A 57,671-nucleotide genomic window follows, 5' to 3' on the forward strand; every position below is an offset into this window, starting at 1 on the left:
TAGTTATGTACGGGCTGATTACCGTGATTCACTAAGCAACGAATCGCACTTCCCTGAACTTTGAACTTTCTGCGGCAAGCGGAGGCAGTGCTCGGCTAGAGTTCCCCGACTTGTAAACGCCGGAGGGCGGTTCGGGGGTCGCAGTCTTGGCGGTGAGCCTCGATTGCGAACCCCCGAACCCGGAGGGCTTCCCGCTTTCTTAGCACCTGCCTTTGATACGCTACTTCGGAATTAGCCTGTCTGGGCGTCACAATCAGGTGGGTCATCAACCAATATAAGTCTACAACGTTGACTAGTTTTATTCCGGAGAGATTGACAACTCCGCGCTAACGCGCCGCTCCGCTAACATGCATCTTTTCTCTGTCTTTCCTACAAAAAGAATTTTTCAAAGATGCAATCGTCGCCGTCCGCCGCCTCTCCCCGCGCTAAACGGAGTATCGCTATAGCGGGGGACTTACGGCGACAAGTTAAAAGAGAATTTTACGAGGAAACATTAGTCACTCGAAACAATTATCCTCAGTCTTCACTCACGCCCGTTGAGATTACGCCAAAGGTTAAGAAGTTGCAACAAAACTTTACTAAATTTAACTGACAAATCAGATAGAGCAATCTGCTACGTTGAGGAAAACAGTTTTTTCTAAGCTTTCAATAAAGATTCTGCTCCATCAATCCAAACTTCGGTACCAGTGATATGACTCGAAGCGTCTGAGGCTAAAAACAGAACCAGTTGTGCCACCTGCTGTGACGTTCCTGGTTTACCATCAGTTAAGGGAATTTTTCCTTCAGGAAATTCAACAGGTTCTCGAAGGCCTTCTAAATCTCGTTTTTTAGTGTTATCGTCAACACTTGTATCAATAGCACCAGGACAAATAACATTAACACGAATACGGTTTTGAGCTAGCTCCAAAGCTAGCATTTTTGTCAAGGCTACTTGTGCTGCTTTTGTACAACAATAAGCAGTAGCGCCACTATTGCTAAACATACGCGTACCGTTCACAGATGAGGTAACAATCACAGAGCCGCCCTGCTTTTTCAAGTAAGGCACTGCGTATTTTATTGTGAGAAATGTTCCTGTTAAATTAACATTGATTGTTTTATCCCACTCTTCGGGTGCCAGTTCGTCAATAGGTGCCCATACACCATTAATACCAGCGTTAGCAAAGACGATATCCAAGCGTCCCCACTTATCTACAACTTGTTGGGTGGCTTGTTGCATTTCTTGTGGATCAGAAACATCAGCAACTAGCGCTATTGCTTCACCATTAGACTGGCGAATTTCAGCGACGGTTTTTTCTAGTTCGTCCTTTGTATGACCTAGAGCAGCAACTTTTGCACCTTCTTGAGCAAATAACTTTGCTGTTGCTTTAGCCATACCTGAACCTGCTCCAGTGATCAGTGCTACTTTGTTAGCTAGTTGCATAAACAGAATTTTTATTTTTTAACTAATAGCTGTTTTACAAAAATTTACATTTTAATTCATACCGCTAGTGGCATAAAAGTTTTATCTGTCTAATTGGATAAATAATCAGTCATAGAAAATCAGCTAAGGAGGAACCACAAAAATAAAATACCAGCCGTCAGACAAGTGATTTCTCGACATCAACGCCTTACCATTAAACACGGCTGGTATTTTATTTCCACGTAAAAGCTTAAGTAGATGTTGGTTGACTACCAAAAAAAGTAGTTTCCACCACCTTGAAAACGCTAGTCTCAATGTCAAGGAAGGTCAAGTGCAAGTACCAAAACACCAGATTTACTCACAGCCGAAGAACCACGATTATAGTTAACAGTTCCTGGAATGACTAGGACGATATCACCTTGACCTGCCCCAGAAGCAGTGGTTGTAGCTGTAGGATTGTTTCCAGTTCCTACTGCTTGAGCATAACCCAAACCAAGTGCGTAACTGCCACCCCAAGGCAGGGGGTTGGCGGTCGTGTAACCAATACTTTTGGTGGAGGTTGTGGTACCAGTCGCTACTGCCGTAGTACCCACTGCGGCTCCAGCACCTCCTCCTAGAATGTCAGTAAATTCAGAAATCGGTTCCAAATGGCTTAAATCAGAAATAATCATACTAGAAACTACCTGGGTTGATTTATGTTTCTGCTCAAAATGTATCTCTTTTTACGTCAAGTTAATAACTTAGTTAATATTTTTTTATGTTGAAAACCTTAAAGATTCGGTGAAATATTAAATGATTAGGACTTACGCACTGTACAAAAAGGGCATCATGTGTGTAGTATAATTTGCTCATTCCAGACTTTTGACAATTACCGCCAGATGGTTGGCGAACGCGCTTAAGATCATCGAAAAATCAGGTTTGAATGCCCCAAAGCCATACCCTTATATTTGGTATTTTCTGTCAATCTGTAAGTCCTAGTTATGCTGACTAATTTCTGCGATCAAATATAAAAATCGACACCACTGATCCGGTGTTAGGACAAAAGTAGATGTGTTACAAGACAAGAGACTGTATCGCTTAACCGCAGCGTGAGTAACCAAACTCCATGTCGGGTGCGATTCCCGACAGTTACATCAACCAATTAATGAGGCATAATTATGCTGAGAAGGGATGAAATAGCAGAGATATCATCAGTAGTCTTAGGTGTGTTCGGTTCAATTTCAATTGCCGTCGGGGTTGCCACTAGCGCAGCTGGAATAGTAGGTATTGCTGCAAACAGAGTAGCCAAACTTTGGGAAGATCAGCAACCAGTGTTACAAAACATTTTATTCGCTGGCACAGGTGCAATTGGGGGCGGAATGATGATGGTGGGGACATCAATGGCGATCGCTGATAATTTCCGATCAAGAACTCAGCAACAGCTCATTACCTTCAGCGATGTTCCTCCAGCAAAATTAACGGTTCCGATTGGGTGCACTGGTTGCAAGTATTTCAGTGGCGAGAAACTATTGCCGTGCGCGGTGCATCCTGAGTTGAAAGAGAATTGCACAGATCATGAACCTGTTACGAATTCGCATAAATAGAGAAAAGCGGCTCGCTGCTGGAAATATTTTCAACAGCGAGGTGCCAATGCCCACCAAAGCAGAAAACTGCTGTCATGAAGAGTTATCGCCCCACGCTCTACCGTACTCCGCTCAGTGGCTGGAGGATGTCAATTATCCAGATTTTTTTATGAGGTAGGGAACAGGCAACAGGCAACAGGCAACAGGCAACAGGCAACAGGCAACACAAAGTTTACCTAGCTTAGCAAAAATCAAATATGAGTCCTATATGTAGAAAAGGAATAGGATTACTCCTCATCGTCATATTTTTCTAAAGAAGTCATAGCCGTACCTAGGGAATGATGATTTTTTTGATTTTTTGCATAGGAAACAGCTTGTTCTAACTGCTTGCTACCTAACGACAAGACACCATATCCTCGTTGCCAGCTAAAGGAAATAGAATTTATAGAGTTTTCGGACAGCCGATAATTTTTATTTAATAAATGGGCGCTACTACCTTTAATATTTTTGACAAATTCAGCGATGGATAAACTAGGAGGGATTGAAGCAATTAAATGAATATGGTCTTCGATGCCGCCGATAGCGTGAATGATACAATTAAGATTATCTGATTTGTGAATAATGTAATTATAAAGTTCCGTTTCTCTATCAGGTGTAATTAAAGGCTGGCGTTCTTTCGTTGCCCAAACGAGATGATAATAAATGCGCCAAAAAGCCATAAAATGATTTGGAAATTGATGGTTTCAGAGATATTTTTTCGATTTTACTCGCTGGTTAGGGAATTGTCGCTGTGATACCGGCATTGAGCAATCATTTTATTCCACGTCCGTCGGTGAATTAATTCCAGGGCTGTATAGTATAATCACGCGTCCGCCTGGGATTCAAATCCCAGGCTCATAAGCAAAGTCCGTTAAAACTGATATCCTGCACCATTCTCAATAATCGGGAGGCTGAGCCTCCCAACCCTCGTTCCCAGGCTGAGCCTGGGAACGAGATATCGAGGCTCTGCCTCGTTGTTGATACTGGTGCAAGATCTGAGCGCCTATGAGCCTGCGAATTAATTCGCAGGCGGACGTGGAATAAAATCTTACAATCTCCCCTCACACTCGCTGACGAGTCTTTGACACTCAAAGCATGAGTCTTTAACACTCAAAGCACGAGTCCTTAACACTCGCCCACGAGTCTTTACCTCTGCGGAGGACAAAATCGCTGCACTTTCAGAGGAAGTCGCTGACATGTCTGTTGAAATGTTCGCGGATTGAGTCGCCACCAAGCAAATAATCCTAAACTTGTACCACCCACAAGCAAAACCAATAATCCCGCAAGCAACAACCACCACTTTTTCTTCTTTTGATGTTTCCCAGGAGTTTGGGTTTCGTCTGTTAGCGGTGGTTGTGAAACAAGCAACTCCAGAAGCGCTTGAGAACTTGGTGTCAACTCAGATTGTTGTTCTTGTTCTTGTTGTTCTGGTACTATAACTTCTACAGGTCGCAGGCCGCTAAGCAATGAAGCTATAGGATCTGGGGAAACACGACAATGGGTCAGAACCACTGAGATATTATCCTGAGCATTTTTCTCATTTGCCAATGAAATCCATTGACGGACAGCATCTTCCAAGGAAAGTTCACCTTGCAGAACAGGTACAGCGTAGTTCCGCCAAGAATTTTCTACCAAGTCATTGTCGCTCAAACCATCAGAACACAACAGTAATATACCGTCTTCTTCTAAAACAAATTGCTGAATCACAGGACGCAGAAATTCACCATCTTTTGTGCCTAATCCTTGACTCAAGGAAGTTGCCTCGGGGCGTTGCAGTGCTTTTCGATACAGGGTACGAGCAGAACGGACTTCCCGCCCTGCGACATCATCATCTACTGTTAAAAGCTGACAGTAGTCGCGTGTTATCCAGTAAGCACGGCTATCACCCACATGAGTTAAATAAAGTTCATGTGTATTTTGTGACTCATTACCAGAGAGACTTTTGATAATTTGCGGTAATTGCACTGCCATCACAAGGGTTGTACCCATGCGTTCGGTGCCTTCGCGTTTTTGCTGATTATTGCAGTTGCAAATCACATTATTGACAATTCGCAAACTTGCCTCTATTTGTTTTTGAATTAAGTCCGGCGGTAAGATGTCTGCTTGTTCTTTCATCTCTGTGAGTAAGGCGCGAAGTTGCAATTTTAGAGATTGCACTGCTAGCAGACTTGCAACCTCGCCGCCTTGATGTCCACCAATACCATCACAAACAATAGACACTTGTGGTAATAATAAATCATCTGGATCAGCAGCGTCACTAGGGTAGCAAGCGTCTTCATTTTGCGTTTGTTGTGAACCTGAATCTGTTGATCCTGCCACCTTTAGGGTTAATGGCAAATCTGCTGCACATGATAGGAGTAAAATATTGAGTTGAGTAGCAATAGAGTCTAAATTTGCTTCTTCACTACGCATCTGCTGGACTATGTTGTTCAACTCTTGTGCTACTGGTGTTTTTGCAGCAGCGATCCAAGGTTGCCAACATTTTCCCAACTGCTGTAAAGACACGTCATCAGGCGTTTCTACAAGTTCCAACAGTCGCACGCACCAACCTTGCACGCGCAAATTATCTGGAATCAGCAAACTGCCAGCGACTCCCAACTCTGATAGTGGTCTCCACAGTTGGAGAATTTGGAAAAGCCAGTAAACTTGTCGTACTGCTTTTGCTTGCTCCCATGCGTCTGTTATTGCTGGGTAGAGATTTCCGGTTTCATCTATTGGCACATTTTCCAACAGGAGAATATTATCATAAGCCAACCCATATACCTGAGGAATATGTAATCTGTGTTGATATAATCGCAGATAAGACACAATTTCTTTGGAAAATTCTTCAGGGATGTCTGGCAATAGTTCTGGTTGAGTATCTAGCCAAATGTTCGAGCTAGTGACGTCATAGCGATGTCCAACTTTCCCTCCAGGTTGGATTTTGGCGGCTAATGAACCAGTTGCCCAAAGGTAACGGTGGACTAGGGGAGTTTGAGAACTTGTAGAAACACTATCTTCTATAGAATTCATGGCTTAAGTACAGCTTTGATTTATGCAATAAATTATCCGCTTTCGTTGAAATCATGCAAGTCGGAATTTTTCGAGAAATCGATGAGTTAATTTGGGAACATCCCAAATGTGTAAGTTATATAGGAATCCGGTTTAACTTGGTGAGACCAGTGCTACAGGAGGGTTTCCCTCCGTAGGCATCTGGCGAACCCGAAGGGTGAATTACTCGTAGAGAGAGGGAACAGGGAACAGGGAACAGGAAACTGTACCTAGCTTCGTCAAAAATCAAATCGGAATCCTATATCAAACTTCTATTAACCCAAGTTGCTAGTTATCAAAAAACGCCTGATTTTAAGTACAAGATCTCAATTAATAGTATTTTGCAATACTTCAAAAGGGAGTTTTCGTATGACTTATATACCGTTTCTAGGGACTAACTAGCAACTTACGTTATTATTCCTTGTCTACAGTCACGGTAACAAAGTGAAGCGCACCCTACTTTGAACATAACGCTTGCACTCCGTATACTTACTACACGGTTTAGTTAATTAAGTAAATTATGAGAAAAATTTTTGCTTTGCTTTGTTTTAGTCTAGGAATTGCTCTGGTTAACCTTACCTGTTCAGTTGCTCAAGCTCCTAACTTACCATCTGTACCTGTTCCAAACAACCCCAAGCAACTACCACCACAACAGCCACCATCTGTTGAGGAATTGCCAATACCACTGAAAGTTACAGACAGAAAAACGTGTCAAGTGACATACCAATGCTTGGGTTGGGATGAACAAATTTGGGGTGGCAAGGGTAAAAAAGGCGATAAACAAGCGCTATTAACATCAATTGATAACAGCTTACGTTATTTGCAAACCAACAAAGCAAATACAGTGTATCAAAATTACCCCATTACAGAAATTACGCTTGATCGCGTATTTCGTAGCTTAATACGTTTTCGTCAACTGGTTGTTGACTCCAAGTCTCCTGCACAATTGCAAGCAGCTGTCAATCGGGAATTTGTCTTTTACAAGTCGGTCGGTAATGACGGTAAGGGAACTGTTAAATTTACTGCTTACTACGAGCCGCTTTATACTGCCAGTCGCACGCCGACAGCAGTTTATAAATATCCCCTTTATGGACGCCCACTGGATTTCGATGGGTGGGCTAAACCGCACCCCAAACGGATTGATTTGGAAGGACAAGATGGCTTGCTAAAAGATCGAAGCCCGTTGCACGGTTTGGAGTTATTTTGGTTTCGCGATCGCTTTGAGGCGTATATGATACATATTCAGGGGTCTGCCCAACTCAAGCTTACCGATGGTACAAAAACCTCTGTTGGTTTTGCAGGTGGAACAGATTATCCTTGGACTAGTATCGGGCGGGCACTCATTAAAGATGGCAAACTGTCCCAAGAAAAAGTAACAATGCCAGCTATAGTTAAGTATTTCCACGAAAATCCTCAGGATTTAAATCAATACCTGCCACGCTGGGAACGCTTTATCTTTTTTAAGGAAACCAACGGTATGCTTCCTACTGGAAGTATAGATGTGCCAGTCACCGCAGAGAGGTCTATTGCTACAGATAAGTCTGTTATGCCTCCAGGGGCGGTAGCGCTGATTTACTCTTCATTTCCTTATCCCAAAAGAGGAGGAGGGTTGGAGTATCGTAAGGTAAGCCGTTTTGTACTTGATCAAGATACAGGAAGCGCCATCAAAGGTCCAGGACGGGTTGATTATTTTATGGGGACTGGCAACTTAGCGGGCGATCGTGCTGGTGTAACAGGTGGTAATGGAGAACTTTACTACTTACTACTCAAACAATGAAGGTGGGACTGTCAAACACTGGAAGGCTACGATAGACTGGAATTATGTTCTTTTGATTAAACATTTTTGTTGCTAATAGTCATCAAAATTTACTGTCAAAAATGAATTTTTGCTTTCTGGAAAGAGTCAATGCGTGAGTGTATCTAATCAAAAAAATGCATTGATGGTGTGAATCTATTGTCTAGGATGGCACTATGCCAAGTACTACTTTAATTTGGCTTTTGGCAGGGTCAGCTCTATGTTTGATGGAACTGTTTACGCCAACAGCTTTTGTTGCCTTGTTGATGGGAATTAGCGCCCTGGTTGTGGCGTTTCTGTCTCAAGCGATTTTGGGCAAGTTATGGCTACAAATTGTGGTTTGGCTGTTCCTTTCCACAATCCTAGTCGTACTTTCCCGTCGATATTTGACTTTACCACAACGCAGATCGAAAATTCAGCATGCAATTATAGCCGAAACTTTAACTGAGATTCCAGCCGGAAAACCAGGACGAGTGCTATACGAGGGAAATTCTTGGCGGGCACGTTGTGACGATGAAAAACTCAGTATCTCACCCAATCAAAGAGTTTACGTCACAGGACGCGAAGGGACGACTTTGATTGTAATGCCAGAAAATCTGTTGGACTCGTAATTCTCTGTGTTAAATCAGGGAACAGGGAACAGTGAACAGGGAACAGGGAATAGTGAAGGAGTCAGGAGTCAGGAGTCAGGAGTCAGGAGTCAGAAGTTGGAATTCTTTATTTTTTCCTTCTGAATACTGAATTCAGAATTGCTGAATTCTTCTTCAAACTGATAACTGATAACTGGTAACTGATAACTGATAACTGTTAAAAATTTGGAAAATTCATTATGGAACAGTTTTTTTTACTTGTTTTTCTCGCTCTAGGTGGTTCTGCCTTAGCTGGTTCTGCCAAAGTTGTGAATCAGGGAAATGAAGCCTTGGTGGAACGCTTAGGAAGCTATAACAAAAAGTTAGAACCAGGACTTAGTTTTCTCGTTCCCTTTTTTGATCGGGTTGTCTTCCGCGAAACTATCCGAGAAAAAGTTTTAGATATCCCGCCTCAACAATGCATCACCCGTGATAACGTGTCAATTACCGCTGATGCAGTGGTTTACTGGCGCATTATGGATATGGAGAAAGCCTACTACAAAGTGGAAAATCTCCAGGCGGCGATGGTTAATTTGGTGCTGACTCAAATTCGTGCCGAAATGGGCAAATTGGAATTGGATGAAACTTTTACCGCCCGTTCTCAAATTAATGAAATGTTATTGCATGACTTAGATATTGCAACTGATCCTTGGGGCGTGAAAGTGACGCGGGTGGAACTGCGCGATATTATCCCGTCACAAGCTGTTACGGAGTCGATGGAATTGCAAATGTCGGCGGAACGTCGTAAACGAGCAGCAATTTTAACTTCCGAAGGCGATCGCGAATCAGCCGTCAATAGCGCCAGAGGTAAAGCTGACGCCCAAGTTCTGGACGCAGAAGCCCGTCAAAAAGCGGTCATTTTGCAAGCAGAAGCAGAACAAAAAGCAATCATTCTCAAAGCACAAGCCGAACGCCAGCAGCAAGTTCTGAAGGCGCAGGCGATCGCCGAATCTGCAGATATCATTGCCCAAAAAATGAAAAATGATCCTGTTGCTTACCAAGCTTTAGAAGTTCTGCTTGCCTTGGGTTACATGGATATGGGCGCGACAATTGGCAAAAGCGATAGTAGCAAGGTTATGTTTATGGATCCGCGCACCATACCCGCTACCTTGGAAGGTATACGCTCGATTGTCTCAGAAGGTCAAACAACTGACTCAAATATTCCGTATACAGGGGAAGTGTCTCCAGGAAATAATAATAATCATCGCTCTAGCTAGAATGAGGCGAGTGGAGAGCAAGGGAGCAAGGGAGCAGGGGAGCAGGGAGAGAACTCTGAACCCTTGACTCTTGACTAATGACTAATGACTAATGACTAATCACCAGTTTGAGCTAATTGGCATTGAGTACACAAACCGAAAAATTCTAGAGTGTGGTAAAAAATCTTAAACTTGTGTGTAGACTGTAATTGACCCTCTAGGTCATGGACGGGACATTGATTAATCGGGATGGAAGCACCGCACTGTAGACAAGTCAGGTGGTGCTTGTCTTGCTGGGCTAAGTTGTAGAGGGCTTCACCGTTAGCCAATGTCCGCACTTGCACCAGACCTTCAAGTTTTAAGGATTCTAATGAGCGGTAAACTGTTGCCAGACCCATGCTTTGGTTACGGTTACGTAACTCGACATAAATATCTTGGGCGGAAATGCCTTGTTTAATGGTTTTAAGCAAGTTTAGAATACGCTCTTGACTGCGGGTGCGTACGGCTCTCATAGACAATTAGTATAGTAATAAAACGCCAATTCTATTTGAAAAAGTTTATTTGAAGGTATTCTCCTGCTTAACTTTTAGCTTAACTCTCATAACTTGTCCTCCTATTGTCGCCCAATTGGGACAGAAAGATATAGTATGAGCTTAGCAGTATTCAGCGAAAGCCAGTGCAAAGGAAGTATCTAGCCAAAATTTTTGTCACTCTGCGTCCTTCAGTTCTAGATCCAGCTGGAGTCGCAGTACAATCTGGGCTGAAGCAAATGGGATACGATGATGTTGAGCAGGTGCGGATTGGCAAGTACATTGAAGTCACTCTCATCTCAACCGATGAAGATACAGCCCGTCAGAACTTAGATCGGATGTGTGATCAAATGCTTGCAAATCCAGTCATAGAAAATTATCGCTTTGATTTAATAGAGGTTGAGTCACAGACGGGAGTGTATTAATCTGTTTTTTCAGAGTCACTAGTCCTTTGTCCTTCGTCCTTGGTTTTATAAGCTTCGAGGAATGACACATGTCTACTGGCTAATGACTTATGAACGCCAGATACCTCTGTCGGGAAACCCTCATCAAGTACTGGCTCCTAATAACTAATGACTAGTGACTAATAACATGAAATTTGGGGTTGTTGTTTTTCCGGGTTCTAATTGCGATCGCGACGTTGCTTATGTAACAAAAGACTTGCTGCAGCAACCAACTCGCATGATTTGGCATCAAGAAACTGATATTTCTGATGTGGATATCATGATTATACCAGGTGGGTTTAGCTACGGGGATTATTTACGCTGTGGTGCGATCGCCCGCTTTTCACCTGTTATGCAGCAAGTCGTTGAACACGCTCAAAAGGGCAAACTTGTTCTCGGTATTTGCAACGGTTTTCAAGTATTAACTGAGGCAGGGTTGTTACCAGGAGCGTTGGTGAAGAATCGGGATTTGCATTTTATATGCGATCGCGTTCCTGTGAAAGTCGAGCGCACAGACCTTCAGTGGACGCAAGGTTATCAAAAAGGTGAAATTATTACTTTGCCCATTGCTCACGGGGAAGGGCAATATTACGCAGATGAATCTACATTATCAGAGATTGAAAATAACGCTCAAGTCCTGTTTCGCTACGAGGGAGATAATCCCAACGGCTCAGTGAACAACATAGCCGGGATTTGCAACCGTCAAGGAAACGTGTTGGGAATGATGCCGCACCCAGAAAGAGCGTCTGACTCGATGCTGGGCGGTAGCGATGGGTTGAAGTTGTTCCAGGGGTTGTTGGAGAAAGTGGCGGCGTTGGTGTAGAAAGAGTGGGGACACAGAGTTGCTGTGTTCTTGTTTAGTCCATTAAAATGGACTTCGCCTATAAGCGGCGGGACTTATAGTCCTAGGCGGACGATAACGGAGTGAAAAAAAATGATTCTTTAAAATCTTTTACTGATTGTTGAATATTCTCTAATTCTTTTGAGAGCCTCTCAATTTCCTTTTGAGAATTTTGATAAGCTTCTCGCCATTCTGATGCCATTGCTTTGTATTTTTCCAATTCCGCTTCTGTTACAACATTTTGAGCAGATTTTTCTGCATCCTTTTTTTATTCTTGATTTTCTTTCTTTAACCCTTGCGCTACTTCTTGCCAAACTTCTGCTATAGCCTTGTACTTAGCTACTTCTTCTGGTGTTGTAGCGGTGTTGGCTTTTTTTCTCGTCAACGCTGGCTAGTTTTATTCGATGATGCCTTATCTCTACCAAATTCCCGCTCTTCAAATTTACGCCGAAAATTGGTAACTTCAAGTGCTGTTCACAGCGTTCATGCCCACTCACAGCCATAATTAAACTAGGAAGTAATTTAAGTATTATTTATGGAAGCTCATAGCGTGGGAAATAATAACAATGAAATACCACCATTACTCCCAGAGGCTGATAGAGAAGAGTTAGAAGGTGTTGTACAGGTGTTAGCCAACGTAACTAAGCTCCCTGTTGAAGTGGTTAAGCCACATTTTGATGCGTTGCTTTCGCAGTTGATGAAATCAAAACAGGAGCAACCATTTTACAAAACTGTAACGGCTGATGAGTGGATAACAGCTTTTCGGGAATGGGCACAGAGCCATAGGCGAGATACGCCCTTGCTATCAGAGTATGCTTTAAGTCGGGCAGGAATATACGATGATGACGAGGACGAAAATATTTAGGTGACTTATCTTGTAGATACAAACTTATTGCTACTAAGTGTGCAGCCACACCACCCAATGTATGCAGATACACTGAACGCAATCTCAACTTTACGAGCAGCAGGTGAAGACCTTTTTATTACCTCGCAAAATCTTATAGAGTTTTGGCGGAGTGCAACACGCCCTGCGCAAAGAAATGGCTTGGGCTTAACCACAGCCGAAGCCAGAACGGAACTGGAACGTTTAGAAGGATTGTTCTTGGTACTGCCAGATGTACCTGAGATTTATTTAGAGTGGAAGCGATTAATTTTACAGTATGGGGTAGTGGGGGTAAATGTCCATGATGCTAGGCTTGTAGCCTCAATGTTAGTCCATAGCCTAACCCACATCTTAACTTTCAACGTTAGAGACTTTAACCGCTACGCTTCTGAGATCACGGCTATGAACCCAAATGGTTGGCACGCGAGCTGGTTTACCCAATAGTCGGTTACTCTGGGGTTCAGAACGAGCAGAACGGTTAGCTGCACAACTCAGGACAGCAGGAATTGAGCCTGAGATTTAACAGACAATGACAGTTAATCCCATGCGATTTTACGGGCTGCAAGTTTGCCCACAGCATTGCTGAAAATGTAGATAGGGACTGGGTATAGCCAAAGTCAAAGTCTCATAGGCAAAAGTTAAACCAGTTATCAATTACCAGTTATCAGTTATCAATTGTTTAGTGTTCACTGTTTAGTGTTCACTGTTCACCCTCCGGGGAGAACCTCCGGTTCCGCTAGCCCCTAAGGGAGCCGGAGCTAACGCGCTCCGCCAGATGCCTCTGTCGGGAAACCCTCCTGCAGCACTGGACTCACTGTTCACTGTTCACTGTTAAACAAGAGTGTTTTTAACCTTGCGGGTTCAACAGTTCCTAAGGCGGGATAAACTCGCCTTAAGAACTGTTTCACTTTTTACTTTCCGCGCTTCCCAATCCCTAATTTTCTTATTTTTAGTAAATAGTGCTAAGCGTCGTAAGTAGCTGTCCCGCTAAACTTAACTTGAGCAGGACTGGGATTTGCACCGATATTGCGGTTTACATAACGTACTTTATCACGACCTTCCTTCACTTTTTCTGGGAAAGTACCATCAGCCGGGTGTATAGCCTGAGTTTCTCCGTTAGGATAAATCCGGTAAACTTTGTAGTCTGTAATTTTCAATTTCCGCAATACCTGACCGCCCAAATAGATGCCGTACTCCTTACGAGGCAAATACAGCACGTTTTCACCTTGGCGCATAATGGCGGTACCGCCTGTTGGCAGTTCAAATGGTTGCTCTTTGGGGCTAGTCCAAGTGATGGCGTACTTTTCTTCCAGTTCTGCTTTCTTAAGCAAGCCGCCAGTGCTGCCACCAAATACCGGAGTTTGTCCAGAAAGTTTTTCTGCCATAAAGTTTCTCTCAACGTTTTTACGGCATCCTATCACTGCAACAAGGGTCATGTTGCGATCGCGTTATAGTCTGTAACAGTTATTAGTCTATTAATCATTATTTATGAGTCTTTAGCTGAAATAAAGGACTTTTTACTCTTGACTTTTGAGGACTTTTGCTCCTTACTACTCGAAATTATCGGTATGGTGAAGTGAAACTGACTGCCCTGGTTTTTGCCATTTGATTTTGCCCAAATTTCTCCACCCCACCCATTGACAATTTGGCGGCAAATTGCTAGGCCAAGACCTGTGCCACCAGCGGTACGCCGCAGCGCTCCTTCTTCTTGATAGAAGCGGTCAAAAACGATTTCTAGAAGATGTGATTCAATACCGCGTCCAGTGTCTGCCACAGTCACTTCAACCATTTTCTTTCGGTTGCGTTCACCTTTAATGGTGATCTGCCCGTCTGCTGGTGTAAATTTGCAAGCATTGTCTACGAGTTTTGCCAGCACCTCCACCAGCCAATCTCCATCAGCTTTGACCAAAGGGAGGTTTTTTGCCAGTTGAATTGTAATTTGGGGCACCTTTTGCGAAGCAAATCGGGTGCGAATGCGACTTAATGACAAATCCACACACTCTTGTAAAGTAAGGGATTCTGGATGCCATTCCACACGACCGCTTTCTAGATTGGAAAGCGTCAGGAAATCTTGTATGAGTTTGCGCATTCGTTCTGAGTCAGAAAGAGCAGTGTTTAGCATCACCTGCTGCAACTCTAACGGCATATCCGGTTCGCTAGCAAGACTTTCTAAGCATACCTGAATGGTAGACAAGGGGGTGCGAAGTTCGTGTCCAGTAATAGCTATCAAGTTGCTGCGAGTGCGGTCAAGGGCTTCCAACTGTTTGTTAAGATCTTCTAAGTTAGCATAAGCTTCTGCTTGAATAAGGGCGGCTCCCACTTGGGTGGCAATAGCTTCTACCAAGTCCAAATCCCCTGATTGCCAATCGTGTAAAATTTCGTTGCAGTAGTGCAGTTCAACGATACCCAATAATCGCCCCTGGTAGAATACCGGTTCCATCAGCCAAGAACGAATATCATACTTTTTGACGAGTTCCCCAAGTTCTTTAGAACTGGTAATGCGAACGTCCGTATGAGTATCAGTCAAATAAATTCCTTGGTTTTGGAGGACAACTTCCCTGAATAAGGGATTGTTTTCCAACGACCAGGTTTTTTCCAACAAAGATGACACACCTGGACGCAAAAATTCATGTTCAATCAAGGCTTTGGCTTCTGTCTCTTGAGCGCGGTAGATTAGACAGCGACTAGCCTCTAAGTTTTGTCCTAGTTCTTGGGTTGCGATTTGGAGAATTTCGTGGGGGTCGAGCGATCGCCTGATCGCGGTGCTAATCGTATTGACCAAACGCTCCTTCCGTGCTTGAGCCGCGATGGAACGGTATGCTTTGTGCAATTTGTACTGACTAGCTTGGAGGTAAGTCACCAAACGCTGCACAAATGGGTCAGTGTCTATGTCGCAGGCATATTCGTTTGGCGATTGTACTTTTGTTTCGCTTGTATTCTCGCTTATCCCAAATCTCAAGCGTGCTTGCTGAATTTTGTCTGCCAGTTCTGGTCTGTAAACCAAAATCCTGTCTAATAATAATTCAGCTGCTTTGAGACTTACTCCCCGTTCTGCTGTCCAAATTCCTTCAAACCTACGCGCCGTGTCCATATCTAAACTTGGACTGATCTCCCGTAGTTGCTGATTTTTGCTAACAGAACCTATGCTCTCCCGGCAAACCAAGCAAGTTGCATAGTTTTGGGCAATGACTATCAAGTGCCATTCTTGAGTTAAGCCATCATCTGGTTCAAAAGCTACTTTCTCATAATGTTCCGAACTGTTGGTAAAATCCGTTTCGGGTGCTGATAATACGTATATTTGATTACTACGCTGAGCAAGCCGCTGATATCGATGAGCTTCTTGACGGTAAAATCGCTCTCTTTGGAAGCTCGCAATGACTAGAGGCTGCTCCAAAGTAGCAGCCAACACCTGGTCTTCCATCGCGTGGGAAAGCGCCGTTAGTGAAGCCTTGAAATATATTTGAGGTCTCAGGTGGGGTAGAGCCTGTAGCAGTTCACTCAGCACAGAAGTCGAAATGCTCATCAATTTTATAAAGGAGCCACAATCTGGACAAAATCCAAGTCACAGCTGCATTGTACAAATTACAACGGACTCTCAACTGAATTAGATAGTTGCGATATGTAAAGAATGGTGAAAGACACGTTCAGAGTTTTGGCAGACGCAGCAATTTGTTTAAGATACCGCAATACTTGGCTTACGGTTTTCCACCAACCAACTAAAGGCTGTTTTCGGAGTATCATAAGCATTTATTCATTTTCTGGCTCACCAACCTTGCGGTATGGTGAGGGATTTCCAAAATCACTTTTTTTGAATTCCTGCCTCCACAACTCTTAACTAAACTAAGGAGCCTCGCCAGTTCTAGTGGAGGCATTTTTATTTTACGCCCACCAGGTGCCCTATGTACCATGATGAATGCACATTTGTTTCCAGGAATTTGTCCAAAACTCTGCCCCTGCTCTTTGCTCTGGTCTTTTTAAGTTTTGTGTACCCCAGAAATCGCAAGAGGTATTACAGGTCAGGCGTTCGCTTCATCCAATGTTCACGCCCCAGTTTTCAGTTCAATTTGAAGAATTTCAACAAAAAATTTCTTCAAATTTTAAAAATCACGCATTATTCTCTGAATATAAATATTTTTGGTTCAAAAAGTTGCGTTTTGTAAAAAATTAATTTGTTTTTTCATTTGATTGAGAAAAATTTTCAGTGGCAGTTTAAATAAGAAATGTTACGATGTTGTCTTTGTGCGGAAAAAGCGGCGATTTCGTTCTTCTTAACAAAGGGGTTTCTACATCTTGCCATTTTGAAGAAAAGCGGCTAACAAAACAAGTAGCAATCATAATTTTCAACTTTATTCATAAAATTTCTATAAAGTAAATATTTGTAAAGATTTTATGTTCAAGGTTTGACACATCTTTTGTTACTGACTGTATGTGATTATGATTTTTCCTCAATGGCTCAAATCTACATCTAAAGAGTGTCTTTCTTTCCTGTTGATGCTGTTGGTTTGATGAAAAACTAGACCTGTACACGGAATTTTGGCTGATGACACCGGATACACTGATGACACCGGAAAAACTTTCTCTAGACGGAAAAACTTTTGTTCCTGCTGATCAAATCCCGATCCCAGAGTGGCCTCGCACTATCAGCGAAAGACCACAACCGACGCTAACGGTTAAAGATGATGATTTATTTTTGGTAACAGACACTTTAGGCAATATATCTGGCTGTTCACTTAACGATGGCAATCCCAGTATGGGATTGTTCTGCTGTGACACACGCTTTCTCAGTCGCCTTGAGTTACAAATCGACGAACATTCACCAGTCTTACTCAGCAGCACTGCTGATAAAGGATTTTCTCTATCGGTTTTATGTACCAATCCCAAAATTGAAGACCGTTTGAGAAACGACACGGTAGGCATTCGTCGCGAACTGGTACTGAATGGCGCACTATTTGAAGAATTAGAAGTTTCAAATTATAGCACAAGTTCCGTTAGCTTTGAACTTAGCATTAGCTTTGATGCGGATTTTGTGGATTTATTTGAAGTCCGGGGCTATCACAGAGATAAACGGGGTAGACTTTTACGCCTTGTAGAACCCACACCTGAAGAAGGAACATCAAATAGTGATGGTGTTTCTTTTGTGTCTGGGCAACCTGAACAAAAAGAGCAATCTTTGAGTCTTGCCTATCAAGGTCTGGATGGGTTGGTGATGGAGTCTCGCATTCAATTCCAGCATCGACAACCAGATTATTTTAAGGGTTACACAGCCGTTTGGCGGTTGGAGTTAGCTTCTCATGAAACCCAAAAGTTGGGCTACCGGGTGAATTTGTTGAGAAATAATAAACCTAGTTCCATTGTCAGCGCCGCTTTTACCCTGACACAGGCGAAAGCTGGTGAAATCATGGAAGAGCAACAGTGGGTGCAACAAATTACACAAATTCGTTCCGATAAAGGAACGTTCAATCGAATTATTGAAAGGGCTGAACAAGATATGTACTTGTTGCGTCAGTCCTTTGGCAAGCATAAGACAGTTTCGGCAGGAGTACCGTGGTTTTCCTCGCTGTTTGGGCGGGATTCGCTGATCGCAGCTTATCAAAGCTTAATGCTAAACCCTCAAATTGCTAAAGAAACTCTAAAAATTCTCGCGTTTTATCAAGGCAAAACAGATGATGACTGGCGCGAGGAAGAACCAGGTAAGATATTGCACGAGTTACGGTTTGGTGAATTAGCCCGCTGTCAGGAAATTCCTCACACTCCTTACTACGGTACAGTCGATGCGACTCCCTTATGGCTGATGCTGTATACAGAACACTACGCTTGGACTCATGATCTAGAAACCTTAGAGCAACTTTGGCCCAATGCTCTATTAGCAATGGATTGGATTGACCGTAACATGAGAGAAACTGGCTACCTCAGTTACTACCGCAAATGCAAACAGGGTCTTGACAATCAGGGGTGGAAAGACTCTGGTGATTCTATTGTCAATCGTAAGGGAGAGTTAGCCAGAGGAGCGATCGCCCTTTGTGAAGTCCAAGCTTATGTCTATGCTGTCAAATTACGCTTAGCAGAAATTGCCAGACTCAAAAAGCGAATTGACTTATCAGATCGGTGGACAGAAGAAGCAAGAAACCTCAAGCTTCGTTTCAATAGAGATTTTTGGATGGAAGACCAGGATTTTTGTGCCTTGGCTTTGGATGGAGAAGGTAAGCACGTAGATAGTATTACATCCAATCCCGGTCAGTGCTTGAATTTGGGCATTTTCACACCAGAAAAAGCTTACAGTGTAGCTGAACGTCTCCGGGCACCAGATATGTTTAATGGGTGGGGTATTCGCACCCTAAATAGCTTGTCACCAGCTTACAATCCAATGGGTTATCACATTGGTTCTATTTGGCCTCACGACAACGCACTCATTGCAATGGGGTTGCGTTCCCTCGGTTTAGTCGATCAAGCCTTGGAACTTTTTCAAGGTTTATTCGACATGACTGAACAGCAGCCTTATCAACGTCCTCCAGAGTTGTTGTGTGGCTACGAGCGCAATGGTGATAACGCGCCTGTACAGTATCCTGTAGCTTGTACACCTCAAGCATGGGCAACTGGCAGTATCTTCCAGTTACTGCAAATGCTGGTAAACTTGGTACCCGACGCCCCTAACAACTGCTTACGAATTATCGACCCCACTTTACCAGAGACGATAAGTCGTTTATCACTGCATAATCTCAAAGTTGGTTCTACCATACTTGATTTGGAGTTTGAGCGTTCTGGTACCACAACTGCTTGTCGCGTTGCAAAAAAACGCGGTAACCTGAGAGTGGTTATTGAAGCGTAAACGAGAGTGTTGAGTTATAAGTCTTGTAGACACCCTTAGGACGTCTACAAAACTTATAAATGGCGAACTTTTTAGCCTTCTTCTTGTTGATTATCATTTCTGTGTCCTGGAGAAGCTTCATAAAGCTCATCCAATTTTTGTCGCGCATCGTCAACGTTGATCGAACGCATGACTAAAAGTGGTTCTTTAATTAAATTGCCAGTCGCATCTAATAATTCTGGATGGGGTCTAAACTGCTTAGTTGATGAGTCGTAAGGATATCTGCCTTGGTTTGCTGAAGCTACAGATCTTGCTGGATAAATCCGCTCTGTATCAAAACTGAACATAATCAGGTTACGAATTAAGTTACCGACAGCTATAAAAGCTAGAATGGTAAAAGCAAAAATGTAAAGTAGATGTAACATTGTTCTTTCCTCCAGAGTTCGCAAATTCTAAAGCTATATGTTGTAAAAAATTTTCCTTAGCTGATACCTGTTGATGCCGTTTATGATGGTGATGCTAAATGGCTAACGCAATTTTCGTGCGCTCGGTCTCTTTGATTAAGAGAGAATTTTTTAACTTCAGGGGGAGTACCTTAGCATAAACCACATCATTTTTTATCTCAGATGATGTTAAAAATTTTTTACTATCTCACCTATATATCGTCTTTGTGTTGCCAATTGTTCTGTTGCAAACGGAACCGCATTGCCACATTCCAACACTTTGTGACTAATTGATGCCAAGGCATCAATGTTGCCATATCAATACCAACTTGTCCACCGGTTGCTGTAAACAGCATCTTTGCTGTGTTCACTTCCTCTTGTGCTTTCTTGACTTGCGTTAGTAAGTCAGATTGTTCATGTTGACTCATGAATGATAGCTCTTCCGTTTCCAGAAAATTCCGCGATCGCGCAAACCAGTACTGAAAATCTTCCAACAGTGGTTGCAAAACTGTTTTCAGCAGTTCAGGTTCTGGTAAATTCGAGTCTCGCATAAATGAAAAGCATATTTCTAACTTTCTTACTAATATTAACTCTATTTAATATTCTTAACATTTTTTTCGTCTCTGCCATAAGTCTGAAAATAAAACATGATCGTGATATTGGTTACACTTTAGTCCGGGGATAAATTCGCCGTGTTTCTTACATATATAAGTAGGGATCTCAAAAAAACCGTCTGTGCTGGAAGTAAAGACATTGAACAAATCAGTAGATAAAGTATTAAAAGTAACTATTTTATACAAAAAAACACTAAGATGAGGACTGAATCTGTACAGAGGCTCTATAAAAAAACCTGCATAGTTTTCTCATAAAAAGTGCCCGAAAAGTGGATTAACAAATCTATATGATGTATGTTTTGGCGTTGACGTATTGCAATTTATATTGCTGTAAAAACCAATTCACTTTTTGGTTGAAACATAGAACCTCCGCTAACCCCACGGGACTTGCACCGACTGTCGGGAAAACGCCGCGAGACACGCAGTAGCACCTCGACTCCCCAAGGATTGGAGAGGTTGTCGTAGACGGTGGGGTGTACTTGTATCAGACCTTTTGTGAGATGATGTTTTTTCGCCACAAAGAAATTAGGAGGCTTCAAACCCCGAGCCAGAACTTTCAAAGCTTAAATTCAGTTAACCTGAATTTCCATTTGACTTTTGGGTTATTTCTTTGTTGGTTAGATTGAGTTAACATAATACTATCTCACAATTAAAGTTAAAATTCACTCTCACTAGCGTAACTTTTAGATTTGAAAGAGGGAACTCAAATGCTAGGCTTTGAACCACAAACAAAATGTCCTAAGTATATAGAAATTGCTCTTAGCTAGAAATCAGAAGTTGGTTTTATTTCTTTAGTAGAAATTAGAGACCTGACAATGGCAACATATCAGCCAGACCCAGAGGAATTCAAGGTGTTCTATTTAAAGGAAAGGCATATGCATAGAAATATGTGGCACACAAACAGACGAGCAGACACTTGGAGGTTGATGTGAGTGCTCACAAATAGAGTTTAGAGTTGAGTGTCAGGTTTGCGACTAAGCACTCATTGTCTCGTCCACCAATAGCAACTAGCTATGAGTTTTTTTTATATAAAGGTTATTTTTGACTTATAAGTAGATACTAAATGACATGATGGATTATCAACAATAGATTTTCTGAGGGTAAATCATTAGGAGATAATTATATCCTTAAATGAATTGGGATCATCTTGCTAAAGACAGAAATTGTCAGAAAATCACAAGTCTGACAACACTGTAAAATAGCCCAAGTTTATATTTGGGTATGAATTGTCATAACCTCAACTAAAGAAATCATCATTATTACAATCACTTCGCCAATGGTACAGCAGCAAATATCGCCAAAATCATCTAGTCAGCAAGAACAACCTGAAAAAGTGTATTTACCACGGACTTCAGAATCAGAGATCTTAAAGAAAATTCGCCATACCGCTTCTCATGTGATGGCAATGGCAGTGCAAAAGCTGTTTCCCAAGGCGCAAGTCACGATTGGTCCTTGGATTGAAAATGGTTTTTACTATGACTTTGATAATCCGGAACCGTTTACTGACAAGGATTTAAAAGCCATTTACAAAGAAATGGTGAAAATTATTAACCGGAAATTGCCAGTCGTAAGAGAAGAAGTCAGTCGCGAAGAAGCTGAACGCCGTATTAAAGAAATTAAGGAACCTTATAAGCTAGAAATTCTATCAGACATTAAAGAGGAACCAATCACAATTTACCACCTAGGAGAGCAATGGTGGGACTTGTGCGGTGGACCTCATGTGGAAAATACTGGCGAACTCAACCCGAAAGCGATTGATTTAGAAAGCGTTGCTGGCGCTTATTGGCGTGGCGATGAAACTAAAGCGCAGTTGCAACGCATCTACGCTACTGCTTGGGAAACGCCAGAACAACTGGCTGAGTATAAGCGGCGTAAAGAAGAAGCACTGCGACGGGACCACCGAAAACTAGGTAAGGAATTAGGATTATTTATATTTTCTGACTTAGTGGGACCGGGGTTACCGTTGTGGACACCCAAAGGAACTTTGTTGAGGACTCTTTTAGAAGATTTTCTTAAGCAAGAACAACTCAAACGGGGATATTTACCAGTCGTCACTCCCCACATTGCCAGAGTGGATTTATTTAAAGTTTCCGGACACTGGCAGAAATATAAAGAAGACATGTTCCCGATAATGGCAGAGGATGAAGAAGCCGCAGCCCATGAACAAGGCTTCGTCCTCAAACCAATGAACTGTCCCTTCCACATCCAGATATATAAAAGTGAGTTGCGTTCTTATCGGGAATTACCAATGCGGCTAGCGGAATTTGGCACCGTTTACCGCTACGAACAATCTGGGGAACTAGGTGGATTAACACGGGTGCGTGGTTTTACGGTTGATGATTCTCACTTGTTTGTGACGCCAGAACAACTAGACAGCGAATTCCTCAACGTGGTAGATCTGATTTTGTCTGTGTTCGGTAAACTGCAACTGAAAAACTTTAAAGCTAGACTGAGTTTTCGTGATCCAGCTAGTGATAAGTACATAGGTTCTGATGAAGCCTGGGAAAAAGCCCAAGGTGCAATTCGCCGTGCTGTGGAACAGCTAGGAATGGAGCACTTTGAAGGAATTGGGGAAGCCGCATTTTACGGTCCCAAACTCGACTTTATCTTCCGTGATGCCCTTGAGCGTGAATGGCAACTAGGAACCGTGCAGGTCGATTACAATCTGCCAGAAAGGTTTGATTTGGAGTACGTCGCTGAAGATGGTTCTCGTAAACGCCCAGTGATGATTCACCGTGCGCCTTTCGGTTCCTTAGAACGACTGATCGGTATTTTGATTGAAGAATATGCAGGAGATTTTCCCTTATGGTTAGCCCCAGTCCAAGCAAGATTGCTGCCAGTGGGTGACGCTCAACTGGATTATGCAAAAGACGTGGTAGCGAAAATGAGAGACTTCGGTATCCGCGCTGAAGTTGATGTCAGTGGCGATCGCCTAGGTAAACTCATTCGCAATGCCGAGAAAGAAAAAATCCCGGTAATGGCTGTGGTGGGAGCAAAGGAGGTGGAAACCAACTCCCTAAGTATTCGCACGCGAACCTCTGGAGAGTTAGGAACTGTGCCTGTATCAGAAGTCTTAGACAAAATGAAACAAGCCATTGCTAACTACGACAACCTTTAACACAAGGTAGAGATAAGGGTGAGCTGTCTGCTTGCCCTTAAAAATTACTTCATATAAATATTCTCAAAAAAATGCTATGACTACTACAAAAGAAAAAGTCCAATCTTTGTTGAGCAAATTACCAGACGATTGTTCTGTGGAAGATGTTCAATATCATCTGTACGTACTTGAAAAAGTCCGTCTAGGATTGGTAGTGGTTGACAATCGAGAAACTCTCATCTCTCAAGAAGAAGCCGAGGCGCTGTTAAGAAAATGGCTTATCGAGTAGTTTGGTCTCCCAAAGCCCTCGAAGATGTAGACGCGATCGCGGCATACATATTTCGTGACTCCGCGTCCTTTTCTGCCACAGTAGTTCGGAAGATACTTGACTGCTCTGATAAGTTAAGCTCCAGTCCTTATTCAGGTTCTGTTGTTCCAGAATTTAATGAGGATACCATCAGGGAACTGTTTGCTTACACTTATCGAATCATTTATCACATTCAAGAAGACACCGTAACTATTGGGGCAGTCATTCATGGTAAAAGGCTTTTGGCTCAACGTCTAGATATAGATAGATAAGCCAAAAAACCTTTCTCCAGACAAAAAGTAACAATAAACAAGGGTGGGCAATGCTCACCCTTCTACAATTTTTGATAGTACAAAACACACAATCGATTTTTTTCTCGTTCCCAGCCTCAGGCTGGGAATGCATAACTAGAGGCTCTGCCTCGATATAATCAGGAGGCATTCCCATGGGTCGCATAGGAACGAGAGAATATTTTCTCACTGCCAGTCTCTACTCTCGGAGTGATTGACTAAACCAACTTTTTATGTATGCAGTCAGACGACTGCCGCAAGCGTTGAAATCAGTTACAAACTTAATTATGAAGTTTTATAAACTATTAGGTCAAGTTTAAGAAATTAATCACAGCCACAGGGAAGTATTACCTTAGATAATTAGTTGCCCAGAGGGGCACAAATTATGAGATCCTTTTTAAATTCCCTTGGCGTGCCCAAACAAAATAAAATACTTCGGTTTGCGGCATCTGCTGTTTTCACTTTCGCGTTAGCTGGTGGTATTCATTCTGCCAATGCAAAAGCAGTAAAAATAAATACAGCCAAAGAAATAACCTCAGTATCAACACAGTTAGCTCAGACAAAGCAAACAATAGCCCAAATTCCAACTAGCACCACAAATAGTCAACTCATACCGATGTCCCCTTGGGGAATTGTCCCTATCGTTGTTGTCGGTGGTTTAGTTATCTTTGTGCCTCTGTTCTTCGGGGGACTGGTGGTTATTGGTGAACGTGAAGTTGGAATTGTTGTCAAAAAATTTACCATTTCTGGACGTGGACTGCCAGCCGGACGACTGATTGCCCTCAACGGTGAAGCTGGTTTGCAAGCTGATACTCTTGCTCCTGGCTGGCACTGGGGTCATTGGCCTTGGCAGTACTCGGTTCGCAAAGAACCAGTCGTTGTTGTCCCTCAAGGTGAAATCGCCTTACTTGTGGCAGCAGATGGCGCACCCAATCCTCCAGAGCGTATTTTGGGCAAGATTGTGAATTGCGACAATTTCCAAGATGCCCGCAAATTTCTCACCCAAGGTGGGGAAAAAGGTCGCCAGATGGGCTTTTTAACAGCAGGTACTTACCGCATCAACACTGCCCTATTTAAGGTAATCATGGCGGGAAATGCCAGTGAGGATGGCATGAATCCTGAATATTTACGCGTGTACACCGTTGCATCTGATAAAGTCGGTATCGTCACAACTCTCGACGGTATGCCAATTCCCGCAGGCGAAATTGCAGGTCCGATGGTTAGCGGACACGACAACTTCCAGAATGGTCAGAAATTTATTGATGGCGCTGGACGACGAGGTTTGCAAGAGCAGATACTACTTTCTGGATCTTGGAACCTAAACCCTTGGTTTGTCCAAGTTGAGCAAGTACCAATGACGGAAATCCCCATTGGTTATGTGGGTGTGGTGATTTCTTTTGTTGGCAAAGCACACGAAGATGTTAGCGGTGCAGCCTTCACTCACGGGAATTTGGTGAATAGTGGACATAAAGGTGTATGGGTGGAACCACTGTATCCAGGTAAGCACCCCATCAACACCCGCATCATGAAGATTGAACTGGTTCCGACGACCAACATTGTATTAAACTGGTCAGGTCGCACCGAACGTCACAGCTATGATGCAAAACTCGCTTCCTTAACCGTACGTTCTAGAGACGGGTTTGCCTTTGATTTAGAAGTGGCGCAAATTATTCATGTGGGCGCTTTAGATGCTCCAAAGGTGATTTCCCGCGTTGGTTCGATGCAGAACTTAGTTGACCATGTACTAGAACCTACCATTGGTAACTATTTCCGTAACTCGGCACAAGATTATACAGTACTAGATTTCCTCAGCGCTCGTAGCGAACGGCAGAGTGAAGCTGCTGAGTTTATAAAAACGGCGATACGGGCTTATGACGTGCAAGCGATTGACACCCTGATCGGTGATATTCAGCCGCCTGCAACATTAATGCAAACGCAAACAGACCGAAAAATTGCGGAAGAGGAACGCAAAACATTTGAAGTTCAGCAACTGGCGCAAACACAACGCCAACAACTTGTTCGGGAGACAGCTTTGGCTAATATTCAGCAAGATATGGTGCAGTCAGAGCAAGGTGTGAAAATTGCTGAACTTAAGGCAAAGGCTGACATCCAGCAAGAAACGGTGAAGTCAGAACAAGGTGTGAAGATTGCTGAACTCAAAGCGAATGCCAAAATCAAAGAAATGACAGGTGAAGCTGAGGCTATCCGCCTAAGAGCGACAGCAGAAGCTGAATCTGTGCGGTTAAGAGCTAGTGGTGACGCTGAATCTTTGCGCCTCAAAGGGATTGCAGAAGCAGAAGCCATCCGCGCCACAGGTAACGCAAAAGCAGAAGCTTACCGTTCTGGTGTAGAAGCCTTGGGAGAGCAAGGTTATACAGCAATGCAGATGATGCAGATTATAGGCGATCGCAGTGTCCGCCTCATTCCAGATGTTCTAGTTGGTGGTAACAATGGCAGCACTAATGGCTTAGTTGATGGGCTACTCTCCATGATTTTATGGAATCAAACTGCGAAACAAGATGAAAAGACAATACCTTTGCAGGCGAAATCACAACCAACAACCACACCAGAACCAACTCCATCGTCAAACGGTCATCAGCCTGTTGTTATTGATTTTCCATTAGATGGAAATATCGCTAAGTAAGACGAATAACTTCAGACAAATGGAGAATCTCAAGAATGAAAAGAGGAACTTTCATATGCAGAACTTTTGCCTATAGTTGGAGGAGTTCAACAATTGGTTGTGAGTGACTGAAGAAACACAGACCCTAGGAATTCCCCTTGAGAATGACGGTTAGGGGAAAACCGCAATTGTAACAACCGATTCAAGAAAAATAATCACAAAAAAAGCACTAGCAGTTATCGATTGCTAGTGCCTCAAGATCCTAGAGTTTATTACCTATGTAGAACTTTTGCTAAAGTCAGGAAAAAGATGATAGATGCATCCCTTATGATCATGAACCAAAAAAACGTATGAAATAAATACTCAAAAAAGCTAGTAAATGCACCGCATCCTTGTCAAACATATGAAAACTATACATAGTTTAAAGTCGCAAGATAATGCAAACGTCTTCCTATTGAAATGGATATTAGAATAAAAAGATAAGTCTAATAGAGGAAGACGTTTTTTGTGTTAAGTCTTTTCGCAATTAATGATCTCAGTAACTGAAACATATGATCGCGCAGAGCAAGAGACGCAATGGGCGCGTATCGCATCTGATGTCTTTGCAAAGCGTAAAGATAGAGAATTGTTTTCGCTTCTACATCATTGGCGACGTACTGTGAACGAGTTCACCCGTAACTAAAATCCTGTTATAAACTTTGCTGATAAAAGAACGTTATCGTTTACTAAAAGAAATTGGTCAAGGGGGATTGAGCAAAACCTTCCTCGCAACAGATGAGGGAAAATCCCCCGCCGCAACTTGTGTCGTTCAACAATTTTGGCTAAAAAACCAAACACCTGAAGCTTTTGTGCAAAAAGCACAGATTCTAGAGGAATTAGGTAAACATCCACAGATTCCTGCTTTATTGACACATTTTGATGAACATCACCACTATTATTTTGTGCAGGAGTTTATTGAAGGCACAAATTTAGCTACCTCGGTGGAGAAACAGGGAGCCTTGTGTGAAACTCAGATTTTGCAACTTTTAGAAAATTTGTTGCCAGTTCTCAAGTTTATCCATGCTCACAATCTTATTCATTGCGATATAAAACCAGAAAATATTATTCTTAGATTCCCCTCTAACTCCGTAGGTAAAGAGAATTTAGTTTTGGTTGATTTTGGTGCTGCAAAAACCGTAACATCAATTGACCAGTTAACAGGTGAAAGTCTTATCGGTAGTCCAGAATATGCTGCTCCTGAGCAAGCTAAGGGAAAACCCGTTTTTACGAGTGACCTTTACAGCTTAGGTGTTACTTGCATTTTCTTACTAACTCAAATTTCTCCTTTTGATTTATTTGATGTCGTCAATAATTGTTGGGTTTGGCGAGAATATCTGACTCAAGAAGTTAGTGAGCGATTAGGTAAAACTCTTGATAAACTTGTGCAAAAAAACTCCACTCAACGCTTGCAATCTGCTGATGAAGTCATGCAAGCTTTGAATATTCACTCTTCATCACCCTATCCTATAACTCGCCATCTTCCTTGGCGCTGCTCATATACCTTAACTGCTCATCCTAGTATGTTGAGTAGTGTGAATTCAATAGCTATAAGCCCTGACGGTAATACTTTAGCAAGTGGTCACGATGACAAAACTATTAAACTGTGGGATTTGAACACCAAACAACAGCTACATATCTTTGTCGGACATTGCAAAGCTGTGAAATCTGTCGCCTTCAGTCCGGATGGAAAAATTCTGGCAACGGCTAGCGATGATAAAACTATCAAATTGTGGGATGTTAATACAGGTGAAGAAATTTGCACTCTTTCTGGACACACTCATGCAGTAAAATCAATCGCTTTCACCCCAGATGGTGAGCTACTAGCGAGTGGTAGTTGGGATAAAACCGTTAAACTCTGGGATGTCAGGACTGAACAAGAGATTTGTACGCTGAGGGGACACCAATTACAGGTTAGTGCTGTAGCATTTAGTCCGGATGGTCAGTTTTTGGCTAGTGCTAGTTTTGACAGGACTATTCGTCTGTGGTCACGGGGAGTATTTAAAAACCGTCCACACTACACCTTCTTAAGTATTCTTTCAGGTCATGCATGGGCAGTTTTGACAGTAGCCTTTAGTCCTAATGGTGATATTTTAGCGACTGGTAGCGATGACAACACTATTAAACTCTGGGACATAAAGACAGGTCAGGTTATTAGGACTCTTTCAAGCCATTCCTGGTCAGTAGTCGCAATAGCTTTTAGTGCTGATGGCAAAACATTGATCAGCGGTAGTACAGACAAAACAGTTAAACTCACGACACTGAGCACACAAGAAGAAGTTATTACTCTGTGTTCTCATGAAGACTCAGTGTCTACCATTGCTGTTAGCCCTGTTGCACAATTGATTGCTAGTGCCAGTAAGGATAAAACTATCAAACTTTGGGAGCTTGTTCAATAAATGGGTTCAACAAGGCAGCGTTTTGCTCAGAAATTTACGAGCCTATCAATTCTCGCAATTGAGCCAGCACAGCAGTTGCATGACTCTTGGCTTTCACTTTTGCCCAAGTATAAGCGATTGTTTGCTCAGGTGCGATGAGGAAAGTTGAACGCTCTACACCCATGTACTCTTTACCCATAAACTTTTTCAATCGCCACGCACCGTAAGCTTCAGCTAACTGATGCTCTGGGTCACTTAATAAAGTTATTGATAAGTTATGTTTATTGATAAATTTACAATGAGATTTTTGTGAATCTGGACTGACACCCAAGATTTTCGCTCCTAATTTACTAAAGTCTTGAGATAACTCGCTAAAATCTTTAGCTTCAGTCGTACAACCAGGAGTGTCATCTTTGGGGTAGAAATAAAGGATTACCCATTGACCAGAGAAATCACCTAGACTAAGTTGGTTACCGTCTTGATCTATCGCAGAGAAATCAGGAGGTTTTTGCCCCTGTTGAGGTATGTTGTTCACCATACAATTGTCTAGATAATATCTTTAACAGAATACTAGAAACTCGGTTTCTCATAGAACCCGAGTTTTTCTGTTGCTATTATCTTACTTTTTGATTATTTCAAAGTAACTTTTTCATTTTCGCCAACATTGGGTTTCTCGCCTGTTGTCATCGCCTTCACCAGTCCAATTGTGTGCGCGACAAAACTCGAAGGAGCATCCCAATACTCAGCCTTTTCTACACTAACTTTGAGCAAAGCAATATCAGGTTCATCTAGTTCCTTGGGAAACCAAGCTTTTAGTTGTGGTTTCCACAGCTGCTGTAGTTTGTTGCGATCGCGTACCAATTGAGCTGAACCCGATACTGAAACGTAGTTCTGTTTTTGTGGATCAGAAAAACTAACGTTGACTCGCTCTTGCTGCTCAATTTCTGTTACCTTATGAGAACTCGCGTAGGTAAAGAACCAAAGATCGCCATTAAGTTCGACCTCAGAGTTAATTGACATCGGACGACTGCGCAAACTTCCGTCTTCATCAACTGTAGTCAGCATTCCAATATCAATATCTTTGATCAGTTCACGTAGCTTCTTAATTTGTTCGTTACGGTTTTCTGAATCTGTCATTTTTCCTACTCTTGTCTCTACTATCTAGTTTGAATATGAGCACTTTACTGCAAGTCTTTTCTTCGCACACTAAAGCTCTCTTATAGTGTTAGCGCTTGCATACAACAGTGACTTGAGTCCAAAGGTGGAGTTTAGCTACCAGAAGAGGTACGTAAATGGAGGTAAATGAACAAAAAAGTTATTCTTGATACTCCATAAACACAACAGGAACTTTTATCAACCTCTTTCCTAATTGAGATAATCCAAACTTGCGTTTGAGAGATGGTGGTAACTCCTCAAAGGAAATTGCTACAAAGCCAAAGCGACTGTAAAACTGCGCCAGTTTCTCACCCAGACACTCTAAATAAAGTGGTTGAGTCGCTTGAGTAATCAAATGCTGTGTCAGAAAACTCCCCAAACCTCGATTTCTCCAAGCTGGTAAGACAACCAAACTACCGAGTTCTTGTGCACCAGAGAAGTTGCGTAATTGTCCGCAAGCGATTAATTGCTTGTTACATTCTATTACCCAGAATTGCTGCCATCGTATTTGGGTAGGGTCAAGTTTTGCCCCCAGCACCAACAACCGAATAGACCAGATATCCTCAGATGTTGCACTGCGAAGGGTACACTCAGTTGGCAAGGACACATTGTTCTGTTTCATAGTTTTTCTTGATTAATGTCATGTTCGGTATATATATGGAAGTATGGTAAGGTATTGTTAGAAAGTCGGTTCTAATGGGGGTCAGCCATTAGAGGTAACGGGGAAAGTCCGGTGTAAATCCGGCGCTGTCCCGCAACTGTAAAGGAGATAAGTATCTCTCAGCCAGGATGCCCGCCGAAGTTAACTTGTTAGTCCTGCACGTCTGCGAGGTACAGATGAACAATTCCATGAATGTTTTTACAAATTTATACAACCTGCCAGCTTCACGTTCTCATAGTGGCACAGATGCGTTCAAGATGATATCTTGCTACAAAAGGCACGGATATACGATTCGTTGACGGAAAAAATTACGACTCTAGGTATAGCTCTCATTCGTACTAGTTTTTTCTAGGCGTAAATGTCTAGATCTGTTCTTGATAGTTAAGAATGTTTATCAATAGTTTGCTCACACAGTCAGCAAGGCTGGACTTTGGTGTTGGCAACACTGTGTGAGATTTGCGGTTTGAACTTCCTCCCATACACTTCAAAATCAATGATCAACAAACAACATACTTTATTTGTTTGCACGACTTGTGCTAGCACCTGGCAAGACGGCAAGCGAGTTGGTGAAAGTGGTGGTCAACAACTACTACAGCAGCTTCAGGAACTTGGGCAAAACTGGGAGTTGCAAAATAATTTCCCAATTCAGGGAGTTGAATGCATGAGTGCTTGTAATCGATCTTGTGTCATTGCCTTTGCTGCCCAAGATAAATTAACCTATCTGTTTGGCGATTTACCAGTTGATAATAGCGCCGAAGCCATTTTGCAATGTGCCAGTCAATACTACGCTAAACCAGATGGTTCACTGCCTTGGTCAGAACGACCCCAAGCACTGAAAAAGGGGATTTTGGCAAAGATTCCACCACTTAATAAGTGGGCGAAATTAAACCTAACTTGTTGTTCATTGAGGACTGACTAAAAGTTCTCAGTTCCCAATCCCTAGAGCGCCGGTACATTAATCCCAAAAACCCGGTTTATTTGAGTTGAGCATACGAAATATCAAGTTTTTCGACAGAGAGAAACCGGGTTTTTTGCCTCCTTTTTGACTACTGTACCGGCGCTGTAGTACCCAAATCATTAGTTTTCATTCATAAGAGAAACTCATGCAGATTAAAACTTCAACATTAGGCTATCCCCGTATTGGTAAAAACCGGGAAGTCAAGAAATCACTAGAAGCCTTTTGGAGTGGAAAGATAGCAGCAGAATCGCTGTTAAAAACAGTAATAGAAGTTGAAGAAGCTAACTGGAAAACCCAGTTAAATGCAGGTATTGATAAAATTGGAGTTGGAGATACCACACTTTATGACCATGTACTTGACTGGGCGTTTCGTTTTGGTTTAATTCCCGAACGCTTCCAACAGTTTTCCGGCTTAGAACGCTACTTTGTAATGGCACGAGGTCAAGAAGGAATTCCCGCTCTTGAAATGACCAAGTGGTTCGATACTAACTATCACTATCTGGTCCCTGAAATTGCCTCAGAAACCCTGTCAGCAGATTTCAACGACTTTTTAGAAACAGTCCAGCGTGCCCAAAATATATTAGGTAAAAGGGCAATACCCATTATACTTGGTCCCTGTACACTCCTGCGCTTAAGCCGACTGGAATTGAAGACTGACGAGGCGCTATCAAAGCTAATACCACTTTACATCAACCTACTCACAGAACTGAAAAATCTGGGAGTAGACGAAGTGCAAATGCACGAACCTGCCTTAGTTTTGGGTGATGCCAATTCCTGGAAAAAACACTTCCAAACAGTTTATAACTCACTTGATTCTGTAGAACTACCCTTACACCTAGTTACTTACTTTGATGACTTAGGGGAAACCTATCCTTGGGTGATAGAATTACCAGTCAGGGCAATTAGTTTGGACTTCACTCGCGGACGAAACTTAGAGTTAATCAAAACTTACGGTTTCCCTGAAGATAAGCGACTGGGATTAGGAATTATAGATGCCAGAAACATTTGGCAAATTCGTCCAGAGAAACTTATTCCTGTATTGCAAGAAATTGTAGACAATTTACATGTCAAGTCTCTAGATATTCAGCCATCAGCTTCTTTGCAGTTTGTTCCCTACGATGCTCAACGAGAAAAACAACTACCATCAGCATTAAGAAATGTTTTAGGTTTTGCAGAACAGAAGCTCAAAGAAGTGGTGTTTGTGGCTCGAACAATCATAGGAGACAATACCAAAACAGAGCAAGAATTAATTGAGTCAAGCTGGAGTCAATTCGAGCAGTTCAGTCCCGTCAATCACTCAATTCAAGAAAGAATAAAAACTCTGAAGATTGATGATTTTCAGCGCTCCTTATCCTATGGATTGCGTCTTGATTCCCAAATTCATCTTCCTCTGTTCCCGACAACCACAATTGGCTCTTTTCCCCAAACTTCTGAAGTACGCCAACTCCGAGTCCGCTACAAACGGGGTGAATTGAGTAAAAAAGCATACCGAGACGAAATTGATGTTGAAATTGTCAAGAGTATTAAACTACAGGAGGAATTAGGGTTAGATGTTCTAGTTCATGGTGAATTTGAACGCACCGACATGGTGGAATTTTTTGGACAGCAGTTATCAGGCTTCGCTTTCACTGAAAATGGTTGGGTGCAAAGTTACGGTAGCCGTTATGTTCGTCCGCCAATTATTTACGGTGATGTGATTCGTACTGCGCCTATGACAGTGCGTGAGTTTAAAGTAGCTCAATCATTGACTGAAAAACCTGTCAAAGGAATGTTGACAGGTCCTGTAACTATCTTAAATTGGTCTTACACCAGGACGGATATTTCTCGTCAAGAACAAGCTTTTCAAATTGCTTTGGCGTTGCGGGATGAGGTAGCGGATTTGGAAGCTGCTGGTGCAAAAGTCATTCAAGTAGATGAACCAGCGCTACGTGAGGGTTTACCTCTAAAGCCTCAACAGTGGAGTGAATATCTTTCTTGGGCTGTGGATGCATTTCGTTTGGCGACAGCAGTAGCCCAACCCCAAACTCAAATTCATACCCACATGTGCTACTGCGAATTTGGTGACATTATCAAGGATATTGAACGCTTAGATGCTGATGTTATTTCGATTGAAAATAGTCGCAGCAATAATCAAACTTTGCGAGAAATAACAGAAGGTGGCTACTCACATCAAGTTGGTAATGGAGTTTATGACATCCATAGTCCCGTAGTCCCAACAACTGAACAGATTTTACAGCAATTGCGGACTGGAGTTGCTAATTTACCCGTAAAACAAATTTGGGTGAACCCAGATTGCGGTTTGAAAACTCGGCGTTGGGAAGAGGTGATTCCCTCAATGAAAAACATGGTAGAAGCCGCCAAAGTCTTGCGGGAGGAAGTTAACGCAACTCCGAGATAGCAGTAATAGCCTCAGACTAAGGTCCAAGAGTGCTTTAAGACTTTTGCAAGAGGCTTATTGTGGAACCTAACAATAAAGCCTCATTATCTACACTATTCTGTGCGTTCTCCGCATTTGTGCGGTGCTTTTTGTTTTGGAGTTAAAAAATGATGATCACAACAGTAGAAACAATTACAGCAATTGACGACAAACTATCCAAGCGATTTTTAGAACTTGACCCAGCAGGTTACTTTATCATCTATTTAGATCGGGGAGCAGGCTTAATCTGCGCGAAACATTTTACCAATGAAATTAATGAGCAAGGATTAGCGATCGATCCAGAAACCGGAAAACCCATTCCTGCAACTGTCAAAGTGCAAAGACAAGCAACTACCCTGTTTACAGGAAGAACTGCCAAAGAAATTTGTATTCAACTGTTTGAGGAAACTAAACCCTGCCCAGTCAGCCGATTGGATCATGCGGCTTACTTGGGACGTGAGTTTATGCGAGCAGAATTGGCATTGGTGACAGGACAAGACTACGTACAGGATTAAATAGGCTTGTGATGATTTAACTATTTATTAGGTGGCGGTCAACTTGGAGTGACGTTTTGCCACAACTCGGCTGCAATAAACCTCGACAGATGCCCCACATTAGTTGTCGCAATTACAATATCTGGAACTCCAAGAGTCATGGCTTGAGCTACTAAAATCATGTCACCGTCAATCGTTTTGTCACCTGCCGTCGGTTGCCCTTGCTGACGAGCGTGTGCCCAGAGTTGTGCAGCTTGGCGCATCGCAACCGTTCTAATCGGCAAATACTCAATCAACTTGGCTAAATCGTCTAGACGAGCGATGCCTTTTATTTTCAGGACTTACGCACTGTGCCAGTTGCGTAAGTCCTGATTTTGTTCGCTCGTAACAACTCACGACGAACCTCATAGTCCGCAATCTCTGGAATGAGAACGCGCCTCCCTGATGTGAGGTGAGTTTGGAGCCATTGGGCACAAGCAATACTTTCACCAGACAGCTTAGGATTGGTGATTAGACCAAGTGGTCCTGCATCCAACATTATGACTCAGCTCACCAAGTTATACCCTTCTTCTCAAGCGGGAACAGCTTACGTTCAGAGAGCCGATCCTCATCCAATGCACGAATTAAGTACTGACCTGTTTCTTGCTGCTCCTCAACATCCTCATCATCAATCCAGGACTGAACCAGATTAACCGCGTCAGCTTGCTTTTGCCTCAGCAGAATGGAGTTTGTCAAAAGTTGCAGTGTCACAGCTTCAACCGAAAGCCCTTGCTGTTTGGCTTCCTGCAATAGATATTGCTCTAATTCTGGTGGGAGGTTAAGAGTTAGCGTCATGAGTCTTTTGAGGAATATACCCCATATTTTAACCGCGCAAAGTTAAAGATTAGGTCGATGCTTTCCTCTGGTGCTTCACCAATAACCTGACACGGACTGGCTTGTAAATACTGACAGATAGGATTTAGGTCACTGGCTCCACCAAGGATTCAAGTCACCTAAGGACCAAGATAAGCGGCGGCTAGTATCGCAAGGCGGAAGTCAAAAGTCAAAAGTATTATGGAATACGCTTTTTAGGGATTTTAAATGGTGAACCAGCGCTATGCAGGAGGGTTTCCCGACAGAGGCGACTGGTGAGACAGCGCTATGCAGGAGGGTCTCCCGACAGAGGCGACTGGCGGAGCGCGTTAGCTCCGGCCCCCTTAGGGGCTAGCGGAACCGGAGGTTATCCCCGATAGCCGTAAGGCGTGGCGGAGCGCCATAGGGTGAACCCGATAGCCGTAAGGCGTGGCGGAGCGCCATAGGGTTGCCCTATTTACGCCGATCTGTACTAGTAACCTCAGCTGAAGTGGACAAGGGCTGCGCGGATCGCGATGAACCATACCGCGAGTGTGGCAAATAGGTAGAGGTAGAACCGAAGCATGATCAGATTGAATGTGCAATGCACGGCGCTATGCAATGTGCGAAATACAACAAATACCCATGCGGTGTTCACATACACTGCATCCACTTGCTTTGTGATGAACAGGTATAGCACGAGCGCATAAAAAAGTACCGGAATCTCGAACAGGTTTTTTAAGTTATCTGATGGATTGGATACGTTTGGTGGCGAGATCTGCGCCAGTGTGCCAGGTGTAGCAAGGTCTTGCGGGCGAGTCTTTAGGCTTGTGATGAAACTGATCCGACGGATGTACATATACACCCAGACTAGGAGTGTCAGAAACACTGTTGCGAAGAAGGGACCAAAGATTGCATCTTGCGTCATTTCTACCTCTTAAACTTGCTCATTTTGCTGATGGGTGGGCGATAGACTGCGCCATACACGATGTACAACACTTGAAGAAACGTAGAGTAACGCAAATCCAATTAAAGGATGTAGTACCTCTAGGTGTAAAGGACTTCTTAAATGAATGCTGCAAAATTGTAGTCCAAGCAGCACTGGTAGACTTGCGGTGAGACGTTGTATTTGGGGTGAGAATGGGGTGATGAACGACCATCCCAGTAATAGTAATGACAGTCCACTATATCCTCGCACTAGCCAAACATGAATATCCCACCATGTAGGATTAACAAAGTAAGCGACTCCAACCGTTAATAATTGAGCAATCAAGCAGAGGTTAAAGACGACTGAAGTCGCATAAAAGCCGATCTGCATGGAACGGATGAGAGCGCAATCGCGATCAATTTCCGAATTGATGGTCATATTAAGTGATTGTTAAGATTAAAGCTAATATAGGCTGAGTACAGATGATGCTTCTAGACCTCGATCGGGTACACTTGAGACCACTTCACTTATGACTAGTTCTTTGGGATTTCTGTTTGAAGCCATCAACCAAGCTCATAGCGAACATGATCTGCGATTGCAAATCGTGCCAAAAATTGGTGAGTATTTTGCAGCGAAACGATGGGGGATTTTTTTCTTCGACCAACTGCCCTTAACAGATCGCAATCTTCAGAAAATATTGAAAATTGCACTCTCAATCGAACATAATCCTGTGGCGCGTTATTTGGTGGAGCGTCATGCTCCTGTCCACGAAGCATTAGTGACATCACCGAAGGCTTGGAAATTAATCTGTCCCCGTCCGGATCATTGGCATGTTATGGCAGGACCAATCATAAATCGCGGTCAATTAGTGGGTGTAGTAGGCTGCACACGTGAAAAGTCAATGCCTGTTTTTGATACTCAAAATCTAGTCGATTTGAGTGCCATCTGTTTGCACTTATCTGTTTGGACTGCGACAGTGCGTTCACAAAGTGTTTGTGCAGGAAAATCGCTTCCCCCCTCCTTTAGAACCAATCGCTTAACGCCTCGTGAATTAGAAATAGCAGAACTGGTTGCTTTGGGGCGAACTAACGCAGAAATTGGGACTGAACTTTGGATTACGGAAAATTCTGTTAAGCAAGCCTTAAAGCGAATGTTCCGTAAGCTTGAGGTTTCGTCGCGTGCACAGATGGTTGCACAACTTTCAGCTACCGGACATGATTCATCGGAGGTAAACTTAGCTTCATTTAACTTGGTGCTGAACTCTTACCAATAACCTTTTGGTTGTGCCCCCACTGACCAACCGAGCGGCATAACAAGGCTGCTTGAATAATGTAAAGTCTAACTGTCTTTTTGTCAAGTAAAATTGACTATTAACAACAAGCAGCCGACGCATTTTTAAAGACGCGATACCTCGCGTCTCTACATCTAAACCAGTATTTTATAACTAGACTTTAGACTAAAGTTTAGTTAGCTGGGATTGTAGGAGGTTTCAAGAGTATGACCTAGGACGCCAAATACAAATACAAGTTACGGAAAAATCAAAAGTGAACACGCAAAAGCTAACCACAGGAATCGTTTAAGCTGAAAATGGCAAACCTTATTTAAAGGAAACACAATGAGTGTAGTTATTCCCGATGACATTCTTACTGCAGCTGGAATTTCAGAAGCTGAATTAAAGCTAGAAATTGCGATTATGTTGTTCCAACAAGAAAAAATCAGCATTGGGAAAGCGCGTCGCCTAGCAGAAATGAATTTAATTGAGTTTCAACGCGAAATTGCTAGTCGCGGAATTTGTGTTCATTATGATGTTGAAGAGTTTGAAGCTGACCTAAAAACTTTACGGGAAATGGGCAGACTGTGATTGTTGTTTGCGACACTTCGCCAATCACTAACCTTGCTGCTGTTGGACAACTAAAGCTGTTGCAACAACTTTATAACAACATCATCATTCCCCAAGCAGTTTACGATGAGATGGTCAATCTAGACTATGCAGTGCCTGGTGCTATTAAAGTACAAAGCTTATCCTGGATTCAACACCAACAGGTAATTAACCTTACCTTGGTAACAACACTCCTAGCAGAGTTAGATCAAGGCGAGGCAGAAGCTATTGTTTTGGCTATTGAGTTAGGAGCAGATTTGCTTCTACTGGATGAACGACGTGGCAGAAAAGTAGCGTCCAGATATGGACTCAATATTACTGGGCTGCTAGGAATCCTAATTGAAGGTAAACACAAAGGGCTGATTGCAACTGTGAAACCTGTACTTGATGATTTGATCCTACAAGTAGGTTTCCGTGTTAGTAATAAACTTTACGCTGATACCTTGCAAGCAGCAGGAGAGTAGAACCACACATGGCAGTGCATTGAGTCACAAAGATCAAAAAAGATATGGAACTAAACGCTTTGTCCCCTGCATATATACTTTGTAGTCATCTCCAAACTGCTCGCTCATCATCTGCTCTTCGTTGCCGATTCGCAAAATGTACATGATGCCGAACTCAGCACAAGCAGCGTTTGCCAATCCGGTGCACGCGGTTGTTAGGCGTTTCCTTTTAATGCTGCAATCAGTAAGTCCGCAACAGCACTACCAGATGCTGGATTTTGCCCAGTGATCAGCCTCCTATTTTCAACAGCAAAAGAAGCCCAAGGTTCATCTGCTTTTTTGTAAATAGCTCCTCGCGCTATTAATTCGGTTTCCGTCAAGAAAGGAACAAACTTATCCAGTTCGGCAAGCTTTTCTTCTTCGTTTGAAAAACCAGTTACTTCTTTGTTTTTAACAAGCAGCGATCCATCTGACAATTTGATGTTGAGCAAGCCTACGGCACCATGACAGACCGAAGAGACAAACCCACCATTTTCATAAATTTTTCGGCTGATAGACTGCAATGCCTCATTCTCAGGAAAGTCCCAGATCACACCATGACCACCAGTATAGTAGATTGCAACGTAATCATCTGGTTTGACCTCGCTTGATTTTAGCGTGGTTCCAAGACGATTCATAAATTCTTTCTTCTGATACCACTCCCAATCAGTTGGATCTGCCATCGCAAGACTGTGTGGATCAATCGGCGTATATCCACCTTTAGGGCTTACATAATCAACTTCATAGCCAGCTTCTTCAACTTTCTTAACAAAATGGACAGCTTCTCCAAGCCACAAACCAGTAGCCCGATTTATGTTTGGATATTTTTCAACACTGGTAAGAACGACAAGTATTTTCTTGCTCATGATGTGACTGAGAGTGCTTCATTCAGGGTTAATTGTAGTACCTAACTAAGTAAGTCGATACAAATAAAGTTAACTACTTAGAAATCATCCCAACCTTCAACACTTGAGGACATGACGTAACTAGTTACACTTGCTTCAAAGAAGTTTGCCTTCGTGTTCCCTTCTTTCTTAGTATCTGAGAAACGTTCCAAGTGAGCATAGGGACTTTTCTTGTAGATAGGTTCTGGAAATAATGGATCTAAACCGATCGCCTTCAGGCGAGTATTTGCCAGATATCTTGTGTACTGTTCTGTACTGTTTGCCGTAATGCCAAGAATATCATCTCCGACAATATGCCCTGTCCACTTGCATTCATGCTCAACGGCGTTCGCAAACATTTCATAGATTTGTTCACGGCTGTGGGGGAAAATTTGCATCGCTTCTGGAATCAATTTTTGATACAGCCGCACATGAGAGAGTTCATCTCGGTTAATCATTCTAAAAATATCGGCACTCCCAGACATGAGCATCCGTGATGACAGATTGTAGAAAAATATAAACCCGTTGTAGAAATATAATCCTTCCAACAAGTAATCTGCTAACAGTGAGACGAAATAATTCTCTGGTGTGGGGTTATCAACATACTTTTGGTATAGTCTAGCAATAAATTCACATCGTTGTTTGAGAACGCGATCGCTCCGCCAAAAATCATAGACATGTGTACGGCGATCGCTCGGAATCACCGTTTCAATAATGTATTGATAGGACTGATTGTGCATCGCCTCTTGCGAAATTTGTTCCGCCATACACAGCGCTATTTCTGGTGCGGTAACGCTGTTTTTGATGTGAGGCACATTGCAGGTTTGCACCGAATCGAGAAACGTGAGGTAGCTGAGGATGCCATCAAATGCACGCCGTTCTTTAGGGGTGAGATTGACGTAATCTGTTACGTCTTGAGTAATATCAATTTTTTCGGGAACCCAGAAGTTCTCACGCATTTGACGGTAGAGAGACACAGCCCACGAGTAGCGAACGTCGTTTAATTGCATTAAGTTAGTAGTCTCCCCAAACCATATCAAACGGTTTCCTGTATCATCACTCCCGTTCGGATTAAAAACGGGATTAATTGGCATTAATGATTGTCTTGGTTGGTACATTTTAATTCTGTTTTGATTAGTTTTCACTTTTAATTTGGGCAATGGGCATTGGGCAAGGGGGAATGCCCATTGCCTATGCTTGATAACTGATAACTGTTAAGTGTTTACTGATGACTGCTATTCAGTTTGCACAAGCAACACATTGCTCGTTCGATTCTTTGAAACTATCTTTCTGCACAGTGCGAATGTAGTAGATTGCTTTACAGCCTAATTCCCAAGCCAGCATGAGAGTTTCAAAAATATCAATAGCCGCGAGACAGCGCTCAGGTTCATCAGGGAAATAGACTCCAGCATTCAGATTAAACAGCAGTTCCATTGAAATTCCAGTATCGATCCATTGTTGAATTGTGGCGATCGCTCTCACCACTTTTTTCTGATCCATTGTCTTATTTTCGATATAAAACCATAAATTGTCCCGAATATAGGGCGGTGCGATAGGTACTGTACCTTTTGCCCATTGTTCATAAAAGAATTTGCTGTAAACAGGCAAGACACTGGCTGTACAACCCTGAACTAAAGATGAAGAAGTGTTGGGTGCGATCGCTGTAATGTGTGAATTGCGAATACCATGTTGTTTGATATCCTGACTCAGTTGTAAGAAGCGTTCTGGTTGACTTGCGTGTTGCAAAAACCAATCCACAGGTTTTGCTCCTATTAAATGTCCCTTGCTCCATTCACTACCCGCAAAAGCAGGATACGCCCCCCGTTCCTTCGCCAGTTCCATTGATGCTGCGGTGCAATAGTAGCCAATGTCTTCAAACAAATTGCTAATTTCCTGAAGATGGGTATAGGTGAGGTGACGTATGCTGAGCCAGTCGGCTAATCCCATGCAGCCCACTCCTATTGTGCGGTATTTAGCGTTGTGGGTGGCACTAGCAGCAAACGGCGGTGACGTGAGTTCAATCGTGTTGTCTAATATACGTACTGCAATCTGACAAATCTCTTCTCGCTGTTTGTCTTCTAAATTAGCTAAATTGATACTTACGAGATTGCACGTATGACTCTCTTCACCAGGTTTCACGTTTGACCAACTCTCCTGGCACAGATTCCCTCCAGGAATATAGCCCTCATGCTGATTGGGGTTAGCTCGGTTCACGGTATCTTTAAACCACAGGTAAGGCATCCCAGTTTCTAATTGGGTTCGCATCACCTGTTTGAATAAAAGACGAGCATTCACCCGTTTGTAAAGTGTAATCTCACTTTCTAACGGTTCGGCTTCGCTCACCGTTAGCCCCGAGCGGAGTCGAGGGGCTAAACTAGCTTCAATTTGATGATAAGCACTCTCAAATGCTTCACCCCATAATTCTGCCAATTCAATGCCTAAACGAGTTCGCACCTCATAAGGATCAACCAGCGTCCATTCTGTATCTGCTGCTACTCGCCGCATAAATTCGTCACTGACAACCAGTTGCGGAAACACGTCATAAGCTTTGCGTCGCCCGTCCCCATTCTCTGTTTGCATTTCCAAAAATTCAGGTAAGTCCAAATGCCAAACATCGAGACTCACGGTGACAGCACCTGCTCTACGTCCACCTTGATTAACTGCAATCGCCGTATCATTCAACAACTTAATCCAAGGAACAACACCACCTGATGCATTGGCTTTGCCCATCACCCAACTACCTGTTGCGCGAATGCGAGACAGATTCACGCCCACACCACCGCCATTTTTGGAAATGCGAGCCGCATCATGAATGCCGCCAAAGATGCTTTCCAAATTATCATCCATTGCCGTAATAAAACAACTGGCAAGAGAACCATTGGGAATCCGCAAGTTCGCCAGAATGGGCGTTGCCAGAGATATTTGACGACGGGCGATCGCCTCATAAAATCTATGCGCCCAGCTTAGTCGATTTTCTGGTGCTTCTACGGAGGCAATCAAGAGTGCACAAGTTAAAAATGCTTCTTGGGGTAACTCATTCGCCAGGAGATATCGCTTCGTCAGTAATACCGCTCCTGCATAATCATAATCAGTATCCCAGTCAGGATTGATCCAAGTGTTGGCAATCTCTAACTCTTCTGGAGTGTAGATCAATATCCGGCGATCGTACTGCCCTTCTAAAACTTTTGCTTGTACAGTTCGAGTATATTGCCCATACTGATAGCCACGACTAACTTTAGTATCTTTCCACAAACTCCAAATATGTAAGCGCCCTGCCACATAGCGCCAATCAGGTTCTTGTGGACTACATAAATCCAAGGCACAGCGAATTAAATTATCTTGAATTTCTCGCGTCGTAATGCCAGGACGCAATCGAGTTGTAAGATGTGCTTCTAGGGCAATGGAATTTGCTTGTATTTGGTGACAAGCCCAATTAACCACTGTGCGAATCTTATTAATTTCTAACGGTGTCGTCGAACCATCGCGACGAACAACATGGATATCCGTTGTGGAGTCCTCTGAGAGTGTGGATGGAGCTTGCATAGGAGAGGGGGTAGATGAATTGTAAAAAATAATTGCAAAAATGGGAAAGAATTGTTAATTAGGTTAGGCAATGTGAAAAAATTGTCAGATTAATGTGATAAAACGCTGGTAACTCTAAAAAATTCACACTTCATTAAAATTTGCAATAATAATCCAATAGCAACAACAGAGCAAGTTTTGGTAAAGAATGAAACTTGCTCCGATGAATAACGAATGCCAGTATAGATCGACTATTGATTTTTACGCAAGCAAACCACCTAAAAGAAGGCGAGAGCGGCGGAGCTTCGTCTTTAAACCGCAGAGTGTCAAAGTTGTGTTAATATTCAAAAGAATCTCGGTTCTAGTGGGGAACAGCCACTAGAGGTAACGGGGAAAGTCCGGTGTGAATCCGGCGCTGTCCCGCAGCTGTAATCAAGGCTTGTCTTGTGAGTCAGAACGCCCGCCGAAGTTAACTTGTAAATTTTGTAAATCTGCGAGGCACAGATCAGTATTTTTATGAACATTTCTACAATTACTAGGCTTTACATTCTCATCGCTCCACATATCAAGACGCTACAGATTACAGCTTTTTATGAGACGGTAGGCGATTAATTTCCGGTATAAATTGCGTTTTTGGATGCAGCTATTGTGACAGGTATTCTCTGTGGGAGTATCGCTTTAAAATAGTCGCAGCAACAACTAAACGCTGTATTAACTAACAGATGGAAGTTATTCCAAACAGGTAGGAAATGGGGTGTATGACGAAGAAAGGGGTGTAGGGGAGCCAGTACTGCGGGAGGGTTTCCCGACAGAGGTATCTGGTGAGACCAGCGCTACAGGAGGGTTTCCCGACAGAGGCGACTGGCGAACCCGAAGGGCGTGAGAAGAGAGATTTTTCTTTGTGGTGCACCCCTGCCCCGGAACCAAAAGGGTACTCACCGCCCCCACCAATAACTCTTACCCCTTACACTTTTATACCCTTACACCCTTACACCCTTACACCCGCGCGTTGTTGACGTACACAGTCCTGTTCCACTACCGAACAAATGCTTTCCCAATTACGCACGGGAATTGCTAATTTACCCGTCCAATAAATTTGGGTAAATCCTGATTGTGGGTGATTCCATCAATTAAAAATATGGTTGATGCAGCCAAAATTTTACCAAAGTAAATATTACCAAGGGAGACTAAATTCATATTCTTAATTTGCAACGCCATCTACTCTGTTTAAGCCCCTTAAGGAGGCATCAATGAGTTATACTTCCGATGCTTTGGACTGGCAGCAAGGCTTGATTGCCACAAATTTGTTGGTGATTGGTTACAACGCCTGGGTAGGGTATTTGGGAGGCGATCGCGGTGTCATCGTTTGCAGCACCAATTCCCCTGCAATTGGAGTGGTAGGGGAAACTTTCAAAGTTTCTTTTATACCACGTATTCGTATAGCTGCCTTCTTAAATGCTTGGTTAGCTGCTCCCGACACCGTAATTCTGCGCAATCACTTTATGAATGCTCATATCTTGGAAGCCGTGGATACTTACAATCCTACTACCGAAGTCTTGTTATTGCTGGAATCTTTTAACCAAGCCACGTTCTTTTACCTAAAAAACCTACCCATCACCCCACCCCAATGCTACGAACAGGTCTGCAAAAGATGGACAGAATTTCAGCCCCAGCCCAATTTTTCAGAAAATACAAATGCCAACCATCTTACTTACTGATACATAAGGTTCCTCAATGTTCAAATCACATCTTTACTAGATTTTTACTCGGTTAATCATCATGGTTATCCAAAACTTTGACGTTTTGAACTTGGACGTAAACGGAAACCATACAGTCCCGCCAATCCTAAAAACTCTAGATTCTTGGAGGCATTAAAGAAGGTTTAACTCATGCCATAATTATACTGTATTTTGCAGTACAATTATGGCTGAACTTACTAACACAGTTACTTTTCGAGTTACTGAAGATGAAAAACGTGATTGGATGCAATGGTGTGAATTGCAGCATCGTAGTCAAAATGAAGAGTTTCGATTTTACTTAAGCTCAATTCGTCGCAAATTAGCAAAGAAAGCCAAACAAATGAATGATTAATTACCATGCCGAAATTCTATCTTCACCGAACTGGGAAGATTCCCACTGCTGTTCATCCCTTTGTCAAACAAACAGCTCTCCCCGAAGTCAAACAGAAGCCCTGGGTACTTCAAGCAAAAATTATTCGAGGTGTTCAAAACATAGTAATGTCGATGTCTAGGACGATTTCCATTGCGAGCGATCGTCTGATTCGGTTCATCCCCAGACGACCGATGAGTAAACCGTTAGATCGACTTCACAAATGAGTTGAACTGCACAGGCAGTTGGAATTTAATAGGTCAAGGGTTCGGTGCTACAAAATTCTTCATGATTACGGGATTCGTGCCAAAATTTTATCTACGGTAGGCGTACAGGATCGTTCAAAACAATGTCAACTTTATTATATTTTGTAATTGGTTTTCTTCTGCTTTTGGTGATTGGAATTGCGGGTTATCTCCTAAGTGCCCGTAAGTATCAATCCTCAGACACAGTCGCCAATTCCTACGATCAATGGACTCTTGACGGCATCCTAGAGTTTTATTGGGGGGAACACATTCACCTCGGTCACTATGGTTCGCCGCCACGACGAAAGGATTTTCTGGCTGCTAAATCTGACTTTGTACATGAAATGGTTAAATGGGGTGGTTTAGATAAATTACCCCTTGGTACTACCGTCTTAGATGTTGGGTGTGGCATTGGGGGCAGCAGCCGGATTTTAGCGCGAGATTATGGGTTTGCCGTCACAGGGATTACGATCAGCCCTATTCAGGTGAAGCGTGCCCAGGAGTTAACGCCCCAAGGGCTAAACGCCCAGTTTGCAGTCGATGATGCGATGGCGTTGTCGTTTCCAGATGCCAGTTTTGATGTGGTCTGGTCGATTGAAGCAGGTCCTCACATGCCCGATAAAGCCGTTTTTGCGCTTGAATTAATGCGGGTGCTAAAGCCCGGTGGAATATTGGTTGTAGCTGACTGGAATCAGAAGGATGACCGCCAAAAACCTCTAAATTTCTGGGAAAAACCAGTCATGCGACAACTCCTCGATCAGTGGTCTCATCCAGCTTTTTCCAGTATTGAAGGTTTTGCCGAGCTTTTGGCTGCGACGGGATTAGTTGAGGGGGAAGTGATTACGGCAGACTGGACAAAACAAACGCTTCCTTCTTGGTTAGATTCGATTTGGCAAGGGGTGATTCGACCAAGCGGATTTCTGCGTTTTGGACTGTCTGGTTTTATCAAGTCTGTGCGCGAGGTGCCGACGTTGTTGCTGATGCGTTTGGCGTTTGGTGCAGGGCTATGTCGATTTGGAATGTTCCGCGCTATGCGGGCAAACTCAGGCACAGAATTGAAAGACCAAAACTTTGCCAACCAAACTCCCTCAAACTTGGTTAGGTAGCGATGCCTGCGGCGGGCTGCGCCTACGCATGATGACCAATGCGTGAGTTTCAAGCAATGACCCCATCGCCAAATCGATCTTTGATGAACTGCGATGCAGTTATTGTCGGCTACATTTCGGGTTTAATAGCGTTTCATGATCGGGCCTGATACTGATATTTTTTTGATTTTAGGTGATTAATTTAACATAAATTTCTGTTTCGCAACCAAATACGAACGAAGAAACCGGGTTTCACAGCAGATGGTGCGTAAGTCCTATTCAATTCAAAGCTTCTGTGAGAGTTCTATGACACTATCGCGTACACTAGGTTTTCTTCGATAGCGATCGCGCCACATCACAAAACCAGTGATGAATAGAACGAACGGTGCATATCCAATAAATACATAGAGAATGCGAGTAGGCAATGCTCCAAAAGTACCATAATGGAGGGGAGTAAAAGAATTGAGAATGCGCGAGCCTAAACACGGTTTGAGAGCATTGTCCACTTGCAAAACCTTGCCGTTATACTGGTCGAGGTAGACATAGCTGGTTCCATAATCGCCTATTTCTTGAGGAAATTTGTAGCGAATCATCAAAGCGCTGTCTGGTTTTTGAGCAAAATAAACGCTTCTGAGTTCTGCACCAGGTAATTGAGCTTGAGCGGTCTGAAGTTGCTCGCTAAGTTTCAGGGGAGACTGAGTGGGGCTCGGTTGAGAAACAACTTCTGGCTTCACACTAAAGGTGATTGCCCGAATCACAGGCTCACTAAACTCACTAAAATTCCAGCAAAAACCTGTGAAAAATGTGAAAAAAAGAAACACAGCTGCAATCGCACCAGCAACTTTGTGAATATCAAAGTTCATTCGCTTGGGATGAGCATCAAGCTTGATTTTGAAGCCTGCAATTAGTTTACGCCAACCAGGCCAGAGAAACATTCCTGTGATCGTCAGAATGCACACCAGTAAACCAACAGTGCCAACAATTTTGTATCCAATGTCGCCTGCCAAGAGACTGTAGTGGAGTTCATAAATAATTTTGTAAAAGCGCTCTACAGGATTGGGATTGAGACTATTACCGAGAATTGCTCCTGTATAAGGATGAACGTAATTTTCAATCCAATCATTTTCCTTGCTTGCATAAATGACATTAAATGGTTCATCTAGTTTTGTCGGCACATAAACTCGCTGAAGCTTGGCATCTGGCTGGCTGGCATAGCTGTTTTTCACCGTTTTCAGAATCACCTCAATCGGCAGCATTTCCCCTTTAGGAGTGATAGTTCCAATTTGGTAATGCCTTTGAATGGCAATAATTTCAGATTGGAACACCAGCAGGCTACCAGTTAAACCAACAATAACCGCAATCAGTCCAACACCTAACCCAATGTAGCGGTGTAAAGTAAATACGAAGTTACGCAGAGTTTTGAAAGTCATGGTAGATATTCCTGCTAAATAAAGATCAAAACTCCACTGAAATCGTGCCCAACACAGTCAACGGTGCTTGAGGGAAGACTAAGTAGCCATTCGTGTCGTAATATTTGACATCGAAGATATTCTTAAAGTTGAGTGCAGCTCGCCAATTATCATGTTTGTAGGAGATTGCAGCATCAGTTCTCACATAAGAAGGGAGAGTAAACGGATCGCTCTGATTGGCAATGCGCGAGCCAACAAAAAATAACCCTGCACTAAACTGTAATCCTTGCAAGTCACCTTTTTGAATTTCATAGGTTGTCCATAGACTTGCACCGTGGTATGCAGTATTTTGCAAACGCTGACCTTTGATTGTAGGGTCATTATCTTCGCTAACAAATGCATCATTCAAATATCCAGAAGCAATAATCTTCCAACCTGGTAAAATTTCTCCTGCCACATCCAGTTCGATACCTCGACTTTTCACTTCTCCCACCGCGATTACAGAGTTAATATCGTTAGGGTCTTGAGTGGGTATGTTTGTTTTGGTAATGTCATAGGCTGCTAGCGTTGCCGAAAGCCGTCGGTCAAAAAGCTCAGATTTTATACCAATTTCGTACTGTGTACCGCGAGATGGTTCGAGTGCTTCCCCACTAGCAGTTCTAGAATTGTTGGGAACAAAGGAACGGCTGTAACTGGCATAGAGCGAAATCGGCTCGATGGGTTGATAGACTAATCCCACACGGGGTGAAAAAGCACCATCGTTAAACTCAGACCTAGTAGTGTTTCCATCTCCCCTTGTTACACTATTAACGCTATCAACAAAATCGTATCTGCCACCAACCAGTAACTTCAGATTAGATAGTAGGGCTACCTGGTCTTGCAAATAAATACCTATTGTATCTATCCTATTATCGTATAGACCTGATAGTCTGATGTTCGTAGGACGGGCACCATAGATAGGATTGAAAATATCTAGTGAGGCGATATCACCGGCGAAATTGTAATCAACATCTGTGTTGCGACTCAACTCCAAACCCAGCAGGAGTTGATGGGCAATTGAACCTGTGTTGAACTTACCAATCAAATCAGTTTGCCAGGAGTAGTCTTCAATGGGGCGATCGCGATCTCCTCCGTATTCGCGCTGTAAACTACGACCATCTGCTTCAAATGTGCCACCGCCGATGTTGGCATAAGCATCGTTGTTAAGCGACGATTGGATAGAAACACCGCTTCGCAATTGTAAACTGTCACTAAAGCGGTGATCCAGTGTCAAAGTGCCCCGTTGGTAGTCCACATTATTAAAATCGCTAGGCTCTCCCAAATTGCGACTGATGGGAAGAGTCAGGAACACAGGACTAGTCGGTGGAAAACCCCGATCAAATCCCCCACGTCGTCTGCCATACTCGTATTCAAAATTGAGGATTGTGTTTTCGCTGGGCTTATAGGTGATCACAGGGGACACAGAGAAAATATCGTAATCATTAAAATCTCGGAAACTGCCGGAGTTCTCATAGGCAACATTCAAGCGATAGAGTAATTTTTTGTCGTTAGTGAGTGGTCCAGAAAAGTCTACAGAACCGCGATAGAAACTAAAGCTACCTGCGGTAAATTCTGCTGCGTAGTAGGGATTGCTCAAGGGTTGCTTGGTGACATAATTGACGACACCACCTGGTTCAAATTGACCGTATAGTACAGAAGCCGGACCTTTGAGAACTTCAACGCGCTCTACATTGGCACCATAGCTGAAAATGTTGGTGGTTTTGAAGCCATTTCTCAGAATGTTGTAGCTACTGAATCCTCGAATCGTGTAGTCATCAAAGATGCCACCAAAGCCCGCTAACGGTGATACTCCGGACACATTTCGGGTAGCATCGATAATCCGCGTGATTTGCTGATCTTTGATCACTGTTTGCGGAATCGCTTGAATTGACTGAGGAATGTCGCGTGTGTCCGTATCGGTTCGAGTGGCAGATCTGGTATTGGAGACACGATAACCATCTTGCTCACCCGTCACCACTAGTTCAATCGGTTCGTCACCAGAAGCTGATGGTTGACTTGGCTGGGTTTGATTCCCTGGTTGCTGTGATTCCTGCCCCTGCCCGAGGTTCGGCGAGGGTTTTGGGGTGGGGTTTTGCCGTTGTTGTTGGGCAATCGAAGCTGCAGTTGACACGTTGAAGATCAAACCTTCTTTTGGACTGTCATACAATTCCACAACAGGTGGACTCGCTTCACCTATCACCGTGACTCGAATAGTATTGGCATCAAAGTTTGTTACAGTTATCTCGGTTACACCCGCAATTGGCTTTTGTGAGCGGAATGTAAACGGTCTGTCACCTGGTAAACGCAGTTGAGCATTGGGAATGTCAACGATAAAGATATTACTATTTACTTGCGTCCGGTTCTGCAGTTGCAACGTAGCAGCAAGTGAAGTTTGTAAAACCACCTCCACACCCTTATTAGTGGGATTTGCTTTCACGAAGCTGACTTGCACGAATGACTGATTTTTGATTTGAGCCAGCCATTCTTTAACTGTTGTGGCTGGGCGCTCTAGCTCTTGCACACGAGGAACTGTTATAACTTTGTTTCCCTGCTGAATTTTCGCACCTGTTGTTTGGGCTCTGGACTGCAATAATCGTTGACTTGGATGAGTTGCAGTCAAATTTATCTGCTTTTGGCTACGAATTCCTTGATTGTTTGTTACATTGTCGCTACGACTCATTTCCTGTGCCAATGCAGTCTGTGAGAAAAACACCGACACCAAAGTAGTCATCAACAACGGCAGTTTCAGATTCCGCATATTTTCCTCACATCAAGATAAATTCAGCCAATTAGCAACAGGGCAAATATTTTTTATCTGTTAGTCGAGAGATTTTCTCAAATTACTCTTGATAGTACACTAAGGCATTTCAATGCTAAAAATGGCTCCAAGACGGAAAATTTTCGCGCCCTAACCGGAATTTTTGGGTAGCTTCATATAGTAATCGTGTTTAAATATTCTGCTGCATTTGATACGCTTTTGGATTGACACCGTATTTCTTTTTAAATGCACTAGCAAAGCGACTGCGGTTTGCATAGCCAACTATTTGAGCAACTTGTTCAATTTTCATTTGCCCTGACAGCAGTAATTGCCTAGCTTGCTCCATGCGATAGTCGTGTAAGTAACCAAATACTGTAGTCCCAAAAATTTGACGGAATCCACGTTTGAGAGTGCATTCGTTAATACCTACCTGTTTAGCTAAATCGATTAACGAAGGTGGATTACTTATATTCCGTAACAGAACTTCTTTGGCGTGATGGATAGAATCAATTTCCTGAAGCCGTAGCAGTTTTTCTGTTGGCGCTATTATTTGATCTGCTAGCTTAAGGGAAACCAATTCTAGGACTTTGCTCTCCAGATACATTTTGCGCGTTAGTCCCTGATAAGGACAATGAAGAATTTGCTGGAGCGCGACTTGTTTGGCTGGGGTAATTAGATTAGGACGTAGATTAAAATATTCTGGTACACCTGCGATCGCCTTTTCCAAATCTTGCGGTACTTGTTCTCCATAACTTTCGATCAACGTCCTCAGCGTTTCTGGCTCAATTATCAAACTCACCCATCTGAGATTACCTGCTCCATCAATGCTGTTATTCGACTGTGGATATACACCACCAAAAATATAGTCTTCTCCTGACTTTGTTGCTTGTCCATCAAAATCTTGCCCTGATCCAGCTAAAATAAATCCAAATTCTAAACTGTCTTGGTGATAGGCATGAGTGATCCACTTGATTGACTGCGGTAAATAAGTTTCGAGAATTTCGATGATAATGCCTTCACGAAGCGGTATCCAGCGATAATAGCCTTCACCGAGTTCTTTAGGATATCGATAAAGATAATCTTCTGGATGGGTTGGATCGATTATGGATTCTGGATTTGCTGCTTTCCTCAAATCCCAAAAATCATAAAACGTGATGTTAATTGTCATTGGTGTTGTACTGTGCGATACGCGCAGCGTCAAGCCAAGGGCTTATTGCGGTTGTTTAGATATATTACATCTTCATTCAATGCTACACAGCATCGTAAAGCAAACCGCAATTATCTAACGCTGGAGAGAGCAAAATCTTGACAAACAATGATAATTTGGCTATCAAGCCAATAAGTAGCACAAATATTCAGATAATTTGTGTATGGTAGGTACTGTAGTGGCAATTAAGACTGTATCGTGATCAATGCTCTTACTTGGAGTTACATCTATGGGCGAAGCCAAACGACGTAAACAACAAGATCCAGCATGGGGTTTGAGCTTTGAGGCTTGGGGCAAACTATTCCAGCCTAATATTAAAACTTACCTTACCCAATCTGGTTTAGAAGTCTGCGATTTTCAAGACCTATATAAAGATATGATGTGGTATCATCACCGCATCAACTTAGCCGTGGAAAGACGTGCTGAAGGGTTATCAATATTTGCCGTCAAAAACTATGTCTGCCACGCTCTTGATACTCGTTTGAAGTGCTTTCTAATTATAGAAAAATGTGATCGCTACGCGGATTCACAATACCGAAAATGGATGACCGCTGCTTGGCTTGACTTGAGTAGAGAAAAAGACGGAATTTATATTTTTGGTCGTCATACTCCTGAGTTTGTGGGATGGGTCTACCATCACGAACCAACGCTCAACGGTCTTTATAGATTTGCAACTCCACACCCAGAACTTTAGCACCGCAACTTCCTTGGGGCGATCGCTTCATTAATAACTTGGAGTAACTTACCCAAACAAATCATAGTTGTGTTAATATGCAAAATAATCTCGGTTCTAGTGGGGAACAGCCACTAGAGGTAACGGGGAAAGTCCGGTGTAAGTCCGGCGCTGTCCCGCAGCTGTAATCAAGGCTTGCCTTGTGAGTCAGAATGCCCGCCAAAGTTGACTTGTAAATTTTGTACATCTGCGAGGTACAGATAAGTATTTTTATGAATATTTTTACAACTACTAGACTTTACATTCTCATAGCCCCACATATAAAGACGCTACAGGTTACGACTTTCTATGAGATAGTAGGTGGTTAATTAACGAGAAAAATTGTGATCGATCACGCTAATTTTCTTTGGCGTAACCATTCACAAAAAAAATGGATAAGCTTATTTGTTTGGCTAGTATTCATGCCCAATAAATTAAGCGTTTCGCATTTAATTACCTTTTAGAAATAGATGCGGTTGCCACACTCAAGAGAGTTTTTATATGAACATTATCTGGGTGTTGTTAACGGTGGCGTTAGGGCTGGGATCAATCCATATCTTTATCTTTAATGAAAAATTCCCTTCCACATCACCTGCGAATTAGTAGAGAGGCGAAATTGGACTTCGTCCCGCTAGTTCCTAAGGGGGATGCTGCGCAAACGCGCTTCACGTGTCTAGTGTATGATATCTGCGGTTTGAACTTCTTTCTTGTGATTGTAAAATTAACGACTAACAAACAAGACACTTTATATGCATAAAATTCCGGTCACAGTGATTACAGGATTTCTTGGCGCAGGCAAAACGACATTAATTCGCCATTTATTGCAAAACAATGAGGGACGACGCATTGCTGTTTTGGTGAATGAATTTGGAGAAATCGGAATTGATGGCGAACTTTTGCGTGACTGTCGAGTCTGTGACGATGAAGAAGACCCCAACAGCAATATTGTTGAACTTACCAACGGTTGTCTGTGCTGCACGGTGCAAGAGGAATTCTTACCAGCGATGCAAGAATTACTTAAGCGACGCGATCGCATTGACTGCATGTTGATTGAAACCTCTGGACTAGCACTACCAAAACCATTGGTGCAAGCATTCCGCTGGCCCGAAATTCGCACGGGCGCTACAGTGGACAGTGTTATCACTGTGGTGGATTGTGAGGCTTTAGCAACGAATCAATTTGTGGGTGATTTAGAAGCTTTTGAAATACAGCGGCAAGCCGATGATAGTTTAGAACACGAAACACCCATTGAGGAACTGTTTGAAGATCAGCTGGCTTGTGCTGATTTAGTGTTGCTTACCAAGGGCGATCGCGTTGATGACCAAACCCAGGCTAAAGTGCAGCAGTGGTTGAAACAGAACTTGTTACCTGGTGTAAAAGTCATTCCTTGCCAGGACGGTCAAATTGCTTGCGATTTGTTACTCGGTTTTAACGCTGCGGTAGAAGACAACTTGGATAGTCGTCCCAGTCACCACGACACCGAAGTTGAACACGAACATGATGAAGAAATTAACGCGGTGCAACTACTGCTAGACCAAGCATTTGAGCCGTCTGTTTTGGTCAAACGTTTGCAAAGATTAGTACAACAGCAAGAAATTTATCGCATTAAGGGATTTGTAGCAGTTCCGAAAAAAGCCATGCGTCTGGTATTACAGGGTGTTGGTAATCGATTTGACTACTTTTATGACCGTCCTTGGCAACCCCAAGAACCCCGTCAAACAAAATTAGTGTTTATTGGTCGCGAACTTGATGGGGTTCGCATTGAGTCACTGATCCTACAGGAGGAAGTAAATGTGGCTGCAAAATAGCATTTTGCAAAAATGAAAAGAAAAGTATAATCCATTGCTATTTCTATAACAACAAAATATTTAATGTGTAGAAAATTAAAAACATTCTGTTTGTTAAAGAAATAAATGTAATAGATACTATATCAAAAATCAAATTATAGCTTTTGATTTTTGATATTTTTTTAATTTAGAATTTTCAACTTATAAATGCCTAAATTTTACGGCTAAATTAGCCGTAAAATCCTCTGAAAACTTTCTGTTTTAAGCCCAATTTGTCCTGGTGTTAAAAAATCATGACAAATTACGTGAATTTTTTGTCTATCATATCAAATCCGTTTGTATCGGAATTATTTCTCCTTCCTCTCTCTCTGCGCTCTCTGCGTCTCTGCAGTTTTTTTATAATTCAGATGCCACCGAATTTGATATCAATAGACAATATGTGTTCTAAAAAATCAGTTTTAACCACACTATTTTTTTCTTCAGTTTGCTAAAATTGAGCAGTAGAATTTATTTTTCAAAGTAAGGAGTTAATAGAGATTAACGTTACCGACGCGAATAGCGAAAAGGCTCTGCTTGGGGTGACAGATCCGACAAAGCGATGCTGCTGTAGCTATGTTTGGCTGTGATTGCACTGCATCGATAAATTGCTTGCTTCGTCTGCACAATAGCCTTCCGTATAATTGATTTTCCTTGATTTTTCAGATTCCCAAAAGTAAAGGAGTAAGGGAATAGATTTTTTATTTTCCCTTACTCTTTAAACAGCTTGTTATCAGACATTTTCAGTAAGTCTGCGTTGAAAAATCAACATATAGGAATCTGGTTTGATTTCTGAACAACTCGTCAGGGCAGGGAATAGGGAACAGGGAAAAAGCAATAAAGGTATACTGAGTTTTTTTCAAAAATCAAATAGGAGTCCTATATGTAACGAAACGTCAAGTAAGTAAATGGTTTAGAAATAGCTCATTCCACAGTTTCTTACAAAACTAAACATAGATAGATTTGATCGTACCGACTTACTTATTATTCGATACATTATCTAAATATTGTTCTAGATAATTTCCATAAAATGAAACGTCGTCATTTTTTTACTTACATTGGTGTAGGTTCTTTGATAAGTAGTCTACTCATGAAAGTTAGAGCCTCTGAGCCAAAAACTACAGCAATCTCATCAGCTTCTGGAGATTGGCAAAAGGTGGGAACGGTAGCCGAGTTGGATAAAACTGGCCAGTTATTAAATGAAAAGTCACCAGTTGGTTCAATTTTAATTGTTGGTACTTCTAAAAGTAAAAATTTGGTGGCAGTTAATCCCACCTGCACTCATATGGGTTGTACTGTAGAGTGGCTGAACAAGGAAAAAATATTTTTATGTCCTTGTCATGCTTCTGAATTTAAACTTGACGGCAAGGTGCAAAATGGTCCAGCCACAAAACCACTCTCAACTTACACAACAAAGATAGAGGGTAATTTCGTTATGGTGAAACGCACTTAGTTTGCTATTTTTAGAGTGTCAAATAGCACCTAAAGAACCAGCAAAATTTGGGGAACTGACACGGAACACACTTGCGCGATCGCTCGTATTATTGAAAAGAAATGTGCAAGCTATTCACTAACTCTAACCCTAAATGCAGAAACCAAAATCAATTCAAATTCCGAAAGCAACTCGTTACCAAAATGCAGCAATAGATTACTATATGGGAGTCACAGGTTCCTCCTATCTCCATTATGGGTATTGGGAAACATTACCTCACAGTGGTGAGGAATTGACTCTAAGTTCTCTGCGTGCGGCTCAGGAAGCTTATACCAAGAAACTGTTCAGTTTTATCCCACAGGGAATAAGCACGGTGCTTGACGTAGGCTGTGGTATTGGTGGTAATGCGAAATATTTTTTGGAACGCGGTTTCACTGTTGAGGGATTAGCACCCGACGCACTTCAACAAGAGAAGTTTATTAAGAATACTAACAATCAAGTACCTTTCTACTTAACGAGATTTGAAGATTTTCAACCAACCCAGTCCTACGATCTCATCCTGTTCAGTGAAAGCAGCCAATATATTGCTGTTGACGATTTGGCTCAGGGTGCGGCTCGTTTATTGAGTAGTGGCGGCTACCTGCTAATTGCCGATATGATGCGCTCTGATCCCGAATACCAGGAGGGTATCTTTTCCAATTGTCACCTCACAAGTGATCTTCAGGAAGCTTTGGAGCGAGCTGGGTTCACTTTAATCAAAGCTGAGGACATCTCAAACTCGGTTGCACCAACGATTGACTTGTCTCTTGATTACTTTCGTAGTTTTGGGCTGACTACGATGAAATATATTGCTGATGTTGTGGCGATCGCTGTCCCACCATTACATGCATTGGGACGTTGGGCATTTAAGCGCTGGCTGGACAAACCAATTGTCGAGGGGTTAGCAGCGCGCACCATTTTTGAACGCCATTTGTGTTATTCCATCCAACTCTGGCAGTTATCAATTCATAAGTTGAATTAAAATGACCGCACCAAACAAACACCCAAGATTGGCAACAAACTTTTATCGCCACCAATTTATTAGCAATTGGTTACAACGCTTGGGTTTGTTATTTAGTCCTCTTTTTGCGTGTAAGATTACCGATGTTATTTCCTCTCCCCTGCCAAGATCTGCCAAGAACTGCTACTTAGACGGTAATCTACCCTACGGGTTCTCCTAAGGAGTACGGGCAGCGAAAGGAGTAGGAGGAGAACGTGGTGTTGTTATTTGCAGCACCAATTTCCCGCATTTAGGCATTACTGGTGAAACATTTAAAGCGCATTTTCGCCTCTCTACTCGAATATTAAAGGTTTGGTAGCGTTTAACGTTTAACTTCTTCGTCGTAAGTCCCGCACTATAACAGTATTCCGTTTAGTGCCGGGATATAAGACGGGCTATGAGGATTGCATCTTTGACGCATAATAGCCAGAGGCTATTGAGGAAAAGATGTATGTTAGCGCGGAATAGCCAATCTTTCCGGAAGGCTGTTACTGCAAAGTGTATATAATAGTAACAGGTCGATATTTGGAGAAGTTTAGATGATTGGGTCTAACACGTATCAAAAATGGGCGTCGCATTGGGCAAAGAAAATGAGCCAGCCCTCGCTTGGTGGATCTGTCGGTGCATAAGGGTACTCGTTATAATAGGGCTGGCTCATTTTCC

General features: G+C 42.7%; 54 protein-coding genes and 3 riboswitches. Of the genes, 28 read left to right on the forward strand and 26 right to left on the reverse strand.

The features are described 5' to 3' along the window. Positions 1 to 637 precede the first annotated feature (637 nt). Positions 638 to 1,420, reverse strand: coding sequence for an SDR family oxidoreductase (locus AC5JM2_RS06510; protein WP_495834089.1), 783 nt, complete (start codon positions 1,418 to 1,420; stop codon positions 638 to 640). A gap of 296 nt (positions 1,421 to 1,716) precedes the next feature. Beyond that, positions 1,717 to 2,070 (reverse strand): hypothetical protein, encoded by a 354-nt coding sequence (locus AC5JM2_RS06515; RefSeq protein WP_495834090.1) that lies wholly within the window; start codon positions 2,068 to 2,070, stop codon positions 1,717 to 1,719. Between the two features lie 486 nt (positions 2,071 to 2,556). Here AC5JM2_RS06515 and AC5JM2_RS06520 point away from each other — a divergent pair, with 486 nt between their 5' ends. After that, positions 2,557 to 2,982, forward strand: a complete 426-nt coding sequence (locus AC5JM2_RS06520; protein WP_495834091.1) for a hypothetical protein — start codon at positions 2,557 to 2,559, stop codon at positions 2,980 to 2,982. 266 nt (positions 2,983 to 3,248) lie between these two features. Here the strand turns inward: AC5JM2_RS06520 and tnpA are convergent, their stop codons facing one another. Together tnpA and AC5JM2_RS06530 are read right to left on the reverse strand one after the other, a co-directional pair. Continuing rightward, positions 3,249 to 3,680, reverse strand: coding sequence for an IS200/IS605 family transposase (tnpA, locus tag AC5JM2_RS06525; protein WP_495834092.1), 432 nt, complete (start codon positions 3,678 to 3,680; stop codon positions 3,249 to 3,251). Positions 3,681 to 4,146: 466 nt separating this feature from the next. Continuing rightward, positions 4,147 to 6,012 (reverse strand): protein phosphatase 2C domain-containing protein, encoded by a 1,866-nt coding sequence (locus AC5JM2_RS06530; protein WP_495834093.1) that lies wholly within the window; start codon positions 6,010 to 6,012, stop codon positions 4,147 to 4,149. A gap of 538 nt (positions 6,013 to 6,550) precedes the next feature. Here AC5JM2_RS06530 and mltA point away from each other — a divergent pair. The 3 genes from mltA (at position 6,551) to AC5JM2_RS06545 (ending at position 9,671) form a co-directional block, all read left to right on the forward strand. After that, positions 6,551 to 7,807 carry a murein transglycosylase A gene (gene mltA, locus AC5JM2_RS06535; RefSeq protein WP_495834094.1) on the forward strand — a complete coding sequence of 419 codons (1,257 nt, stop codon included), beginning with the start codon at positions 6,551 to 6,553 and terminating at the stop codon, positions 7,805 to 7,807. Between the two features lie 194 nt (positions 7,808 to 8,001). Next, entirely contained in the window at positions 8,002 to 8,436 is a 435-nt protein-coding gene (locus tag AC5JM2_RS06540) for an NfeD family protein (protein ID WP_495834095.1), read from the forward strand. Positions 8,437 to 8,654: 218 nt separating this feature from the next. Further along, positions 8,655 to 9,671 carry an SPFH domain-containing protein gene (locus AC5JM2_RS06545; protein ID WP_495834096.1) on the forward strand — a complete coding sequence of 339 codons (1,017 nt, stop codon included), beginning with the start codon at positions 8,655 to 8,657 and terminating at the stop codon, positions 9,669 to 9,671. A gap of 95 nt (positions 9,672 to 9,766) precedes the next feature. On the opposite strand, the gene AC5JM2_RS06550 is transcribed toward AC5JM2_RS06545, so the two are convergent. After that, the gene (locus AC5JM2_RS06550; protein WP_495834097.1) at positions 9,767 to 10,162 is read right to left on the reverse strand and encodes a Fur family transcriptional regulator; all 396 of its coding nucleotides are present in this window, start codon (positions 10,160 to 10,162) and stop codon (positions 9,767 to 9,769) included. 164 nt (positions 10,163 to 10,326) lie between these two features. Here AC5JM2_RS06550 and purS point away from each other — a divergent pair, with 164 nt between their 5' ends. Together purS and purQ are read left to right on the forward strand one after the other, a co-directional pair. Further along, positions 10,327 to 10,605, forward strand: a complete 279-nt coding sequence (gene purS, locus AC5JM2_RS06555; protein WP_210612307.1) for a phosphoribosylformylglycinamidine synthase subunit PurS — start codon at positions 10,327 to 10,329, stop codon at positions 10,603 to 10,605. A 166-nt stretch (positions 10,606 to 10,771) separates the two neighbouring features. Then, entirely contained in the window at positions 10,772 to 11,446 is a 675-nt protein-coding gene (gene purQ / locus AC5JM2_RS06560) for a phosphoribosylformylglycinamidine synthase subunit PurQ (protein WP_495834140.1), read from the forward strand. Between the two features lie 82 nt (positions 11,447 to 11,528). Here the strand turns inward: purQ and AC5JM2_RS06565 are convergent, their stop codons facing one another. Further along, a complete protein-coding gene (locus AC5JM2_RS06565; protein WP_495834098.1) occupies positions 11,529 to 11,684 on the reverse strand; it encodes a hypothetical protein in 156 nt (51 codons plus the stop codon). 315 nt (positions 11,685 to 11,999) lie between these two features. Between AC5JM2_RS06565 and AC5JM2_RS06570 the strand changes: the two genes are divergently transcribed. Together AC5JM2_RS06570 and AC5JM2_RS06575 are read left to right on the forward strand one after the other, a co-directional pair. Then, positions 12,000 to 12,329, forward strand: coding sequence for a hypothetical protein (locus AC5JM2_RS06570; RefSeq protein ID WP_495834099.1), 330 nt, complete (start codon positions 12,000 to 12,002; stop codon positions 12,327 to 12,329). Beyond that, positions 12,330 to 12,791 carry a type II toxin-antitoxin system VapC family toxin gene (locus AC5JM2_RS06575; RefSeq protein ID WP_495834100.1) on the forward strand — a complete coding sequence of 154 codons (462 nt, stop codon included), beginning with the start codon at positions 12,330 to 12,332 and terminating at the stop codon, positions 12,789 to 12,791. Positions 12,792 to 13,309: 518 nt separating this feature from the next. Here the strand turns inward: AC5JM2_RS06575 and psaD are convergent. Then, positions 13,310 to 13,732, reverse strand: coding sequence for a photosystem I reaction center subunit II (gene psaD, locus AC5JM2_RS06580; protein WP_495834101.1), 423 nt, complete (start codon positions 13,730 to 13,732; stop codon positions 13,310 to 13,312). A 101-nt stretch (positions 13,733 to 13,833) separates the two neighbouring features. After that, complete coding sequence (locus AC5JM2_RS06585; RefSeq protein WP_495834102.1) at positions 13,834 to 15,870, reverse strand: DICT sensory domain-containing protein; 2,037 nt, start codon at positions 15,868 to 15,870, stop codon at positions 13,834 to 13,836. Positions 15,871 to 16,887: 1,017 nt separating this feature from the next. Between AC5JM2_RS06585 and AC5JM2_RS06590 the strand changes: the two genes are divergently transcribed. Beyond that, positions 16,888 to 19,173 (forward strand): amylo-alpha-1,6-glucosidase, encoded by a 2,286-nt coding sequence (locus AC5JM2_RS06590; RefSeq protein WP_495834103.1) that lies wholly within the window; start codon positions 16,888 to 16,890, stop codon positions 19,171 to 19,173. A gap of 71 nt (positions 19,174 to 19,244) precedes the next feature. Here the strand turns inward: AC5JM2_RS06590 and AC5JM2_RS06595 are convergent, their stop codons facing one another. From AC5JM2_RS06595 to AC5JM2_RS06605, 3 genes are all read right to left on the reverse strand, one after another. Beyond that, positions 19,245 to 19,577 (reverse strand): DUF2973 domain-containing protein, encoded by a 333-nt coding sequence (locus AC5JM2_RS06595; RefSeq protein ID WP_495834104.1) that lies wholly within the window; start codon positions 19,575 to 19,577, stop codon positions 19,245 to 19,247. Positions 19,578 to 19,807: 230 nt separating this feature from the next. Beyond that, complete coding sequence (locus AC5JM2_RS06600) at positions 19,808 to 20,146, reverse strand: DUF2605 domain-containing protein (protein ID WP_495834105.1); 339 nt, start codon at positions 20,144 to 20,146, stop codon at positions 19,808 to 19,810. A gap of 383 nt (positions 20,147 to 20,529) precedes the next feature. Then, positions 20,530 to 20,769, reverse strand: a complete 240-nt coding sequence (locus tag AC5JM2_RS06605) for a hypothetical protein (RefSeq protein WP_495834106.1) — start codon at positions 20,767 to 20,769, stop codon at positions 20,530 to 20,532. 716 nt (positions 20,770 to 21,485) lie between these two features. Between AC5JM2_RS06605 and thrS the strand changes: the two genes are divergently transcribed. From thrS to AC5JM2_RS06630, 5 genes are all read left to right on the forward strand, one after another. Continuing rightward, entirely contained in the window at positions 21,486 to 23,327 is a 1,842-nt protein-coding gene (thrS, locus tag AC5JM2_RS06610) for a threonine--tRNA ligase (RefSeq protein WP_495834107.1), read from the forward strand. Positions 23,328 to 23,403: 76 nt separating this feature from the next. After that, complete coding sequence (locus tag AC5JM2_RS06615; protein WP_169268237.1) at positions 23,404 to 23,595, forward strand: hypothetical protein; 192 nt, start codon at positions 23,404 to 23,406, stop codon at positions 23,593 to 23,595. Continuing rightward, positions 23,580 to 23,885, forward strand: a complete 306-nt coding sequence (locus AC5JM2_RS06620) for a type II toxin-antitoxin system RelE/ParE family toxin (protein ID WP_495834108.1) — start codon at positions 23,580 to 23,582, stop codon at positions 23,883 to 23,885. Before AC5JM2_RS06615 ends, AC5JM2_RS06620 begins: the two co-directional genes overlap by 16 nt. Before the next feature lie 403 nt (positions 23,886 to 24,288). Further along, positions 24,289 to 26,547, forward strand: a complete 2,259-nt coding sequence (locus AC5JM2_RS06625; RefSeq protein WP_495834109.1) for an SPFH domain-containing protein — start codon at positions 24,289 to 24,291, stop codon at positions 26,545 to 26,547. A 677-nt stretch (positions 26,548 to 27,224) separates the two neighbouring features. Continuing rightward, positions 27,225 to 28,961, forward strand: a complete 1,737-nt coding sequence (locus AC5JM2_RS06630; RefSeq protein ID WP_495834110.1) for a protein kinase domain-containing protein — start codon at positions 27,225 to 27,227, stop codon at positions 28,959 to 28,961. Between the two features lie 34 nt (positions 28,962 to 28,995). Here AC5JM2_RS06630 and bcp read toward each other — a convergent pair whose 3' ends face one another. The 3 genes from bcp to AC5JM2_RS06645 all read right to left on the reverse strand — a co-directional run bounded on the left by bcp (position 28,996) and on the right by AC5JM2_RS06645 (position 30,717). Beyond that, entirely contained in the window at positions 28,996 to 29,475 is a 480-nt protein-coding gene (gene bcp / locus AC5JM2_RS06635) for a thioredoxin-dependent thiol peroxidase (protein WP_495834141.1), read from the reverse strand. Between the two features lie 95 nt (positions 29,476 to 29,570). Further along, on the reverse strand, positions 29,571 to 30,077 hold the full coding sequence (locus AC5JM2_RS06640; protein ID WP_495834111.1) for a pyridoxamine 5'-phosphate oxidase family protein: 507 nt from the start codon (positions 30,075 to 30,077) through the stop codon (positions 29,571 to 29,573). Between the two features lie 178 nt (positions 30,078 to 30,255). Further along, positions 30,256 to 30,717, reverse strand: a complete 462-nt coding sequence (locus AC5JM2_RS06645) for a GNAT family N-acetyltransferase (RefSeq protein WP_495834112.1) — start codon at positions 30,715 to 30,717, stop codon at positions 30,256 to 30,258. Positions 30,718 to 30,766: 49 nt separating this feature from the next. After that, positions 30,767 to 30,910: riboswitch (cobalamin riboswitch) on the forward strand. Positions 30,911 to 31,249: 339 nt separating this feature from the next. On the opposite strand from AC5JM2_RS06645, the gene AC5JM2_RS06650 reads away from it, so the two are divergent. From AC5JM2_RS06650 to AC5JM2_RS06660, 3 genes are all read left to right on the forward strand, one after another. Continuing rightward, on the forward strand, positions 31,250 to 31,675 hold the full coding sequence (locus AC5JM2_RS06650) for a DUF1636 family protein (protein ID WP_495834113.1): 426 nt from the start codon (positions 31,250 to 31,252) through the stop codon (positions 31,673 to 31,675). Positions 31,676 to 31,859: 184 nt separating this feature from the next. After that, positions 31,860 to 34,112, forward strand: a complete 2,253-nt coding sequence (gene metE, locus AC5JM2_RS06655; RefSeq protein WP_495834114.1) for a 5-methyltetrahydropteroyltriglutamate--homocysteine S-methyltransferase — start codon at positions 31,860 to 31,862, stop codon at positions 34,110 to 34,112. Between the two features lie 149 nt (positions 34,113 to 34,261). Then, positions 34,262 to 34,645 (forward strand): DUF4346 domain-containing protein, encoded by a 384-nt coding sequence (locus AC5JM2_RS06660; RefSeq protein ID WP_495834142.1) that lies wholly within the window; start codon positions 34,262 to 34,264, stop codon positions 34,643 to 34,645. A 38-nt stretch (positions 34,646 to 34,683) separates the two neighbouring features. Here AC5JM2_RS06660 and AC5JM2_RS06665 read toward each other — a convergent pair whose 3' ends face one another. The 5 genes from AC5JM2_RS06665 to AC5JM2_RS06685 all read right to left on the reverse strand — a co-directional run bounded on the left by AC5JM2_RS06665 (position 34,684) and on the right by AC5JM2_RS06685 (position 36,821). Beyond that, the gene (locus tag AC5JM2_RS06665) at positions 34,684 to 34,887 is read right to left on the reverse strand and encodes a PIN domain-containing protein (RefSeq protein WP_495834115.1); all 204 of its coding nucleotides are present in this window, start codon (positions 34,885 to 34,887) and stop codon (positions 34,684 to 34,686) included. Positions 34,888 to 34,958: 71 nt separating this feature from the next. Continuing rightward, entirely contained in the window at positions 34,959 to 35,162 is a 204-nt protein-coding gene (locus AC5JM2_RS06670; protein ID WP_495834116.1) for a hypothetical protein, read from the reverse strand. Positions 35,163 to 35,173: 11 nt separating this feature from the next. Beyond that, a complete protein-coding gene (locus AC5JM2_RS06675) occupies positions 35,174 to 35,458 on the reverse strand; it encodes a hypothetical protein (RefSeq protein WP_495834117.1) in 285 nt (94 codons plus the stop codon). Between the two features lie 499 nt (positions 35,459 to 35,957). Continuing rightward, the gene (locus AC5JM2_RS06680) at positions 35,958 to 36,383 is read right to left on the reverse strand and encodes an MAPEG family protein (RefSeq protein ID WP_495834118.1); all 426 of its coding nucleotides are present in this window, start codon (positions 36,381 to 36,383) and stop codon (positions 35,958 to 35,960) included. Between the two features lie 9 nt (positions 36,384 to 36,392). After that, complete coding sequence (locus AC5JM2_RS06685) at positions 36,393 to 36,821, reverse strand: DUF6220 domain-containing protein (RefSeq protein ID WP_495834119.1); 429 nt, start codon at positions 36,819 to 36,821, stop codon at positions 36,393 to 36,395. 91 nt (positions 36,822 to 36,912) lie between these two features. Between AC5JM2_RS06685 and AC5JM2_RS06690 the strand changes: the two genes are divergently transcribed. The 3 genes from AC5JM2_RS06690 (at position 36,913) to AC5JM2_RS06700 (ending at position 38,726) form a co-directional block, all read left to right on the forward strand. Next, positions 36,913 to 37,656: a LuxR C-terminal-related transcriptional regulator gene (locus tag AC5JM2_RS06690; RefSeq protein WP_495834120.1), complete on the forward strand. Its 744-nt coding sequence runs from the start codon at positions 36,913 to 36,915 to the stop codon at positions 37,654 to 37,656. 342 nt (positions 37,657 to 37,998) lie between these two features. Then, on the forward strand, positions 37,999 to 38,244 hold the full coding sequence (locus tag AC5JM2_RS06695; RefSeq protein WP_495834121.1) for a UPF0175 family protein: 246 nt from the start codon (positions 37,999 to 38,001) through the stop codon (positions 38,242 to 38,244). Beyond that, a complete protein-coding gene (locus AC5JM2_RS06700; protein WP_495834122.1) occupies positions 38,241 to 38,726 on the forward strand; it encodes a PIN domain-containing protein in 486 nt (161 codons plus the stop codon). The genes AC5JM2_RS06695 and AC5JM2_RS06700 overlap by 4 nt, the downstream gene beginning before the upstream one ends. Positions 38,727 to 38,920: 194 nt before the next feature. Here the strand turns inward: AC5JM2_RS06700 and AC5JM2_RS06705 are convergent, their stop codons facing one another. The 4 genes from AC5JM2_RS06705 to AC5JM2_RS06720 form a co-directional block, all read right to left on the reverse strand. After that, entirely contained in the window at positions 38,921 to 39,610 is a 690-nt protein-coding gene (locus AC5JM2_RS06705; RefSeq protein ID WP_495834123.1) for a type 1 glutamine amidotransferase domain-containing protein, read from the reverse strand. A 77-nt stretch (positions 39,611 to 39,687) separates the two neighbouring features. Continuing rightward, complete coding sequence (locus AC5JM2_RS06710; protein WP_495834124.1) at positions 39,688 to 40,746, reverse strand: ribonucleotide-diphosphate reductase subunit beta; 1,059 nt, start codon at positions 40,744 to 40,746, stop codon at positions 39,688 to 39,690. Between the two features lie 121 nt (positions 40,747 to 40,867). Continuing rightward, a complete protein-coding gene (locus AC5JM2_RS06715) occupies positions 40,868 to 43,171 on the reverse strand; it encodes a ribonucleoside-diphosphate reductase subunit alpha (RefSeq protein WP_495834125.1) in 2,304 nt (767 codons plus the stop codon). A gap of 318 nt (positions 43,172 to 43,489) precedes the next feature. Beyond that, positions 43,490 to 43,632: riboswitch (cobalamin riboswitch) on the forward strand. 592 nt (positions 43,633 to 44,224) lie between these two features. After that, positions 44,225 to 44,347, reverse strand: a complete 123-nt coding sequence (locus AC5JM2_RS06720) for a hypothetical protein (protein WP_495834126.1) — start codon at positions 44,345 to 44,347, stop codon at positions 44,225 to 44,227. A gap of 53 nt (positions 44,348 to 44,400) precedes the next feature. Here AC5JM2_RS06720 and AC5JM2_RS06725 point away from each other — a divergent pair, with 53 nt between their 5' ends. The 4 genes from AC5JM2_RS06725 to AC5JM2_RS06740 all read left to right on the forward strand — a co-directional run bounded on the left by AC5JM2_RS06725 (position 44,401) and on the right by AC5JM2_RS06740 (position 46,610). Beyond that, entirely contained in the window at positions 44,401 to 44,868 is a 468-nt protein-coding gene (locus AC5JM2_RS06725) for a hypothetical protein (RefSeq protein ID WP_495834127.1), read from the forward strand. Between the two features lie 205 nt (positions 44,869 to 45,073). After that, on the forward strand, positions 45,074 to 45,241 hold the full coding sequence (locus AC5JM2_RS06730; protein WP_495834128.1) for a hypothetical protein: 168 nt from the start codon (positions 45,074 to 45,076) through the stop codon (positions 45,239 to 45,241). 5 nt (positions 45,242 to 45,246) lie between these two features. Next, positions 45,247 to 45,486: a hypothetical protein gene (locus AC5JM2_RS06735; RefSeq protein ID WP_495834129.1), complete on the forward strand. Its 240-nt coding sequence runs from the start codon at positions 45,247 to 45,249 to the stop codon at positions 45,484 to 45,486. A 122-nt stretch (positions 45,487 to 45,608) separates the two neighbouring features. Further along, a complete protein-coding gene (locus AC5JM2_RS06740; RefSeq protein ID WP_495834130.1) occupies positions 45,609 to 46,610 on the forward strand; it encodes a methyltransferase domain-containing protein in 1,002 nt (333 codons plus the stop codon). A gap of 263 nt (positions 46,611 to 46,873) precedes the next feature. Here AC5JM2_RS06740 and AC5JM2_RS06745 read toward each other — a convergent pair whose 3' ends face one another. The 3 genes from AC5JM2_RS06745 to AC5JM2_RS06755 all read right to left on the reverse strand — a co-directional run bounded on the left by AC5JM2_RS06745 (position 46,874) and on the right by AC5JM2_RS06755 (position 51,963). Continuing rightward, positions 46,874 to 48,019: a PepSY-associated TM helix domain-containing protein gene (locus AC5JM2_RS06745; RefSeq protein WP_495834131.1), complete on the reverse strand. Its 1,146-nt coding sequence runs from the start codon at positions 48,017 to 48,019 to the stop codon at positions 46,874 to 46,876. A gap of 25 nt (positions 48,020 to 48,044) precedes the next feature. Further along, positions 48,045 to 50,795: a TonB-dependent siderophore receptor gene (locus AC5JM2_RS06750; RefSeq protein ID WP_495834132.1), complete on the reverse strand. Its 2,751-nt coding sequence runs from the start codon at positions 50,793 to 50,795 to the stop codon at positions 48,045 to 48,047. Between the two features lie 190 nt (positions 50,796 to 50,985). Further along, entirely contained in the window at positions 50,986 to 51,963 is a 978-nt protein-coding gene (locus AC5JM2_RS06755; protein ID WP_495834133.1) for a helix-turn-helix transcriptional regulator, read from the reverse strand. Positions 51,964 to 52,231: 268 nt separating this feature from the next. Here AC5JM2_RS06755 and AC5JM2_RS06760 point away from each other — a divergent pair, with 268 nt between their 5' ends. The 4 genes from AC5JM2_RS06760 to AC5JM2_RS06775 all read left to right on the forward strand — a co-directional run bounded on the left by AC5JM2_RS06760 (position 52,232) and on the right by AC5JM2_RS06775 (position 56,990). Further along, positions 52,232 to 52,696: a hypothetical protein gene (locus AC5JM2_RS06760; protein ID WP_495834134.1), complete on the forward strand. Its 465-nt coding sequence runs from the start codon at positions 52,232 to 52,234 to the stop codon at positions 52,694 to 52,696. A gap of 74 nt (positions 52,697 to 52,770) precedes the next feature. Next, a riboswitch (cobalamin riboswitch) is annotated at positions 52,771 to 52,913 on the forward strand. A gap of 550 nt (positions 52,914 to 53,463) precedes the next feature. Continuing rightward, on the forward strand, positions 53,464 to 54,522 hold the full coding sequence (gene cobW, locus AC5JM2_RS06765) for a cobalamin biosynthesis protein CobW (protein ID WP_495834135.1): 1,059 nt from the start codon (positions 53,464 to 53,466) through the stop codon (positions 54,520 to 54,522). A 1,045-nt stretch (positions 54,523 to 55,567) separates the two neighbouring features. Further along, entirely contained in the window at positions 55,568 to 55,990 is a 423-nt protein-coding gene (locus AC5JM2_RS06770) for a QcrA and Rieske domain-containing protein (protein ID WP_495834136.1), read from the forward strand. A 133-nt stretch (positions 55,991 to 56,123) separates the two neighbouring features. Continuing rightward, a complete protein-coding gene (locus AC5JM2_RS06775) occupies positions 56,124 to 56,990 on the forward strand; it encodes a class I SAM-dependent methyltransferase (RefSeq protein WP_495834137.1) in 867 nt (288 codons plus the stop codon). Positions 56,991 to 57,671 lie beyond the last annotated feature (681 nt).

The sequence above is a fragment of the Brasilonema angustatum genome, assembly GCF_059505445.1.

What these genes read in the sequence shown, in the direction of transcription:
- AC5JM2_RS06585 (WP_495834102.1), bottom strand. Translation starts at nt 15,870, where the DNA reads ATGAGCATTTCGACTTCTGTGCTGAGTGAACTGCTACAGGCTCTACCC.
- AC5JM2_RS06720 (WP_495834126.1), bottom strand. Translation starts at nt 44,347, where the DNA reads ATGAATTTAGTCTCCCTTGGTAATATTTACTTTGGTAAAATTTTGGCT.
- purQ (WP_495834140.1), top strand. Translation starts at nt 10,772, where the DNA reads ATGAAATTTGGGGTTGTTGTTTTTCCGGGTTCTAATTGCGATCGCGAC.
- AC5JM2_RS06545 (WP_495834096.1), top strand. Translation starts at nt 8,655, where the DNA reads ATGGAACAGTTTTTTTTACTTGTTTTTCTCGCTCTAGGTGGTTCTGCC.
- AC5JM2_RS06770 (WP_495834136.1), top strand. Translation starts at nt 55,568, where the DNA reads ATGAAACGTCGTCATTTTTTTACTTACATTGGTGTAGGTTCTTTGATA.
- AC5JM2_RS06715 (WP_495834125.1), bottom strand. Translation starts at nt 43,171, where the DNA reads ATGCAAGCTCCATCCACACTCTCAGAGGACTCCACAACGGATATCCAT.
- AC5JM2_RS06650 (WP_495834113.1), top strand. Translation starts at nt 31,250, where the DNA reads ATGATCAACAAACAACATACTTTATTTGTTTGCACGACTTGTGCTAGC.
- AC5JM2_RS06675 (WP_495834117.1), bottom strand. Translation starts at nt 35,458, where the DNA reads ATGACGCTAACTCTTAACCTCCCACCAGAATTAGAGCAATATCTATTG.
- tnpA (WP_495834092.1), bottom strand. Translation starts at nt 3,680, where the DNA reads ATGGCTTTTTGGCGCATTTATTATCATCTCGTTTGGGCAACGAAAGAA.
- AC5JM2_RS06775 (WP_495834137.1), top strand. Translation starts at nt 56,124, where the DNA reads ATGCAGAAACCAAAATCAATTCAAATTCCGAAAGCAACTCGTTACCAA.
- AC5JM2_RS06695 (WP_495834121.1), top strand. Translation starts at nt 37,999, where the DNA reads ATGAGTGTAGTTATTCCCGATGACATTCTTACTGCAGCTGGAATTTCA.
- AC5JM2_RS06665 (WP_495834115.1), bottom strand. Translation starts at nt 34,887, where the DNA reads ATGCGCCAAGCTGCACAACTCTGGGCACACGCTCGTCAGCAAGGGCAA.
- AC5JM2_RS06685 (WP_495834119.1), bottom strand. Translation starts at nt 36,821, where the DNA reads ATGACCATCAATTCGGAAATTGATCGCGATTGCGCTCTCATCCGTTCC.
- AC5JM2_RS06595 (WP_495834104.1), bottom strand. Translation starts at nt 19,577, where the DNA reads ATGTTACATCTACTTTACATTTTTGCTTTTACCATTCTAGCTTTTATA.
- AC5JM2_RS06645 (WP_495834112.1), bottom strand. Translation starts at nt 30,717, where the DNA reads ATGAAACAGAACAATGTGTCCTTGCCAACTGAGTGTACCCTTCGCAGT.
- AC5JM2_RS06710 (WP_495834124.1), bottom strand. Translation starts at nt 40,746, where the DNA reads ATGTACCAACCAAGACAATCATTAATGCCAATTAATCCCGTTTTTAAT.
- AC5JM2_RS06550 (WP_495834097.1), bottom strand. Translation starts at nt 10,162, where the DNA reads ATGAGAGCCGTACGCACCCGCAGTCAAGAGCGTATTCTAAACTTGCTT.
- AC5JM2_RS06745 (WP_495834131.1), bottom strand. Translation starts at nt 48,019, where the DNA reads ATGACTTTCAAAACTCTGCGTAACTTCGTATTTACTTTACACCGCTAC.
- AC5JM2_RS06660 (WP_495834142.1), top strand. Translation starts at nt 34,262, where the DNA reads ATGATCACAACAGTAGAAACAATTACAGCAATTGACGACAAACTATCC.
- AC5JM2_RS06755 (WP_495834133.1), bottom strand. Translation starts at nt 51,963, where the DNA reads ATGACAATTAACATCACGTTTTATGATTTTTGGGATTTGAGGAAAGCA.
- AC5JM2_RS06540 (WP_495834095.1), top strand. Translation starts at nt 8,002, where the DNA reads ATGCCAAGTACTACTTTAATTTGGCTTTTGGCAGGGTCAGCTCTATGT.
- AC5JM2_RS06520 (WP_495834091.1), top strand. Translation starts at nt 2,557, where the DNA reads ATGCTGAGAAGGGATGAAATAGCAGAGATATCATCAGTAGTCTTAGGT.
- AC5JM2_RS06680 (WP_495834118.1), bottom strand. Translation starts at nt 36,383, where the DNA reads ATGACGCAAGATGCAATCTTTGGTCCCTTCTTCGCAACAGTGTTTCTG.
- psaD (WP_495834101.1), bottom strand. Translation starts at nt 13,732, where the DNA reads ATGGCAGAAAAACTTTCTGGACAAACTCCGGTATTTGGTGGCAGCACT.
- AC5JM2_RS06620 (WP_495834108.1), top strand. Translation starts at nt 23,580, where the DNA reads ATGGCTTATCGAGTAGTTTGGTCTCCCAAAGCCCTCGAAGATGTAGAC.
- AC5JM2_RS06670 (WP_495834116.1), bottom strand. Translation starts at nt 35,162, where the DNA reads ATGTTGGATGCAGGACCACTTGGTCTAATCACCAATCCTAAGCTGTCT.
- cobW (WP_495834135.1), top strand. Translation starts at nt 53,464, where the DNA reads ATGCATAAAATTCCGGTCACAGTGATTACAGGATTTCTTGGCGCAGGC.
- AC5JM2_RS06530 (WP_495834093.1), bottom strand. Translation starts at nt 6,012, where the DNA reads ATGAATTCTATAGAAGATAGTGTTTCTACAAGTTCTCAAACTCCCCTA.
- metE (WP_495834114.1), top strand. Translation starts at nt 31,860, where the DNA reads ATGCAGATTAAAACTTCAACATTAGGCTATCCCCGTATTGGTAAAAAC.
- AC5JM2_RS06750 (WP_495834132.1), bottom strand. Translation starts at nt 50,795, where the DNA reads ATGCGGAATCTGAAACTGCCGTTGTTGATGACTACTTTGGTGTCGGTG.
- AC5JM2_RS06705 (WP_495834123.1), bottom strand. Translation starts at nt 39,610, where the DNA reads ATGAGCAAGAAAATACTTGTCGTTCTTACCAGTGTTGAAAAATATCCA.
- AC5JM2_RS06600 (WP_495834105.1), bottom strand. Translation starts at nt 20,146, where the DNA reads ATGCGAGACTCGAATTTACCAGAACCTGAACTGCTGAAAACAGTTTTG.
- AC5JM2_RS06735 (WP_495834129.1), top strand. Translation starts at nt 45,247, where the DNA reads ATGCCGAAATTCTATCTTCACCGAACTGGGAAGATTCCCACTGCTGTT.
- AC5JM2_RS06760 (WP_495834134.1), top strand. Translation starts at nt 52,232, where the DNA reads ATGGGCGAAGCCAAACGACGTAAACAACAAGATCCAGCATGGGGTTTG.
- AC5JM2_RS06515 (WP_495834090.1), bottom strand. Translation starts at nt 2,070, where the DNA reads ATGATTATTTCTGATTTAAGCCATTTGGAACCGATTTCTGAATTTACT.
- mltA (WP_495834094.1), top strand. Translation starts at nt 6,551, where the DNA reads ATGAGAAAAATTTTTGCTTTGCTTTGTTTTAGTCTAGGAATTGCTCTG.
- AC5JM2_RS06690 (WP_495834120.1), top strand. Translation starts at nt 36,913, where the DNA reads ATGACTAGTTCTTTGGGATTTCTGTTTGAAGCCATCAACCAAGCTCAT.
- AC5JM2_RS06625 (WP_495834109.1), top strand. Translation starts at nt 24,289, where the DNA reads ATGAGATCCTTTTTAAATTCCCTTGGCGTGCCCAAACAAAATAAAATA.
- AC5JM2_RS06730 (WP_495834128.1), top strand. Translation starts at nt 45,074, where the DNA reads ATGGCTGAACTTACTAACACAGTTACTTTTCGAGTTACTGAAGATGAA.
- AC5JM2_RS06725 (WP_495834127.1), top strand. Translation starts at nt 44,401, where the DNA reads ATGAGTTATACTTCCGATGCTTTGGACTGGCAGCAAGGCTTGATTGCC.
- AC5JM2_RS06740 (WP_495834130.1), top strand. Translation starts at nt 45,609, where the DNA reads ATGTCAACTTTATTATATTTTGTAATTGGTTTTCTTCTGCTTTTGGTG.
- AC5JM2_RS06510 (WP_495834089.1), bottom strand. Translation starts at nt 1,420, where the DNA reads ATGCAACTAGCTAACAAAGTAGCACTGATCACTGGAGCAGGTTCAGGT.
- AC5JM2_RS06570 (WP_495834099.1), top strand. Translation starts at nt 12,000, where the DNA reads ATGGAAGCTCATAGCGTGGGAAATAATAACAATGAAATACCACCATTA.
- thrS (WP_495834107.1), top strand. Translation starts at nt 21,486, where the DNA reads ATGGTACAGCAGCAAATATCGCCAAAATCATCTAGTCAGCAAGAACAA.
- AC5JM2_RS06590 (WP_495834103.1), top strand. Translation starts at nt 16,888, where the DNA reads ATGACACCGGATACACTGATGACACCGGAAAAACTTTCTCTAGACGGA.
- AC5JM2_RS06640 (WP_495834111.1), bottom strand. Translation starts at nt 30,077, where the DNA reads ATGACAGATTCAGAAAACCGTAACGAACAAATTAAGAAGCTACGTGAA.
- AC5JM2_RS06615 (WP_169268237.1), top strand. Translation starts at nt 23,404, where the DNA reads ATGACTACTACAAAAGAAAAAGTCCAATCTTTGTTGAGCAAATTACCA.